Annotated in this window: 53 protein-coding genes and 1 pseudogene (1 of these 54 cut by a window edge); 33 read left to right on the top strand and 21 right to left on the bottom strand. The window is 66.9% G+C overall.

The annotated features are described in order from the left end of the window. Window positions 1–218: 218 nt before the first annotated feature. Window positions 219–428: a hypothetical protein gene (locus HMPREF3113_RS07250; protein WP_070471615.1), complete on the bottom strand. Its 210-nt coding sequence runs from the start codon at window positions 426–428 to the stop codon at window positions 219–221. A gap of 328 nt (window positions 429–756) precedes the next feature. On the opposite strand from HMPREF3113_RS07250, the gene HMPREF3113_RS07255 reads away from it, so the two are divergent. Both HMPREF3113_RS07255 and HMPREF3113_RS07260 read left to right on the top strand, forming a co-directional pair. After that, window positions 757–1,773, top strand: a complete 1,017-nt coding sequence (locus HMPREF3113_RS07255; RefSeq protein WP_070471616.1) for a hypothetical protein — start codon at window positions 757–759, stop codon at window positions 1,771–1,773. 291 nt (window positions 1,774–2,064) lie between these two features. Beyond that, window positions 2,065–3,204 (top strand): YncE family protein, encoded by a 1,140-nt coding sequence (locus HMPREF3113_RS07260; protein WP_070471617.1) that lies wholly within the window; start codon window positions 2,065–2,067, stop codon window positions 3,202–3,204. A 98-nt stretch (window positions 3,205–3,302) separates the two neighbouring features. On the opposite strand, the gene HMPREF3113_RS18585 is transcribed toward HMPREF3113_RS07260, so the two are convergent. Further along, window positions 3,303–4,373, bottom strand: a complete 1,071-nt coding sequence (locus HMPREF3113_RS18585) for a hypothetical protein (protein WP_139146313.1) — start codon at window positions 4,371–4,373, stop codon at window positions 3,303–3,305. A gap of 638 nt (window positions 4,374–5,011) precedes the next feature. Between HMPREF3113_RS18585 and HMPREF3113_RS07270 the strand changes: the two genes are divergently transcribed. Together HMPREF3113_RS07270 and HMPREF3113_RS18765 are read left to right on the top strand one after the other, a co-directional pair. Further along, window positions 5,012–5,824 (top strand): alpha/beta fold hydrolase, encoded by an 813-nt coding sequence (locus tag HMPREF3113_RS07270; protein WP_070471619.1) that lies wholly within the window; start codon window positions 5,012–5,014, stop codon window positions 5,822–5,824. 111 nt (window positions 5,825–5,935) lie between these two features. Further along, window positions 5,936–6,112 (top strand): hypothetical protein, encoded by a 177-nt coding sequence (locus HMPREF3113_RS18765; protein ID WP_019185714.1) that lies wholly within the window; start codon window positions 5,936–5,938, stop codon window positions 6,110–6,112. Window positions 6,113–6,124: 12 nt separating this feature from the next. On the opposite strand, the gene HMPREF3113_RS07275 is transcribed toward HMPREF3113_RS18765, so the two are convergent. Further along, window positions 6,125–6,967 carry a class I SAM-dependent methyltransferase gene (locus HMPREF3113_RS07275; protein WP_070471620.1) on the bottom strand — a complete coding sequence of 281 codons (843 nt, stop codon included), beginning with the start codon at window positions 6,965–6,967 and terminating at the stop codon, window positions 6,125–6,127. Window positions 6,968–7,946: 979 nt separating this feature from the next. On the opposite strand from HMPREF3113_RS07275, the gene HMPREF3113_RS07280 reads away from it, so the two are divergent. After that, window positions 7,947–8,432, top strand: a complete 486-nt coding sequence (locus HMPREF3113_RS07280; protein WP_019185716.1) for an REP-associated tyrosine transposase — start codon at window positions 7,947–7,949, stop codon at window positions 8,430–8,432. A 148-nt stretch (window positions 8,433–8,580) separates the two neighbouring features. Here HMPREF3113_RS07280 and HMPREF3113_RS07285 read toward each other — a convergent pair whose 3' ends face one another. After that, window positions 8,581–9,000, bottom strand: coding sequence for a hypothetical protein (locus HMPREF3113_RS07285; protein ID WP_070471621.1), 420 nt, complete (start codon window positions 8,998–9,000; stop codon window positions 8,581–8,583). Window positions 9,001–9,182: 182 nt separating this feature from the next. Here HMPREF3113_RS07285 and HMPREF3113_RS07290 point away from each other — a divergent pair, with 182 nt between their 5' ends. Then, complete coding sequence (locus HMPREF3113_RS07290; RefSeq protein WP_070426514.1) at window positions 9,183–9,467, top strand: hypothetical protein; 285 nt, start codon at window positions 9,183–9,185, stop codon at window positions 9,465–9,467. 14 nt (window positions 9,468–9,481) lie between these two features. Here HMPREF3113_RS07290 and HMPREF3113_RS07295 read toward each other — a convergent pair whose 3' ends face one another. Further along, the gene (locus tag HMPREF3113_RS07295; RefSeq protein ID WP_070471622.1) at window positions 9,482–9,853 is read right to left on the bottom strand and encodes a MerC domain-containing protein; all 372 of its coding nucleotides are present in this window, start codon (window positions 9,851–9,853) and stop codon (window positions 9,482–9,484) included. 69 nt (window positions 9,854–9,922) lie between these two features. Here HMPREF3113_RS07295 and HMPREF3113_RS07300 point away from each other — a divergent pair, with 69 nt between their 5' ends. Beyond that, window positions 9,923–11,251: a GTP-binding protein gene (locus tag HMPREF3113_RS07300; protein WP_070471623.1), complete on the top strand. Its 1,329-nt coding sequence runs from the start codon at window positions 9,923–9,925 to the stop codon at window positions 11,249–11,251. A gap of 9 nt (window positions 11,252–11,260) precedes the next feature. Here HMPREF3113_RS07300 and HMPREF3113_RS07305 read toward each other — a convergent pair. Both HMPREF3113_RS07305 and HMPREF3113_RS07310 read right to left on the bottom strand, forming a co-directional pair. Next, window positions 11,261–12,872: pseudogene (locus HMPREF3113_RS07305) on the bottom strand (ABC-F family ATP-binding cassette domain-containing protein). Window positions 12,873–13,058: 186 nt separating this feature from the next. Beyond that, window positions 13,059–13,961: a LysR family transcriptional regulator gene (locus tag HMPREF3113_RS07310; RefSeq protein ID WP_070471624.1), complete on the bottom strand. Its 903-nt coding sequence runs from the start codon at window positions 13,959–13,961 to the stop codon at window positions 13,059–13,061. Window positions 13,962–14,270: 309 nt separating this feature from the next. Between HMPREF3113_RS07310 and HMPREF3113_RS07315 the strand changes: the two genes are divergently transcribed. Both HMPREF3113_RS07315 and HMPREF3113_RS07320 read left to right on the top strand, forming a co-directional pair. Further along, a complete protein-coding gene (locus HMPREF3113_RS07315) occupies window positions 14,271–15,473 on the top strand; it encodes an MFS transporter (protein ID WP_070471625.1) in 1,203 nt (400 codons plus the stop codon). A gap of 106 nt (window positions 15,474–15,579) precedes the next feature. After that, window positions 15,580–16,527: a polysaccharide deacetylase family protein gene (locus tag HMPREF3113_RS07320; RefSeq protein ID WP_083298744.1), complete on the top strand. Its 948-nt coding sequence runs from the start codon at window positions 15,580–15,582 to the stop codon at window positions 16,525–16,527. Window positions 16,528–16,536: 9 nt separating this feature from the next. Here the strand turns inward: HMPREF3113_RS07320 and HMPREF3113_RS07325 are convergent, their stop codons facing one another. Next, the gene (locus HMPREF3113_RS07325; RefSeq protein ID WP_046272892.1) at window positions 16,537–18,141 is read right to left on the bottom strand and encodes an EAL domain-containing protein; all 1,605 of its coding nucleotides are present in this window, start codon (window positions 18,139–18,141) and stop codon (window positions 16,537–16,539) included. Window positions 18,142–18,377: 236 nt separating this feature from the next. Here HMPREF3113_RS07325 and cycA point away from each other — a divergent pair, with 236 nt between their 5' ends. The 3 genes from cycA (at window position 18,378) to HMPREF3113_RS07340 (ending at window position 22,921) form a co-directional block, all read left to right on the top strand. After that, window positions 18,378–19,757, top strand: a complete 1,380-nt coding sequence (gene cycA / locus HMPREF3113_RS07330) for a D-serine/D-alanine/glycine transporter (RefSeq protein ID WP_046272893.1) — start codon at window positions 18,378–18,380, stop codon at window positions 19,755–19,757. A 104-nt stretch (window positions 19,758–19,861) separates the two neighbouring features. Next, entirely contained in the window at window positions 19,862–20,635 is a 774-nt protein-coding gene (locus HMPREF3113_RS07335) for a lytic transglycosylase domain-containing protein (protein ID WP_070426523.1), read from the top strand. A gap of 246 nt (window positions 20,636–20,881) precedes the next feature. Continuing rightward, window positions 20,882–22,921 (top strand): SMP-30/gluconolactonase/LRE family protein, encoded by a 2,040-nt coding sequence (locus HMPREF3113_RS07340; RefSeq protein ID WP_254665261.1) that lies wholly within the window; start codon window positions 20,882–20,884, stop codon window positions 22,919–22,921. 6 nt (window positions 22,922–22,927) lie between these two features. Here the strand turns inward: HMPREF3113_RS07340 and HMPREF3113_RS07345 are convergent, their stop codons facing one another. Then, window positions 22,928–23,302 (bottom strand): YciI family protein, encoded by a 375-nt coding sequence (locus HMPREF3113_RS07345; RefSeq protein ID WP_019185729.1) that lies wholly within the window; start codon window positions 23,300–23,302, stop codon window positions 22,928–22,930. A 187-nt stretch (window positions 23,303–23,489) separates the two neighbouring features. On the opposite strand from HMPREF3113_RS07345, the gene HMPREF3113_RS07350 reads away from it, so the two are divergent. From HMPREF3113_RS07350 to HMPREF3113_RS07385, 8 genes are all read left to right on the top strand, one after another. After that, a complete protein-coding gene (locus HMPREF3113_RS07350; RefSeq protein ID WP_019185730.1) occupies window positions 23,490–23,909 on the top strand; it encodes a YciI family protein in 420 nt (139 codons plus the stop codon). Between the two features lie 28 nt (window positions 23,910–23,937). Beyond that, window positions 23,938–24,360: a VOC family protein gene (locus HMPREF3113_RS07355; protein WP_046272897.1), complete on the top strand. Its 423-nt coding sequence runs from the start codon at window positions 23,938–23,940 to the stop codon at window positions 24,358–24,360. Between the two features lie 27 nt (window positions 24,361–24,387). Next, window positions 24,388–24,798, top strand: a complete 411-nt coding sequence (locus HMPREF3113_RS07360) for a VOC family protein (RefSeq protein ID WP_070471628.1) — start codon at window positions 24,388–24,390, stop codon at window positions 24,796–24,798. A 55-nt stretch (window positions 24,799–24,853) separates the two neighbouring features. Further along, window positions 24,854–26,107: an RNA polymerase sigma factor gene (locus HMPREF3113_RS07365; RefSeq protein WP_070471752.1), complete on the top strand. Its 1,254-nt coding sequence runs from the start codon at window positions 24,854–24,856 to the stop codon at window positions 26,105–26,107. 69 nt (window positions 26,108–26,176) lie between these two features. Continuing rightward, window positions 26,177–27,826, top strand: coding sequence for a M28 family metallopeptidase (locus HMPREF3113_RS07370; protein ID WP_046272899.1), 1,650 nt, complete (start codon window positions 26,177–26,179; stop codon window positions 27,824–27,826). A 244-nt stretch (window positions 27,827–28,070) separates the two neighbouring features. Then, window positions 28,071–29,330 (top strand): sensor histidine kinase, encoded by a 1,260-nt coding sequence (locus HMPREF3113_RS07375; protein ID WP_046272900.1) that lies wholly within the window; start codon window positions 28,071–28,073, stop codon window positions 29,328–29,330. Next, window positions 29,320–30,093 (top strand): LytR/AlgR family response regulator transcription factor, encoded by a 774-nt coding sequence (locus tag HMPREF3113_RS07380; RefSeq protein WP_019185736.1) that lies wholly within the window; start codon window positions 29,320–29,322, stop codon window positions 30,091–30,093. Before HMPREF3113_RS07375 ends, HMPREF3113_RS07380 begins: the two co-directional genes overlap by 11 nt. Before the next feature lie 29 nt (window positions 30,094–30,122). Then, a complete protein-coding gene (locus HMPREF3113_RS07385) occupies window positions 30,123–30,467 on the top strand; it encodes a hypothetical protein (protein WP_070471629.1) in 345 nt (114 codons plus the stop codon). Window positions 30,468–30,506: 39 nt separating this feature from the next. Here HMPREF3113_RS07385 and HMPREF3113_RS07390 read toward each other — a convergent pair whose 3' ends face one another. Beyond that, window positions 30,507–31,121 (bottom strand): hypothetical protein, encoded by a 615-nt coding sequence (locus HMPREF3113_RS07390; RefSeq protein ID WP_026070179.1) that lies wholly within the window; start codon window positions 31,119–31,121, stop codon window positions 30,507–30,509. A gap of 317 nt (window positions 31,122–31,438) precedes the next feature. On the opposite strand from HMPREF3113_RS07390, the gene HMPREF3113_RS07395 reads away from it, so the two are divergent. Continuing rightward, on the top strand, window positions 31,439–32,356 hold the full coding sequence (locus HMPREF3113_RS07395; RefSeq protein ID WP_070471753.1) for an oxygenase MpaB family protein: 918 nt from the start codon (window positions 31,439–31,441) through the stop codon (window positions 32,354–32,356). Between the two features lie 132 nt (window positions 32,357–32,488). Here HMPREF3113_RS07395 and HMPREF3113_RS07400 read toward each other — a convergent pair whose 3' ends face one another. Next, window positions 32,489–34,609, bottom strand: a complete 2,121-nt coding sequence (locus HMPREF3113_RS07400; protein ID WP_070471630.1) for a M13 family metallopeptidase — start codon at window positions 34,607–34,609, stop codon at window positions 32,489–32,491. Between the two features lie 306 nt (window positions 34,610–34,915). On the opposite strand from HMPREF3113_RS07400, the gene HMPREF3113_RS07405 reads away from it, so the two are divergent. Beyond that, window positions 34,916–37,864, top strand: a complete 2,949-nt coding sequence (locus HMPREF3113_RS07405; RefSeq protein ID WP_070471631.1) for a bifunctional diguanylate cyclase/phosphodiesterase — start codon at window positions 34,916–34,918, stop codon at window positions 37,862–37,864. Between the two features lie 12 nt (window positions 37,865–37,876). Here the strand turns inward: HMPREF3113_RS07405 and HMPREF3113_RS07410 are convergent, their stop codons facing one another. Continuing rightward, the gene (locus tag HMPREF3113_RS07410; protein WP_070471632.1) at window positions 37,877–38,758 is read right to left on the bottom strand and encodes a LysR family transcriptional regulator; all 882 of its coding nucleotides are present in this window, start codon (window positions 38,756–38,758) and stop codon (window positions 37,877–37,879) included. 111 nt (window positions 38,759–38,869) lie between these two features. Between HMPREF3113_RS07410 and HMPREF3113_RS07415 the strand changes: the two genes are divergently transcribed. Beyond that, on the top strand, window positions 38,870–39,679 hold the full coding sequence (locus HMPREF3113_RS07415) for a dioxygenase family protein (RefSeq protein ID WP_070471633.1): 810 nt from the start codon (window positions 38,870–38,872) through the stop codon (window positions 39,677–39,679). A gap of 131 nt (window positions 39,680–39,810) precedes the next feature. Then, complete coding sequence (locus tag HMPREF3113_RS07420) at window positions 39,811–41,454, top strand: Na+/H+ antiporter (protein WP_070426533.1); 1,644 nt, start codon at window positions 39,811–39,813, stop codon at window positions 41,452–41,454. Window positions 41,455–41,598: 144 nt separating this feature from the next. Here HMPREF3113_RS07420 and HMPREF3113_RS07425 read toward each other — a convergent pair whose 3' ends face one another. Continuing rightward, window positions 41,599–41,850 carry a DUF3297 family protein gene (locus HMPREF3113_RS07425; protein ID WP_019185745.1) on the bottom strand — a complete coding sequence of 84 codons (252 nt, stop codon included), beginning with the start codon at window positions 41,848–41,850 and terminating at the stop codon, window positions 41,599–41,601. A 136-nt stretch (window positions 41,851–41,986) separates the two neighbouring features. Between HMPREF3113_RS07425 and HMPREF3113_RS07430 the strand changes: the two genes are divergently transcribed. Continuing rightward, window positions 41,987–42,529 (top strand): DUF6630 family protein, encoded by a 543-nt coding sequence (locus HMPREF3113_RS07430; RefSeq protein WP_019185746.1) that lies wholly within the window; start codon window positions 41,987–41,989, stop codon window positions 42,527–42,529. A gap of 42 nt (window positions 42,530–42,571) precedes the next feature. On the opposite strand, the gene HMPREF3113_RS07435 is transcribed toward HMPREF3113_RS07430, so the two are convergent. From HMPREF3113_RS07435 to msrB, 5 genes are all read right to left on the bottom strand, one after another. After that, window positions 42,572–42,847, bottom strand: a complete 276-nt coding sequence (locus tag HMPREF3113_RS07435) for a DUF4031 domain-containing protein (RefSeq protein ID WP_019185747.1) — start codon at window positions 42,845–42,847, stop codon at window positions 42,572–42,574. Between the two features lie 14 nt (window positions 42,848–42,861). After that, window positions 42,862–43,383 (bottom strand): hypothetical protein, encoded by a 522-nt coding sequence (locus tag HMPREF3113_RS07440; RefSeq protein WP_070471634.1) that lies wholly within the window; start codon window positions 43,381–43,383, stop codon window positions 42,862–42,864. A gap of 150 nt (window positions 43,384–43,533) precedes the next feature. Then, on the bottom strand, window positions 43,534–44,481 hold the full coding sequence (motB, locus tag HMPREF3113_RS07445; RefSeq protein ID WP_070471635.1) for a flagellar motor protein MotB: 948 nt from the start codon (window positions 44,479–44,481) through the stop codon (window positions 43,534–43,536). 9 nt (window positions 44,482–44,490) lie between these two features. After that, window positions 44,491–45,345: a flagellar motor stator protein MotA gene (gene motA / locus HMPREF3113_RS07450; protein WP_019185750.1), complete on the bottom strand. Its 855-nt coding sequence runs from the start codon at window positions 45,343–45,345 to the stop codon at window positions 44,491–44,493. Between the two features lie 91 nt (window positions 45,346–45,436). Continuing rightward, entirely contained in the window at window positions 45,437–45,904 is a 468-nt protein-coding gene (gene msrB, locus HMPREF3113_RS07455; protein ID WP_019185751.1) for a peptide-methionine (R)-S-oxide reductase MsrB, read from the bottom strand. A gap of 125 nt (window positions 45,905–46,029) precedes the next feature. Between msrB and HMPREF3113_RS07460 the strand changes: the two genes are divergently transcribed. Both HMPREF3113_RS07460 and HMPREF3113_RS07465 read left to right on the top strand, forming a co-directional pair. Further along, on the top strand, window positions 46,030–46,452 hold the full coding sequence (locus HMPREF3113_RS07460) for a hypothetical protein (protein WP_026070182.1): 423 nt from the start codon (window positions 46,030–46,032) through the stop codon (window positions 46,450–46,452). Window positions 46,453–46,626: 174 nt separating this feature from the next. After that, entirely contained in the window at window positions 46,627–46,797 is a 171-nt protein-coding gene (locus HMPREF3113_RS07465) for a hypothetical protein (RefSeq protein WP_019185753.1), read from the top strand. 68 nt (window positions 46,798–46,865) lie between these two features. On the opposite strand, the gene HMPREF3113_RS07470 is transcribed toward HMPREF3113_RS07465, so the two are convergent. Then, window positions 46,866–47,345, bottom strand: coding sequence for an Lrp/AsnC ligand binding domain-containing protein (locus tag HMPREF3113_RS07470; protein ID WP_046272909.1), 480 nt, complete (start codon window positions 47,343–47,345; stop codon window positions 46,866–46,868). A gap of 149 nt (window positions 47,346–47,494) precedes the next feature. On the opposite strand from HMPREF3113_RS07470, the gene HMPREF3113_RS07475 reads away from it, so the two are divergent. Together HMPREF3113_RS07475 and alr are read left to right on the top strand one after the other, a co-directional pair. After that, window positions 47,495–48,805, top strand: coding sequence for a D-amino acid dehydrogenase (locus HMPREF3113_RS07475; protein ID WP_070471636.1), 1,311 nt, complete (start codon window positions 47,495–47,497; stop codon window positions 48,803–48,805). Continuing rightward, complete coding sequence (alr, locus tag HMPREF3113_RS07480; RefSeq protein WP_070471637.1) at window positions 48,784–49,857, top strand: alanine racemase; 1,074 nt, start codon at window positions 48,784–48,786, stop codon at window positions 49,855–49,857. The genes HMPREF3113_RS07475 and alr overlap by 22 nt, the downstream gene beginning before the upstream one ends. A 75-nt stretch (window positions 49,858–49,932) precedes the next feature. Here the strand turns inward: alr and HMPREF3113_RS07485 are convergent, their stop codons facing one another. Then, window positions 49,933–50,499: a DUF3016 domain-containing protein gene (locus tag HMPREF3113_RS07485; RefSeq protein WP_070471638.1), complete on the bottom strand. Its 567-nt coding sequence runs from the start codon at window positions 50,497–50,499 to the stop codon at window positions 49,933–49,935. 217 nt (window positions 50,500–50,716) lie between these two features. On the opposite strand from HMPREF3113_RS07485, the gene HMPREF3113_RS07490 reads away from it, so the two are divergent. Together HMPREF3113_RS07490 and HMPREF3113_RS07495 are read left to right on the top strand one after the other, a co-directional pair. Next, on the top strand, window positions 50,717–52,717 hold the full coding sequence (locus HMPREF3113_RS07490) for a hybrid sensor histidine kinase/response regulator (protein WP_235318889.1): 2,001 nt from the start codon (window positions 50,717–50,719) through the stop codon (window positions 52,715–52,717). 81 nt (window positions 52,718–52,798) lie between these two features. Continuing rightward, window positions 52,799–53,089: a DUF3247 family protein gene (locus HMPREF3113_RS07495; RefSeq protein WP_046272912.1), complete on the top strand. Its 291-nt coding sequence runs from the start codon at window positions 52,799–52,801 to the stop codon at window positions 53,087–53,089. 28 nt (window positions 53,090–53,117) lie between these two features. On the opposite strand, the gene HMPREF3113_RS07500 is transcribed toward HMPREF3113_RS07495, so the two are convergent. Further along, on the bottom strand, window positions 53,118–53,381 hold the full coding sequence (locus tag HMPREF3113_RS07500; RefSeq protein ID WP_019185760.1) for a hypothetical protein: 264 nt from the start codon (window positions 53,379–53,381) through the stop codon (window positions 53,118–53,120). 142 nt (window positions 53,382–53,523) lie between these two features. Between HMPREF3113_RS07500 and HMPREF3113_RS07505 the strand changes: the two genes are divergently transcribed. After that, the gene (locus tag HMPREF3113_RS07505; RefSeq protein WP_070471639.1) at window positions 53,524–54,645 is read left to right on the top strand and encodes a class I SAM-dependent methyltransferase; all 1,122 of its coding nucleotides are present in this window, start codon (window positions 53,524–53,526) and stop codon (window positions 54,643–54,645) included. Beyond that, window positions 54,642–54,793 carry the beginning of a pseudouridine synthase gene (locus HMPREF3113_RS07510; RefSeq protein ID WP_019185762.1) on the top strand. 553 nt of this gene lie beyond the right edge of the window, so the window shows 152 of its 705 coding nt (coding positions 1–152); the start codon lies at window positions 54,642–54,644; the stop codon falls past the right edge of the window. The genes HMPREF3113_RS07505 and HMPREF3113_RS07510 overlap by 4 nt, the downstream gene beginning before the upstream one ends.

Raw genomic sequence — 54,793 nt, forward strand, 5'->3', positions numbered from 1 at the left:
TTTGCTGACGGTTAAAAGCGGGGGGATTACCCATCCTCGCCATAGTGTCTCTTGAGATGATCAAACGCACATTTGCATACTGCGGTGGTTGCGCCGCCCTGCTTGCAGCTGTCGATGAATTCGATCCGGATCTTGTCAACTTCGCTGCTGCAGCCTGAGCCAGCGATGGCGGTGGCACAGGTCAGCGCAATCATCGTGAACACTCGTATGTTCATGGCTCAGGACCTCCGCATTGTCAGGAAGTAAATCAAACCCAACAACACCATGATGCCGAGTATCTGGCCGATCACGGGAAACACGATGGCTGGCCAGATGAAGGCGCGCCCAAGGTTGTAGGCGAAGCCCTTATAGGCGTACTCGCCCCAGAAATAGCCGTACACGCAGAATGGAACAATGAGCAGGGTGTACAGACCAATTAGATATTTCATTCGGAACTCCTGTCGCGACGCACATTCGATTGCGTCGGCGATGACAACGCCAAAAAGGCACCCGGGCTTCGCCGGTCCATGTTCAACAGGTTGCTTTGCTGCGTCGTATCGCCCCTCCTTGGGTAGTGCGGCTCCCCATACTATAGGGGCTCGAGCTTTAGCGGCGGTCGGTGCCGGAACTTTAGGGGAAGTTTGAAGAAAATTGTTTCCGTTCCAACTGCCACAATGCCCGTGCGGATTGCATGAGCGCTGATACAATCTCGAGCCTGGCATTCACGACATGTAGTGCCGTCAGAGCTGATCGTAGTTCAACCAACAGGGAGAGTTGATGTTCATCATGCTGGAGGCGCGCAGGGATATCGGCGCTGCGAGGAAAGTTCTGGAAGCAACGCTGAAGAAGCAGGCAACCGGCAGCGCACAGCGCACGATCGGTTACCCTGGGGGCAGTCGGCCAGGCGAGACATTGAGCACGTTCGGGGAGTACTGGTTCTGGGCGGGAAAGACCAGCAGGGACGATCCTTCCGCCGACCGCCACCTTCATTGGTTCGGGCTTTGGTCCGAAAACGACGGGGTCAACATCACTGTTGAGATCAATACTGTACCCGCGGGTCGAAACGATCGGATCGGCGGATTCTTCGCCAAGCACTCGGACACTGGGTCCATCTATCTATTCCATTCCGCCCGCATTGGCGGGGGCAGGGCTGGGGTCGGAAAGGAGGCTTTCCTGGCTTGGAGTGATTTGAAGCTGGAAACGGTGCTCGATGCTGAAGGAAAGCATCGCGAAGGCGTTCTGGTTGGTCCTATTGAGGATCCAAGTACCAGCAAGGTTGTGCTGAGCTACGTTGAAAAGGTAGCGGCCTTCAAAGAAGCTGTACGAAATGGCGCCATAGACGAGCCGGAGTTCCAGGCCAAGCTGCAGAAGTTCCGTGATTACTACAAAGAGCCCCATGGCCATGTCACAGGACACCGTGCCAGCGTCATTGATTACGTTTCCCGTCACGGTGAAGTAGTCGATGCGCTCAAAGCATGGCGCGACGAGCAGGGGCTGATCGGTGGGCAGCGCATCGTCAAGAACGTGCTCATCGACCTTGGCGTGATTGAGGACCAAGCTCTTGAGGAAGTTTATGAGGTGAAGACCTCGACGGATCGTAGCTGCGTGTATGGCGGGATCGGGCAATTGATGGTGCATGGCCATCATGAATGCAGACGCGTGCTTGTGTTGCCTGCAGACGGTCCGTTGTTCCAGGGGCTGCCGGAGGCACTGTCGGCGTTGCGGATAGATTTGATCCGCTACAGGGTGGGTAAGGACAATGTCCAGTTGTCCGCAGATTTGCCAACTGAGTAGGAATGAGAAACGTTGGCCCAGGCCGCTGGGTAGGCCTCCAGCACCTGTGCCGCTCTGCACCTGCAAGCAGCATCAGTTCGATGCAGCGGCTTTCCATGTACAGGTACGCAGCTGTATCGCGTGCCTGTACATACTGCGAGGCACGGCGCAGGTCATAGCCTAAGCCTATCCTGCTACCATTGCCGCGCAAACCCAGCCAGCCCACCCAGCGCAGACAGATGCGGGGCCGGCCGTCACACGTACGGCCCAGCGAGCCAGGACACCCTCCCGTGCCCCTTCAAGGAAGCTCGCATGTACCGCAATTCCGTAATCCGCTCGGCCGCTATGGCCTTCGCCATCTCCCTGAGCCTTGGCGCGCCGTCCGCGTTCGCCGCTGACCAGACCACCGCATCCGCCAGCACCACCGCTGTCCAGCGAAAAGCCGTCGCCCAGGGCCTTTATGAGCTGGCCTTCAGCCCCAAGCAGAACGCTGTGTTCGTCGCCTCCTCGGGCGGCTTCGGCGATGCCGCCGGTCCGTCCCAGGTCCTGCGCCTGAACCCGGAAACCCTGGCCGTCGAAACCGCCATCTCGCTGGAGCGCAAGGCCTTCGGCGTGGTGCTGGATGACGCCAACAACCGCCTGTACGTCGGTAACACGGTCGATACCTCGGTCACCGTGGTCGACACTGCCACCAATAAATCGGTCGGCATCGTGCAGCTGATGGAAAAGAAGGTCGGCAAGGATGGCAAGGCGGCCTACACCCACGATCTGCGCGAGCTGGTCGTTGATGGCGCCAACAGCCGCCTGTACGTCACCGGTCACTCGGGTGAGGGCAGCGTCCTGTTCGTGGTGGATACGCAGTCGCTGAAGGTCATCAACACCATTCCGGGCCTGGGCAACGCCAAGGCGCCGGGTCTGGCGCTGGATGCCAAGGCCAAGCGCGTGTACACCTCCAATCTGCTGGCGGAGGTCGTCACCATCGGCACCGACAGCGGCAAGGTCGAGCAGCGCTTCAAGGTCAGTGCCGAGCAGCCGATGAACATCGCGCTGGATCCGGCCGGCAAGCGCCTGTTCGTGACCGACCAGGGCTCGGAGATGATCCGCAAGTATCAGGCCAGCAGCTCGGGCTTCGAATCGAAGCATCCGGGTCAGCGCGTACTGGTGCTGGACCGTACCACCGGCAAGGAGCTGGCCAGCATCCCGACCGACGCCGGTCCGCTGGGCATCCTGCTGGATGCACCGCGCAAGCGTCTGTACGTTACCAATCGCGATGGCGGCACGGTGACGGCGTACAACAGCGACACCTACAAGCAGGTGGCCACGTACGCGGTGCCGACGCACCCGAACAGCCTGGCACTGGATGCCAAGAAGAACGTGCTGTACGTGACCGTCAAGAACGGTGACAGCGAGCCGAAGGGCAGCGAAGAGTCAGTTGCTCGGATTGCGCTGTAAGTCCGTCAAGTCTCAGGCGCGCCGACCATCTCAATGGTGGTCGGCGCGCACGTGCTCTTACCAGCAAAGGCATTAATAGCCTAACGCAATGCCATTCTTCATCCGTCTTCCGGGCAGGCTTTCATTCCGGTTACTTTCGCAATCGGAATTCGGTGGACCGTATCGTCCGGGCTACCGTGTTTGCGTGCCAAGTAGGTGCCTCCCAGGTTGGAAAGAAGGCTTAGGCCTACAGTTTTTGCTTCATCGACCCCGCTCGGGGCAATCAACTTGGCGAAATCGGCGGCGTCGCGTGTCAGCTCCAGCGTGACACATCGATTGCCGCCGGATGCGCTGTCGCGCAGTACCGCTGCGGTCAGCGCCGCTCCACTAGGTGGGAAGGTGAAGGCGATCGATATGGCCACCAGAGCTCCAAAAAAAGCCTGTTTGACGAAGCCGGCATGACTGCTTGTCAATTCAATTATCCTTATAAGCAGCACTTGAAGAATGGCAACTAATATTGTTGCAACAATCAAAATTCCAAATACGATCCATTGATTCATGGAGTCACTAACGAAACGAAGGCTGAGCTGCATCGTGATCAACGCGACCATCATCTGAGCCACGCCCGCTGCCATGTAAAGCGCGATGGAATCAATTGCCATCGTGTCCTTGCTTGGCGTTCGTCTGATACGGTGGATTGTAAAGGCGAAGGTGGAACTTGAGATGGCGATGGCCAATGGGATGACCCATGTATCGGGCAATCCGAAGCTCACAGTGCCGATGAGTGCACCGGCGATCATGAATCCGGGAATCGCCAGGGCGAGGAGCCATTGACGCACCTTTCTACGTCTCGCTCGACGCGCACTTGGAAGCACGCGCACGCGACCATCCGGCTCGCGCACTGCACCTTCGAACATCAATAGTGCAGGGAGTATCGGTAGTGCAGATAGTACGACTACGATGAACGTGATGCGCCCGAGCAACAGTGGAAGCGCTGCAATGATGTCCGATGAAGCTATCTCCAATGGCACACGGCCGATTGTCGCAAAATGATAGAGACCTGTGCTGGGAAGCAGGAAGGCCAAGGCGCCGAGAATGATCGGATGACGCTCGATCCATCTGGCGATCAGCTTTGAATCTTCTCTCCATGTCCCGACCTTCGGGGGAGGCGGAAGCTGTGATCCTTGCATCTAAGTATTTCCCTTTTCTGGATTGAAGAAAATCTAAATGGAATCCAGATGTCTGGCGTCAAACAACATCAAAAAATGAGATCTATCGAATTCAGGTCGTACTTGGCGCGCTCAATCCCGGCGGTCCTCTTGGCCGTTGCTGGCGATTCCCGAGCATAAGCGCTGAGAGGCACCGTGCCCGGGTGGGCATGGTCGACTTCTACGAGACCTCATTCCAACGCAACAACGCGCAGCCGGCACAACGCTCTGTCAACGGTAGCCGTCGTAGTGCAGCAGTCAATGCCGCACGCGATGCCTGGTGCGCGCCAAGGCCATGCAGCAACAGGGTTATGGCCAACCCGCAGCAGGCAGCGCTGGGGGGCCTCGCCGTTGTGCAGCTGGCAGCCTCCGGCGTGATCTCATGACAGTCCATGTACCGGTTCCCAGCGTCGACGATGCCCCATGGCAACTATCGTCGGGCGCCGTCTCAGAAGCTGAGATCGCGCCGCGTCATCCCGTCGTCGTTTCGCTGAACCCATCGGCGGATGTCAGTCAGCCCCGTGCACGTCACGTCAGCAATACCGCGATTTCTTTCACGGCTCACCCAACCCCCGCTCCCTAGGATCGAACTTCATTCCCCATCGCTCCAAGGAGTTCCCATGGCTGCTTCCCGCGTTCGCCTGCACGTTGAAGATTCCGGTGGTACCGGCCGCCCGGTAGTGCTGATCCACGGCTGGCCGCTGTCGGCCGAATCGTGGAAGGCGCAGCTCCCCGCGCTGCGCGAGGCGGGCTACCGCGTGGTGGCCTACGACCGCCGTGGCTTCGGGCGTTCGGACAAGCCGGCCGACGGCTACGAGTACGACACGCTCGCCGATGATCTGGCCGGTGTGCTCGAGGATCTGGATCTGAAGGACGCCACCCTGGTCGGCTTCTCCATGGGCGGTGGTGAAGTGGCGCGCTATGTCGCCAAGCACGGCGAGTCGCGCCTGCACAGCGTGGTGTTCGCCTCGGCGGTGCCGCCCTACATGCTCAAGACCAGCGACAACCCCGAGGGCCCGCTGACCCAGGAAAAGGCCGATGAAATGCGCGAAGGCCTGGAGAAGGACCGCGACACGTTCTTCGATGGCTTCACCAAGGATTTCTTCAGCGCCAACGGCGAGCTCAAGGTCAGCGAGGAAGAGCGCCAGGCCGCCATCAAGCTCTGCCTGCAGTCCGACCAGACCGCCGCGCTGGGCTGCATGAAGGCCTTCGGCACGACCGATTTCCGCGGCGACCTCAAGAAGGTCACGGTGCCGACCCTGGTGCTGCACGGCGACAGCGATGGCACGGTCCCGTTCGAGGGCTCGGGCAAGCGCACCCATGCGGCCATCGCGGGCAGTGAGGTGGTGGTGCTGAAGGACGCGCCGCACGGCTGCAATGCCAGCCATGCCGATGCGTTCAACAAGGCATTGTTGGACTTCCTGAAGAAGTAAGTCGCAGCTCGTTCGCAGATCGCGCCCGGCACGTTGCGATGACGTGTCGGGCGTTCTTGTACGCTGTATCGGCCAAGCGAAAGTGCAGCGATACGCCACACGAGACCACCCATGCGCCAGTCCCAGACACCGCCCTGGAAGAAGCCCAGTCCCAACGGGAAGAAGAAATCGCAGCCGCTCTCCGAGGCGCAGAAGGATGCGGCACGTCAGCGTGCCGAGGAAAACGGGCGACGTTATCCCAATCTGGTCGACAACATGTGGGCGGCCAAACTGCCACGCGGCAGTTGACCAGCCCCTTGCTCAGCGCTTGACCGCGAGCACCCCATCCATTGCCAGCTCGGCCTTGAAGCCTGCCTTTTCGAGCCGCTTGGCGACCTCGCGCGGCACATCGCGGCCGCTGGTCAATTTGTTCGGCGCGCCGGTGTAATGGAACATCCGGCCGCCCTTGCGGATGACGCGCGCGAGCTGGTCGTAGAACACCTGTGAATACAGTTCGCCGGCGATGCCGAAACGCGGCGGATCGTGCAGAATCGCGTCGACCGAGGCGGTCTCCAGCCCTTCGATTTCCTGCGACACGTCACCCTGGCTCAGCGCCAGCCGACCGCCGCTGCTGTCCGCGTCCGGATCGGGCGACCACGGATTGAGCGTGCGCAGCCACAGCACATCCGGATTCTTCTCGAACGAGCGGATGCGGGTGACCCCACCTTCCAGGCAGCACGCCGCGAAGTAGCCCAGGCCGCCGCAGGTATCCAGCACCGTCTTGCCAGCCGGCGCGATCAGCGCGACCTTGCGGCGGGCATCCTCGAACGGGGAGACCTGTGCGCTGGGTAGCATCTTGATGCCGTCGATCTCGAAGGTCGGCGCGTCCCAGTCGGTCGGCACCAGCTTGATCAGCGCCGAGCCGAAGCGCGAGATCGCCAGGAATTCTTCGCCGTCCCAGTAATACAGGGTGCGGTCCTTGGTCTTGCCGGGATAGGCGTAGGTCTCACCCTTCCACTGCCAGTGGTCGGCCGCCAGCGTGGCGGTGCCGGTGGAGCGGCCGAGGTCGAGCGAGCCGGTCCATTCCCCGGTGCCGGCATCGCGGGCGCGGGTCAGGCTCTCGGCGAGCGGGCGGGTCAGCAGGGGGCCGGTGTAATGGGGCACGGGATCTCAGGCCGCGGCGCAGGCGCCAGGCGGTATGTCAGTCAGGGGTGGGCATCGTACCTGAGAAGGTGGAGACGCCGCCTGACTGGACGTCCGCCTTGCATTCCGGTGCCACATCAACCTTCAGTGGGCCGCCAACCAGGTCGGGTCAAGAGGCGACTTGGACGCCCAGTCGGGGTAGCTATCGATAGCGCTTGTTGCCCCCTGACGTTATGCAGTATCGACCTCCCCTCGGCCCAAAGCAGTTGTTGGAAGAGGAGCAGGGGCAACCGCTCCCGGAAGAGAATGATGTCCTTGAGGCACTGGGCGCCGGACCTGCATCCCTTGCGCTGCGAGAGGCGCGCGCGGGCGTCTTGCTAGCGCAACCGGGAGCAGCGCACAGGCGTTCAGACGAGACCCACTTCATCGGCTTCCCGTCGGCTGATATGCGTACCCACGAAGCATCTTGACCATGCACCGTGACGCTGTCCGAGCGTCTGAGTTTTCCCACCACTTTCCCGTTTGGTGACGAACGAACGTTGAGAGCGTCGGCATCAACATATCGCTCTTCCAGGTCGGGTTCGGCAGCGACTGGCAATTGAGAAACTGCAATTGACTGCTGCGGTTCCGAAAGCTGTCGCGGTCCGTCTTCACTCTTGCGGCTGCAAAGCCCGACCAGCACCGCGAAGAACGCAACGACTACGAATCCTGGCCCGTTTCCAGATCGCTTCCTTGTCATTTGACTTCCTCTTCCTTGCCTCGTGGCGTCAAAGTGCCAGCTGCCACCGATGCCACCGTGGACCCGTTCACATGCGGGCCTGTCCAGAACCCTCGTCCTGGGACGAGACCTGCAGTGTGTGCCAGCAACCCGGCGGCTAAAGACGGAACTTGGACGACTGTGTTGTGGACACAATTCTGACCCACTTTCCCGTATGTGGAGGACCATAGCCTGTGTAGTGGGCTGATCGCCACCCGTGGTGAGGCCACCCACACTGGAGCCATGTCCTACGACCACCTCCTCTGGCCTACCGGCACCGCCTACTTCTTCAGCGCGCACCTGCGCGATCGCAGCAGCAGCTTGCTGGTGGAACAGGCGCAGACCCTGCGGCTGGCGTTCCGGGTGGCGCAGCAGGCGCGGCCGTTCCGGATCAACGCGATCGTGGTGCTGCCGGACCATCTGCATGGGGTGTGGACATTGCCGGAGGGCGATGAGGAGGGTCATCGCCGTTGGGCGCAGGTCCAGGCGATCTTCGACCGGCAGTTGCCGATGGTTGATCCGCGGCTGCAGCTGCGGCGGGACCGCAGCCTGCGGCCCCTATGGCACAACGGCTTCCGCGAGCACCGGATCGTTGACGCCGAGGACCTGCAACGGCACGTGGCCTATGTGCACCACAACCCGGTCAAGCACGGGCACGTGAGGGATGCGACGCAATGGCCGTACAGCTCGATCCACCGCGGTCGCCGCGAGCCGGAGGAGCCAGGCTGAGGGTTGGAGATGGGGATGGGGTTCCCGCCTGTGTACGACCGCGGGCGGGGATGTTGGGGATGGGTGTCGCGGACCGGGCCACCGGTGCGGGCGGGCGGTTGCCGCCCGTATCAGTGGCCCGGTGGGCGGGATCCGGAAACCTTGCCCATCATGGGCACTTCACCGGAAACACCGGGCCGGCGCCGATCAGCACCAGCGCCATGTAGTCGCTGTCCTTGGCCTTGCCCTTGAGCGTGGCGCCTGGGTTGAACTTGAAGATGCCGAAGCCGCCACCGGGGCGGACCAGCGCTTTGTTGATCTGGTCGGCATCGTCGCGGAAGAACTGGGCGATCTCGGCGCGGCTGGATTCCTGTAGCGGCGTGGCATCGCGCTGCCATTGCTCATCGCGGTTGAAGGACACGTAGTACTGGCCGCTCTGCTGCTCGATGCGGAGTTCGGCCGGCTTGCGCGCGTGGGTGGCATAGCAGCCGAGCATCGGATCGGAGGAGAACACGCCGGCGCTGTTGTCCTTGCCGCAGCCGGTCAACAGCAGCGGCGACAGGAAGAGCAGGCTGGGCAGTACACGCATGGCAGATCCTTGGCGGCGGGTGTGGGAGCATTGTCCAACACGGCGTGAAAAGATGCCGTCTGCGTGCCCCGTGCCCCGTGCCCCGTCGTCGGCAGGCAATGGTGTACGGTGACGCGATTCTCAGGAGACCCCTCGTGCCGCCAGATTCTCCGCAAGCGCCGCGCCCATCGTCTGTCGCACCCATGTCGGCTCAACGGCTACCGCTGCTTGGCCTGGTCAGCTTCCTCGGCCTTCCCGTCGGGGCGGCCGCCGCGCATATCGCCACCGCCGCCAACCACGGGGTCACCGCCGGCGCCAGCACCACCGGCGTCTCGATCGGCGTACTTGCTTCAGCAGCCGTGGGCCTGATCGCCACGGTCGGCTCGCGCGTCCGTCAGGAGCGCTGGCCGTGGCTGGGCATCGTCGGTGCGGTGCTCAGTGCGGCGCCGCTGGTGCTGTTCCTGGTCGGGATGATGTTCAAGCACTGAGCCGGGCCGTCCGCTCAATGCCGGTGCCGCCGCCAGGCATTCCACACATGCGTGCTGGCCAGCAGCAGGCTGCCGACCACGGTCATCGGGGTCTCGGCGTCGTGGCTCGGCCATCCCATGGCGCCGGCCAGCAGCAACAGGAGTCCGATCGCCGCGCCGGCCATCGCCAGCACGGGCAGGCGATGCTGGCGGTGGGCGCGCCACAACGCGAAGCCGGTCACCGGCACGGCGATGGCCACGAACAGGGCATGCACCCACTCGGCCTGGGCCCACACGCCCATCAGCGGGAGCATCGCCGCGAGCAGCGGCAGGGCCAGGCAGTGCAGCAGGCATAGGCCGGAAAGCGCAATGGCGCCGGCATCCAACAGGGCAGAGGATCGCTTCATGGGGCGTCGGGCCTTGGTCAGTGAATGTTATATAGTAACATTTCATTCCCCTTCCTGACCTGCTCTGCCATGACTGCCTCTGCCTCCTTTGATTCGCGTCTGCCGGTCACCGTGCTGTCCGGCTTCCTGGGCGCCGGCAAGACCACCCTGCTCAATCAGCTGCTGCGCAACCGCGAGGGCCGCCGGGTCGCGGTGATCGTCAACGACATGAGCGAGATCAACGTCGATGCGCAGTTGGTGCGCGAGGGTGGCGCTGCGTTGAGCCGCACCGAGGAGACGCTGGTGGAGTTCAGCAACGGCTGCATCTGCTGCACGCTGCGCGATGACCTGCTGCAGGAGGTGCGCCGGCTCGCGGCGGAGGGGCGCTACGACTACCTGCTGATCGAGTCGACCGGGATCGCCGAGCCGATGCCGGTCGCGGCAACCTTCTCGGTGCGCGATGAGGATGGCTTCAGCCTCAGCGACATCGCGCGGCTGGATACGCTGGTGACGGTGGTCGATGGCGCGCGGTTCCTGCACGACTTCGGCTCAAGTGACCGGCTGACCGACCGCGGCCAGCAGGCCGGTGAGGACGACGACCGCGGTGTCGTGAATCTGCTCGCCGAGCAGATCGAGTTCGCCAACGTGATCGTGGTGAGCAAGTGCGATCTGATCGACGATGACACGCTGCAGTCCACGCTCGCCGTGCTGCGTGCCATGAACCGCGATGCGCGGCTGGTGCTGTCCGAGCAGGGCAATGTGCCGCTGCACGAGGTGCTTGATACCGGCCGCTACGATTTCGTCAAAGCGCAGTTGGCGCCGGGCTGGATGCAGGCGCTGCGTGGCCAGCACACGCCCGAGACCGAGGAGTACGGCATCACCAGCTTCGTCTACCGCTCGCGCCGGCCGTTCCACCCGCAGCGTTTCGCACGGCTGCTGGAGACCGGGCTGGGCAGTGTGATCCGCAGTAAGGGTTTCTTCTGGCTGGCCAACCGCATGGACTGGGTGGGCGAGCTCTCCAGTGTCGGTGCGGCCACGCAGACCTCGGTCGCGGGGGTCTGGTACGCCTCGCGCGAGCGCATGGAGGCGGGCTTGGAGAACACCGTGCCCGAGCTGTCACCCACGCGCGTGCCCTACACGGATATCGGCTGGGCCCGCCAACAGACGGCGTGCTGGACCGCGCCGCTGCCCAGCGTGGAGCAGGTCGGCGATGCCGGTGAGTACCAGGCGATGCGCAGGCTGTGGCATCCGTGGTGGGGCGACCGCCGCCAGGAACTGGCGGTGATCGGCGTGGCGATGGACGAGCACGCGGTGCGTGCCGAGCTGGATGCCTGCCTGCTCAACGATGAAGAACTGCGCGCCGGCCCGCTGTTGTGGCAGTTGTTGCCGGACGCTTTCCCGGCGTGGGCGCGCGCGTAGCCGCCGGCGCTACACCGGCGTCAGCTGCCAGCCCTGATCAGATGCGCGCAGGGTATGGCTCAAGCCGACCGCCTCCAGCAGCGCGGCATCGTGCGAGACGATCATCAACGTGCCGGTGTACTGACCGAGCATCTGCTCCAGCGCGGTCAGCGAGGGCAGGTCGAGGTGATTGCCGGGTTCGTCGAGCAGCAGCAATTGCGGCGGCGTCTGCGCGTACAGCACGGACGCCAGCGCCGCCTTCAGGCGTTCGCCACCGCTGAGCGTGCCCAACGGCCGCAGGCTGCGCTCGGCATCCAGGCCGAGCAGGGCCAACTGCGTGCGCAGCGTACCTTCGTCGGCCAGCGGATGCGCGCGCTGCAGCAGTGACAGCGCCGAGGCATCGCCCGGCAGCATCGTCAGCGACTGATCGAGCAGGGCGACACTGGCCGCCACCTCGACGTGCCCCGACACCGGCGCCAACGTGCCGGCCAGCAACCGCAGCAGCGTGGATTTGCCGCTGCCGTTGCGGCCCTGCACCCCGATCCGCTGGCCGCGCTGCACGGTGAGATCCAGCGTGTTCCAGGGCGCCTGCACCCACGGCAGTTCGGCGGCGACGAGCTCGGCCACGCGCTGGGGGCCCGGCTGGCTGATCACCGGGGCAAGCAGGGCGATCTCGATGTCCTGCTCCACCTCGCCGGCGGCCTCGCGCACGCGCGCGTCCAGTTCGGTACGGCGCTCGTTCCGCTGTGCCTGCCAGCGGCCGGCAGTGTGCTCGCTGCGGTTCTTCATGCCACCGAGCAGGATCGGTGCCTGGTTGGCGGTGCGTGCATCGCGTGTAGCGCGCGCCTGCCGATGCGCCATCTTCTCGCGCTGATCGCGCAGCTCGGTCTGCTGCTGGCGGCGCTCGCGCTTGCGCAGGGCCAGCTGGGCATCCGCGCTGCGCCGCTCCTCCTGCTTCTGCTCGGCGTAGAGATCGTAGTCGCCGCCGTACTGGCGCAGCCCGCTTGGCGACAGTTCGACGATGCGCGCCATGTGGCGCAGCAGTGTGCGGTCGTGGCTGATCACGATCAGGCCGCCGTGCCAGCGCTGCAGCGCCTCGATCAGGCGCTCGCGATGGTCGGCATCAAGATGGTTGCTGGGTTCATCCAGGATCAGCCCCTCGGCACCGGACAGGAACGCACCGGCCAGTGCGACCTGCATCGCTTGGCCACCGCTGAGCGTCGCTGCCGGCTGCAGGGGATCGAGCGCAGGCAGCCCGAGCAGGTGCCACTGTGCCTGCAGCTGCTCGCGTAGATCCCAGCGCTCACCCACGCAGCTGGAAATCGTCGGGATCGACGCTGCCGGCTTCGATGCGGAGCAGGGCATCGAGCACCGCACCGACCCCGGCCAGGTCGGCGATGCGGCCCTCGGGTACGCCGCTGTGCTGGGTGAGCAGGTGCACCGGCCCACTGCGCGGGATGCGGCCGGAGGTGGGCGCGAGATCGCCGCTGAGCAAGCGTGCGAGCACGCTTTTGCCCACGCCGTTGCGCCCGACCAGACCGGTCGGGGTGCCGTCGAACGCGGCGGACAGTTCGGAAAACAGGACCCGGCCGTCGGGCAGGGTATGCGTCACGCGGTCGAGCGTGAGAGCGAATGCGGTCATGCGACCTCCATTGGATGCCAAGGACTCCCCTCCTGCGGAACAGGTGGGTGGAGACGGGCCGTCAGACGACGGCGGCATCAATGGCGCATGTAGGCTTACCTCGGCAACAAAGGCGGCTGGCTGCCGCGCGGCCAGTATAGAACCGCGCGGCGGCGGGCCGATGAACGCGGCCTGCTCAGCAGCTGCTCAGCAGCTCACGCCGGTCAGCCGCGCGCTGATGAAATCGATGAAGACCCGCAGCTTGGGCAGCACATGGCGGCCGGAGGGCCACAGCAGGTAGAAGGTGCCGCAGGCATGGATGCGGTCGGCCATGACCCGTTGCAGGCGGCCGTCGGCCAGGGCCTCGCGCACCGAGTGCTCGGGGATATAGGCGATGCCGCGCCCGGCCAGCGCGAAGGCCAGCCGCGCTTCGATGGTGTTGCTGACCATCGAGACCGGCAGTGCGAGCGGCGCGGCGCCCGGCATCTGCGGCAGCGGCCACGGCTCCAGCTTGCCGCTGCTGGGGAAGCGGTAGTGCAGGCAGTCGTGGTGCAGCAGGTCCTCGGGCACACGTGGCGTACCGCGCCGGGCCAGATAGTCCGGCGAGGCCACCAGGTAGCGCGGAAACACGCCGAGTTGCCGGGCACTCAGACGCGAGTCGGTGGGCTCGCTGACCCGCAAAACGGCGTCGAAACCCTCCTCGATCACATCCACCAGCCGGTCATCGAAATCCAGCTCCAGGCGGATGCCGGGATAAGCCGCCATGAACTCGGTGAGCAGCGGCAGCGAGATGTCGCCGACCAGCGGCAGGCTGACCCGCAGCACCCCCGTGGGTGCCTCGGTCTGCTGGACCAGCTCGTCACGGGCGGCGTCACGCTCATCCAGGATGCGCCGGCATCGGACCAGGAAGCGCTCTCCCTCGGCGGTGAGGGTGATGCTGCGGGTGCTGCGGTGGAACAGCCGCACGCCGAGTGCCTGTTCCAGCCGCGACACGGTCTTGCCGGCGGCCGAGGCGGAGATGCCGAGCATGCGGCCGGTCTCGACGAAGCTGCGGGTGTCGGCGACCTGCACGAAGGTCTGCAGGTTGCCGAGGTTGTCCAAGGCTGACATGGGTGGGGGCATGGGGAGGAAAGCGGGCACTGTAACCGTCGGCAGGGCCTGCGGGGCGGGAGGTGCAGCCATCGGCCCGCAACACTGCGGTGCGCCAGGCGCCGGTTGGGGTGAAAGACCTTGCGGGGAGGGCGCTTCACCGATTGCGGCCCTGCAGGTCCGGAATGTGCGGAACGCCAACCGGCTGTTTCGGCAGGCGCTCGCGGCCTACGGTGGCGCTCCCTCACCTCCCGGCGCCGCCATGTCCTCCTTCCCTGACCTCCGCGACCCCACGCGCCCGCTGGATGCGGCCCCCACCCGGGTGCACCCATGAGCGGTCACGCGGTCGATACCAGCGCCGTGCCCCTGCCCAACGCGGCCACCCGATTGCCTTTCGGTGGTCTGCTGGCGCTGGCCTGCGCGGGCTTCATCACCATCCTCACCGAGGCATTGCCGGCGGGCCTGCTGTCACCGATGAGCGCCGATCTGGGCGTCAGCCGCGCGCTCGTCGGGCAGCTGGTCACCATCTACGCCCTGGGCTCGCTGGTTGCCGCACTGCCGATGACCGCATTGACGCGGCGCTGGCCACGCCGCCCGCTGCTGCTCACCGCGATCGCCGGTTTCGTGGTGGTCAATACCATCACCGCGATGACACATCACTACGGCCTGATGCTGGTCGCACGCTTCTGCGCCGGCATCAGCGCGGGCCTGCTGTGGTCGCTGGTGGCGGGGTACGCCAGCCGCATGGTGGTGCCGCAGCTGCAGGGCCGGGCGATCGCGGTGGCGATGGTCGGCACGCCGCTGGCACTGTCGCTGGGCATCCCCGCCGGTACGCTGCTCGGCCAGACCATCGGCTGGCGCTGGGCGTTCGGGTTGATGTCGCTGCTCAGCGTGGGCCTGCTGGTGTGGGCGCGGCTGGCGCTGCCGTCGTTGCCGGCCCCGGGCGCAGCGGCCCAGCAGCCGTTGGGCAACGTGCTGCGCCTGCGCGGCATGCGCACCGCGCTGATGACGATGTTCCTCTACGTGTTGGCGCACAACGTGCTCTACACCTACATCGAGCCGTTTGCGTCGCTGTCCGGCGCGGCGGCGTGGCTGGATCGCCTGTTGCTGGTGTTCGGGGTGGCCGCGCTGGTCGGCATCTGGATCACCGGACTGCTGGTGGATCGCTGGCTGCGCGCGCTGGTGATCGCAAGCACCGTGGCCTTCGCACTCTCGGCAGTGGCGTTCGGCCTGTGGCCCGGCTCGCCGTGGGTACTGGTGATCGGGACAGTGGTGTGGGGCATATCCTTCGGTGGCGTTCCCACGCTGTTCCAGACCGCGGTGGCGCGCCGTGCGGACGAGGCCGGGGACATCGCGCAGTCCTTCGTGGTGACCGGCTGGAACCTGGCCATCGCGCTGGCGGGCATCCTCGGCGGCGTGATGCTGGAAACCGTCGGCGAACGCTGGCTGCCAGCGGTCCTGCTGGTACTGCTGCTGGCCACGTTGATGGTGGTGTTGCGCCAGCCGCGCGCCTGGGCACCGATCACGCACTGAGCCCAGCCGCCGCACCCGGCAAGATGGAGCGTGATGCCCGGCGCTATGCTGGGGCCAGGTATCGCGATGGGAGCAGCGGGTGCGCAAGGGAGTTCTTCGAAGTGCTGTGCTGGCCCTGTTGTGCCTGGCCGGCATCGCCCACGCGGCGGCGCCGGAGCGGCGCATCGCGCTGACCATCGACGATCTGCCCTGGCAGCGCCTGGACGAACGCGCCGAGCCCGAGCTTGCCGCCCGGCATGCGCAGCTGATCGCGGCCCTGAAGCGGGCCGACGTGCCGGTGGTGGGCTTCGTCAACGAGGTCAAGCTGGAGGTGGACGGGCAGGTGCAACCGGCGCGGGTGCAGATGCTGCGCGACTGGCGCGATGCCGGCGTTGAGCTGGGCAACCACACCTACGGGCATGTCGACCTGCATGCGATCGGGCTGGCCGCCTACGAGCAGGACATCCTGCGCGGCGAGGCGACGCTGCGTCCGTTGCTGGCCGAGACCGGGCAGGCGCCGCGCTGGTTCCGGCATCCGTACCTGCGTGCCGGGCAGTCGCCGCACGAACGCGCGGCGCTCGGGGAGTTCCTGCAGCAGCACGGGTATCGGGTTGCACCGGTCACGGTCGACAACAGCGAGTGGATCTGGGCGTTCGCCTACGATCATGTGCGCGATACCGACACCGATCCTGTCTCGCGCGAGGCGCGCCTGCGCCAGCTGCGCCGTGGCTACGTGCCGTACATGCTCAAGAAACTGGACTACTACGAGCAGCAGGGCCAGCAGCTGCTGGGCCGGCTGCCGGCGCAGGTGTGGCTGATCCATGCCAACGCGCTCAGTGCCGACTGCGTGGAGGAGCTGGTCGCGGCCACGCGCCGGCGGGGCTATCGCTTCATCTCGCTGGAGGCCGCCTTGCAGGATCCGGCCTATCAGCATCCCGATGGCTACAACGGCGCCGGTGGCATCAGCTGGATCCAGCGCTGGGCGATGGCGGAAAACAAACCGAAGGCCTTCTACGCAGGCGAGCCGCCGGTGCCGGCATGGGTGATGACGCTGGCCGGGCTCGAGCGGGAATGATGCGCCGGCTCAGGCCACGGTGTCGCTGTTGGGGTTCTGCATGTTTTCGGGTGCCTGGCCGTACTGCTGCTTGCGCTGCTGGTGGAAGGCCATGAACTCGGCCGGGGCCAGCGCCTTGGAGAACAGCCAGCCCTGCCCGAACTCCACCTGGCGCGCCTGCAGATAGGCCAGCTGCGCCGGGGTTTCCACGCCTTCGGCCACGGTGAACAGGCCCAGGGTCTTGGCCATGTCGATGATGTGCGAGGTGACCGGGCTGGTCGCGCTGTCAGTGCCGATCGCATCGATGAAGGATTTGTCGATCTTCAACGCATCCAGCGGCAGCTGCTGCAGGTACTGCAGGCTGGAGTAACCGACACCGAAATCATCGATCGCCACGCAGTGCCCCAGCCGCCGCGCATTGGCCAGGCTGGTGCGGGCGCGGCGGACGTCGATGAAGCCACGCTCGGTGGCCTCCAGCCAGATCTGCTGCGGGTGGATGCCGGTGCCGTGCAGCTTGCTGGAGAGCACCTTCAGCGCCCGGCCGCTGCTGACATCCTCGGCGGCCAGGTTGATCGCGATGTGGGCGGTGCGGTCCTGCACCAGCAGCTCGCGCATGTCGGTGATCACATGGTCGATGACCTGGTCGGTCAGCGCTTCGATCAGGCCGGCCTCTTCGGCCAGCGGAATGAACAGGTCCGGACGCACCAGCGTGCCGTCGGCACGCCGCCAGCGCACCAGCGATTCGGCGCCCACGCAGATGCCGGTGTCCAGTTCGATGATGGGCTGGTAGTGCATGAAGAACTCACGCCGGCGCACCGCCGTGGCCAGCTCGCCCCGCAGCGACAGCCGCCGCCGCGACAGCCACACTACGCCGCCGATCATCGCCAGCGCGCCGAGCACGCCCAACGGGATGAACTGCCCGATCTGGTGGCGGAACGCGGCAACCAGATCGGTCCGCGGCGCCATGGCGATCGCCAGCCACTCCTGGTCCTGCGCGCTGGCGTACAGCGTCTGGCCTTCCAGGCCGCTGGCCGGTTCACGCAGCAGGCGCTGCAGCAAGGCCTCGTCGGGGATGTCCTGCTGGGCGATCAGGCGCCCATCGGGGCTGGCCACCGCCAGGCGCACGTTCGGGTCGACGATCACGTCGACCAGCCGGGCCGGGTCCATGAGGATGTCGTAGCGTCCCAGTTGCAGGGCCAGCAGCGGTTGCTGGGGAGTGCCTGCCAGCGGCCGCACGTCCAGGGTGATGCCCGCGCCTTCGGCGGTGACATAGGCCGGCGGGCGCTGGATGATCTGCGCGTCCATCGGGCCCCAGGACGTGCAGGCCAGCCGGCCGTTCTCGAAATAGCCCACCTGTTCGGCCGAGTGGGTGCGTATCACCAGGCTGCGCATCAGCTGCAGGTGCTCGGGCGAGCACGGTGCCAACGTGCTCTGGTTGAGCTCGCGCAGGGTGGCCAGCGCCGTCTCGTAGGCGCGGTGCGCGCGCTGCAGGGTGCGCTCGGCGGTGGTCTGCAGCCGCACCTGCTCGGATTCGCTGGCGCGGCTCCAGGTGAAATAGAACACGGTGGCGATCGGCACCAGGGCGCCGAGCAGGGCAAGCACTACGGTGGCGGCAATGATCCTGGCGCGGTTCAAGCAGACCTCGATGCCCTGGCGGAGCCCTATATGACCATCAGCGGGCAGGGATTGGAACCATCCGGCCGGTGCGCCATCGCCCTGCCGGCATCACGCGCGGTGGAGCGAGGTGAATCCGTCACATCATCGCCCCGGGCAGTGCCCGGCCACGGCCCCCGCGAACGGCCCGATGGCGACTGGCGCAACGCCTCGCGGAGGTCTATGTACGGACGCTTCGCCCCTGCCGACGCTGCCCCATGACCGATCCTGCCGTCCCGCCGGAACACCTCCGGCGCAGCCTCTCCAACCGCCACCTGCAGCTGATCGCCATCGGCGGTGCCATCGGCACCGGTCTGTTCATGGGCTCGGGCAAGACCATCAGCCTGGCCGGCCCGTCCATCGTGCTGGTGTACCTGATCATCGGCGCGATGCTGTTCTTCGTCATGCGCGCGATGGGCGAGCTGCTCCTTTCCAACCTGCAGTACAAATCCTTCATCGACTTCTCCACCGACCTGCTCGGGCCGTGGGCCGGGTTCTTCTGCGGGTGGACGTACTGGTTCTGCTGGATCATCACCGCCATCGCCGATGTGATCGCCATCGCCGCGTATGCGCAGTTCTGGTTCCCCGAGCTGGCACCGTGGATACCGGCGCTGCTGTGCGTGATCCTGCTGCTCAGCCTCAACCTGGTCACGGTGAAGCTGTTCGGTGAAATGGAATTCTGGTTCGCGCTGATCAAGATCATCGCCATCTGCGCGCTGATCATCACCGGCTTCGGGCTGGTCGCCTGGGGATTCACCGCCCCCTCCGGGCACGTGGCGTCGTTCTCCAACCTGTGGAACGACGGTGGCGTGTTCCCGATGGGCATGGCCGGTTTCTTCGCCGGCTTCCAGATCGCGGTGTTCGCCTTCGTCGGCATCGAACTGGTCGGTACCACCGCGGCCGAAACCGCTGATCCGGAGCGCAACCTGCCCAAGGCGATCAACTCGATCCCGGTGCGCATCCTGGTGTTCTACGTGCTGGCGCTGATCGCGATCATGGCCGTCACCCCATGGCGTGAGGTGGTGCCCGGCAAGAGCCCCTTCGTGGAACTGTTCGTGCTGGCCGGCATTCCCGCCGCGGCCAGCCTGATCAACTTCGTGGTGCTGACCTCGGCCACGTCGTCGGCCAACAGCGGCATCTTCTCAACCAGCCGGATGATGTATGGCCTGGCCGAAGAGGGGCACGCACCGAGCGCGTTCCGGCGCCTGTCGCGCGCGGCGGTGCCGGCGCTGGGGCTGGTGTTCTCCTGCGTGTGCCTATTGCTGGGCGCCATGCTGATCTATCTGATCCCGAACCTGGTGACCGCGTTCACCCTGGTCACCACGCTGGCCGCGGTGTTGTTCATGTTCGTGTGGTCGTTGATCCTGTGCTCGTACATCGTCTACCGCCGCAAGCGCCCGCACCTGCACGCCGCCTCGGCGTTCAAGATGCCCGGTGGCGTGCTGATGTGCGGGGTGTGCCTGGCCTTCTTCGCCTTCGTGCTGGTGCTGCTGACCCTGCAGCCGGACACGCTGTACGCGCTGGCGATCAGCCCGCTGTGGTTCGCCCTGCTCGGCCTGGGCTACGCCGGCAAGCGGCTGCTGGCCCGCCGCCACTGAGTCAGCGCCGGGCCTGCCAGCGCGGCAGGCCCGGTATTCACCTTCGGTTCGCGCCCCCGGCCGGATGATCGCGCCGCACCCTTCCGTGCCCCGATCCGAGCCCGATGAATCCGACCCTGCCTGCCGCGTTGGCCCTGTTGTCGTTGCTGCTGCCTGGCCTGGCATCGGCGCGCACGGTCTATCGCTGCGTGCAGAGCAACACGGTCAGTCTGGCCACGGCACCCGAGCCCGGCTCCAGGTGCACCCCGCAGCAGATCGACGACAACGCCGTGCAGACCCCCAACCTGTGGGGCAACATGGGCGTCTTCAGCGGCACCCTGTACGAACGTGAGCAGGACGGTGCACTGGTCTACTCGACCCGCAACCTGCCGGGCTCGCGCGTGTTCCTGAAGTTCACCGTGGCCACCCCACCGGGCGAACCGGCGCACGAAGGGCTGGGCAAGGTCGGCACGCCGCAGTTGAACCGACATGCCAAGCAGTTCAAGGCGGCGGCCAAGGCCACCGGCGTGGACGATGCCTGGCTGCGTGCGATCGCCCATGCCGAAAGCGGTTTCGATGCCGGCGCGATCTCACCCAAGGGCGCGCAGGGCGTGATGCAGCTGATGCCCGATACCGCCACCGAATACGGCGTGGCCGATCCGCTCTCGGCCGAGCAGTCGATCAGCGGGGGCGCGCGCTACATGAAGGCGTTGTTGCGCCGGTACAAAGGCGACCGCGTGCTGGCGGCCGCCGCGTACAACGCCGGGATCGGTGCGGTGACCCGCTACAAGGGCGTGCCGCCGTATGCGGAAACGCTGGCCTACGTGGAGAAGGTCAGCGCGCTGTATGTGCGCTATCGCGAAGCGATGGGGTTCAAGGTGGAGACGCCGGCGAAGTAGGCGCTGCTCCGGGGCGAAACGTCACGCGCTGTACCGCGCATGGGTCGCCACGCGGCCCAGCGTGTTCACCGCCGCCTTGACCTCGGCACGCTGCGTGGGCGGCTGCCAGCGCGCGTGGACCATCAGCGCTCGCAGCGTGCAGGGTTTGCAGGCACGCCACGAGCGGCTAAGGTCGTGTCCCGAACAGCAGCAAGGACAGCGATGACGCGCGGACGATGGACGATGGTGGTGCTGATCGCCGCTCTGATGGCGGCAGCGCTGGTTTGGACCTTCCTGCGTGAACCGGCCGCGCCGGCGCCGCCACCGGGCCCGGTGGCGACGGCCCTGGGCTGGACGCCGACAATCAGCGTGCTCGCCGGCGACGGCGTGGGCGGCAGTACGGAAGGCCCCGCAGCCCAGGCGCGCTTCGCCGATCCGTACGGCCTGGCCGTGGACACACATGGCGTGGTCTACATCGCCGATGCCGGCGACAACAACCGCATCCGCCGCGTTCATCCCGACGGTCGCGTGGACACGCTGGCCGGGCAGGGCGAGGGTTGGCGCGATGGCGCCGCCCTGCGGGCGCAGTTCAACACGCCCTCCGGGATCGCACTGGATGCGGGCGGCAATGTCTATGTTGCCGATACCGGCAACCACGTGATCCGCCGCATTGCGGTGGATGGCACGGTAAGCACGCTGGCCGGTGATGGTCAGCGGGGGTTCGTCGATGGCCCGGCCGCCCAGGCGCGCTTCGATGGGCCGATGGGCGTGGCGGTGGATGCGGGCGGCCGCGTCTTCGTGGCCGATACCTACAACGACCGCATCCGCGTCATCGAACCCGATGGACGGGTGCACACCGTCGCCGGTGGCGAGCGTCCGGGCCTGGTCGATGGCATCGGGGCGGCCACCCGCCTGGATACGCCGGTGGCGCTGGCACTGGATCCGCACGGCAACCTGCTGATCGCCGATCTGTTCAACAACGCGATCCGCCAACTCGCCCCGGATGGCACGCTGGGCACCCGGGTCGCCGATGGCGGCCTGCTCAGCGGACCGATGGCGCTGGCGGTGACCCATGACGGGGTGATCTACGCCAGCGACATCAACGGCAAGGTGGTGCAGATCTCGGCCCAGGGCCATCAGCTGGCACTGGCCGGGGTACCGCCGCAGCCCCGCTTTGCGCGGCCCACCGCACTCGCGCTGGATGCCGAGGGCGGCCTCTATCTGGCCGATGCCGCCTCCTACCGCGTGCACCGGCTGCGTGCCCTCGGGCCTGGGCAGACGGCGCCGCCGGCGTTGATCGGCCCGGCACCGGACGCTCCTTTGCCCGACACCGCCGGCCGGTGGCCACTGGCCCCGCAGGACGGGTGGCACGAAGTGGTGGGCACGTTGGGTGAGGTGCGCGGGGACTTCAAAGGCGAGAGTCGGCACCATCTGCATGGCGGGTTCGATATCCGCGGCGATGTCGGCCAGCCGGTGTTGGCGATCGCCGATGGCAAGGTCGATACGCCGTTCGCGGCGTGGTCGGTCGGCGGCCAGGCCGAAGGCCTTTCGCTGGGCCGGCTCAAATACATCCATATGAAGGTTGGCCGCGATCCGCGCGATCGGCCGTTCGATGCGCGCTGGCAGCAGGTGTCCGGTGAGGACGGCAAGCTCGAACGCATCCGCGTGCGTCGCGGCACCCGGTTCGCCGCCGGCGAAGCCTTGGGCAGCATCAACCGGATGGCGCATGTCCACCTGAGCGTGGGCGCCAGTGGTTTCGAGCGCAATGCGGTGGCACTGGGCTTCACCGGTTACGCCGATACGTTCGCGCCGCGCATCACCGAGGTCGCCGTGCTGGACGACCTGGACCAGCCGGTCAAGGCGGGTGCCGACGGGCGCGTCGCGATCCCGCGCCAGGGGCCGGGCGTGCAGATCGTGGTGGAGGCGTGGGACCAGGTGGACCGCAATCTGCCACGGCGCCGGCTGGGCCTGTACCAGGTCGGCTACCAGGTCCTGGATGCGCAGGGCCAGCCGCTGGCCGGGTACGAGCAGCCGCGCTTCAACATCGTGTTCAACCGGATGCCGCGCGAAGACAGCGCCACCCGCGTGGCCTACGCGCCGGACAGCGGCATCACCGTGCATGGCAGCGCGGTCACCCGGTTCCGCTACCTGGTCACCAACACGGTGCGCGATGGGCTGGTCGAGACCGGACGCTGGCAACCGGATGCATTGCCGGCCGGCGAGTACATCCTGCGGGCCAGTGCGCGCGACTACAGCGGCAATGAGGCCATCGGCCCGCGCGATCTGAAGATCACGCTGTTGCCTTGAGCGGTGTCAGGCGCCGACGCGCACGCGTTCGGCGTCCATGTCGGCCAGCGGGCGTACCTCGATGCTGCCAAAGCGCGACCACGGGAACTGCTGCGCAATGCGCATCGCCTCGGCGTGGTCGGGCGCGTTGATCAGGTTGAAGCCGGCCAGCAGTTCGTGGGTTTCGGCGAACGGGCCATCGGTGATGCGGGTCTGGCCCTGGCGCACGCGCAACGTGCGCGCGCTGTCCACCGGTTCCAGCTTCTGGGCGAGCACCAGGGTACCCTCGGCCTGCAGGCGGTCGGCGTGGTGCAGGCAGTCATGCATCAGGCGGTCGTATTCGTCGCCGGGCAGGGCCTGCAACAGGCCCTCGTCGATATAGATCAGCAGAAGAAATTGCATGGCCGGACCAGGGTGGGCGGGGAAACCGCATGATGCCCCAGCCCGCGGTCATGGCGTGTTGCAGCGCCGCAGCGCGGCCCCGTTCAGCGACGAAAAAATAGTTCGTCGTGCGTGTCGATTTCCATCCCCTTGGCACGTTGTATCCAGTGAACGGCCCGGGTTCCGGGCTGGCACACAGGAGCACCCCGTGAAAGTCATGGTACTGGTCAAGGCAACCGCCGCCACCGAGGCCGGTCAATTGCCGACCGAGCAGGAAATCCGCGCGATGGGCGCGTACAACGAGCAGTTGGTCCAGGCCGGGATCATGCTGGCCGGCGAGGGCCTGCACCCGACCTCGCGCGCCCGCCGCGTGGCCTTTGGCAGCGAGCCGCCGCGGGTGATCGATGGGCCGTTCGCCGAAACCCGCGAGCTGGTCTGCGGGTTCTGGCTGTGGCAGGTGCGCTCGCTGGACGAGGCCACCGAATGGCTCAAGCGCGCACCGTTCGCTGCCGGGGATGTGGTCGAGCTGCGGCCGATCCTCAGTGCCGAGGATTTCGGCGCGGCCTTCACTCCCGAATTGCAGGCGCAGGAACAGCGTCTGCGCGACCAGATCGGCACCGCCGATTGATTCCCCCCCGCACCCCTGGAGCACTCCCATGAAACTGATTCCGTTCCTCGGCTTCAACGGCAAGACCCATGACGCCATGGCCTTCTACGCGCAGGTACTCGGCGGCAAGGTCACCTCTGAAATGAAGTACCGCGACATGCCACCCATGGAAAGCCAGGAGGGCTGTGGCGAGATGCCGCCGGAGACACTGGACCACGTCGCGCACAGCCAGCTGGAAGTGGGGTCGGCGATCCTGATGGCCGCCGATGGCCCGTCTTCCGACGGGCAGGGCAGTACCACGATCAACATCGATGTGGATTCGATCGAGGAGGCCGAGCGCGTGTTCAACGCGCTGGCCGACGGTGGCGAGATCAAGATGCCGATCACCGAAACCTTCTGGGCCCACCGCTGGGGTTTTCTGATCGACCGTTACGGCAAGCCGTGGATGGTCAACTGCATGAAGCAGCCCTGATTCTTTCGTTCAACAGGAACCATCCACATGACCAACGCTACGCAGCAGATGATCTTCGTGAACCTCCCAGTGCGTGAACTGGAGGCGTCCAAGACGTTCTTCGCCGCCCTGGGATACACCTTCAACCCGACCTTCACCGATGAGAACGCAGCCTGCATGATCATCAGCGACAGCATCTTCGTGATGTTGCTGGTGGAGACGTTCTTCGCGCAGTTCACGACCCAGCCGATCAGTGATGCGCGCCACCAGACCGAGGTGATCACCTGCCTGTCGGCGCAGAGCCGCCAGGCGGTCGACGGGCTGGTGGACAAGGCGCTGAAGGCCGGTGCCCGCGAGCCGCAGCCGGCGCGCGATTACGGTTTCATGTACCAGCGGGGCTTCCAGGACCTGGATGGGCACCTGTGGGAGATCGCGCACATGGACGGCGAACCGGGGTGATGGCAGGCCGCGGTGCGGCTTGTGCCCCGGCCGCAGCGGTGCTCTGATCAGCCGCATGGACACGGCACTGACGCAACGACTGGAGACGATCTGGCGCATGGAGTCGCCAGTGTTGACCGCCCGCCTGACCCGCCTGCTCGGCGGTGATGTCGGCCGTGCCGAAGAGCTGGTCCAGGACACCTGGCTGGCCGCGCTGGAGCGCTGGCCCAGCCAGGGCGTGCCGGACAATCCCGGAGCGTGGCTGATGACCACTGCGCGCAACCGCGCCATCGATGTGCTGCGCCAGCACCAGCGCGTCGCCGGCCAGCACGCGCAGTTCGCTAGTGCGCTGGCGCCGCTGCCGTTGCCGGCGCCGGACGACAGCGATGCGCTGGAAGACGACATCGGCGATGACCTGCTGCGGCTGATGTTCGTTGCCTGTCATCCGGTGCTGGCCGCCGACGCGCGTGTCGCGCTGACGCTACGGCTGCTCGGCGGCCTGACCACCGATGAGATCGCACGCGCGTTCCTCGCGCCGGAGCCCACCATTGCCCAGCGCATCGTGCGCGCCAAGCGCACGCTGGCGCACAAGCAGGTGCCATTCGAAGTGCCGCGCCAGGCGGCGTTGCCGGAGCGCCTGGCCTCGGTGCTGGAGGTGGTCTACCTGATCTTCAACGAAGGCTATGCGGCCAGTGCCGGCGATGACTGGATGCGCCCGGCCCTGTGCGACGAAGCGCTGCGGCTGGGCCGCGTGCTCGCCAGTCGGTTGCCGACCTGGCCGCAGGTGCAGGGGCTGCTCGCCCTGATGGAACTGCAGGCCTCGCGCACCGCCGCCCGCACCGATGCCACCGGTACGCCGATCCTGTTGCCTGACCAGGACCGCACGCGCTGGGACTGGCTGCAGATCGCTCGTGGCCAGGCCGCGCTGCAGCAGGCGATGGCGCTGGGCGGCGGTGACGATCCCTATGCGCTGCAGGCCGCCATCGCCGAGTGTCACGCACGCGCGCGCCGTGCCGACGACACCGACTGGGCGCGGATGACCGCGCTGTACGCACGGCTGGCACAGCGCCAGCCCTCGCCGGTGGTGGCGTTGAACCATGCGGTCGCCCTGTCGCGGGCGCAGGGCGCGGCGGCCGCATGGCCGCTGGTCGATGCGCTCGGTGACGATGCGCGGCTGCGCGACTATGCGCCGCTGGCTGCGGTGCAGGGCGACCTGCTGGCCCAGCTGGGGCGGCACGCCGAAGCACGGGCGGCATTCCAGCGTGCGGCCGCGCTGACCGCCAATGCGCGTGAGAAGGCGATGCTGCTGGCCCGTGCGGCAGCCGTGTAGACCGGCACTGCACTGCGCGGCGGCTCTGGCCTACACTCGGGCGATTGTCGGTCAGTCATGAGGTGCAGCGTGAAGCGTGTGGTAATCAGCCTGTTGGCGTTGTCGGTGTCGTCGGCCTTGATGGCCGCCACCCCCAAATTCGATGGCGCGCGGATCTCCGCCGACGTCAAGGAACTGGCGTCGGACGCCTACGAAGGCCGCTCGCCGGCCACTGCCGGTGAAGAGAAGACCATCGCCTTCCTGAGCAAGCAGTTCGCAGCGGCGGGCCTGCAGCCGGGCGGCGACCTCAAGGACGGCAAGCGCCTGTGGACCCAGGCCGTGCCGCTGCTCAAGGGCGATATCGTCGGCACCCCGAGCCTGTCGTTGAGCAGCAAGGGCAAGCCGCAGACGCTGAGCCAGGGCAAGGAAATCGCCGTGCGCGCCGCGATGAACGGTGCCAGCGCGGTGGACATCAAGAACGCGCCGCTGGTCTTCCTCGGCTACGGCGTCAAGGCCGCCGAGCGCAACTGGGACGATTTCAAGGGCGTGGACCTGAAGGGCAAGATCGCCGTCGTGCTGATCAACGATCCGGACTTCGAAAGCGGCCAGGGCGACTTCGACGGCAAGGGCATGACCTACTACGGCCGCTGGACCTACAAGTACGAAGAAGGTGCGCGCCAGGGTGCCCTCGGCGTGCTGATCGTGCACGAGACCGCGCCGGCCTCGTACGGTTGGGCCACCGTGGCCGGCTCCAACACCAACACCATGTTCGATGTGGTCCGCGACAACCCGGCCGAGGCGCATCCGCTGCTGGAAGGCTGGATCCAGCGCGATCTGGCGGTGGAGCTGTTCAAGCGTTCGGGCCTGGATTTCGAGGCGCTCAAGAAGCAGGCGCAGACCCGTGATTTCAAGCCGGTGGAGCTGAAGGGCGAGACCTTCTCGGCCAAGTACGCGGTCAAGACCGAGGTGATCACCTCGCACAACGTGGCCGCGCGCCTGGAAGGCAGCAAGCATCCCGACGAGACGGTGATCTACAGCGCCCACTGGGACCACATCGGCGTGGGCAAGCCGGACGCGAACGGTGACACCATCTTCAACGGCGCGCTGGACAACGCCAGCGGCACCGCCTCGCTGATCGAACTGGCCCGTGGCTTCGCCAAGGGCAAGCGCCCGGAGCGGTCGGTGCTGTTCCTGGCCGTGACTGCCGAGGAAAAGGGCCTGCTCGGCTCGGAGTACTACGCCACCCACCCGCTGTACCCGCTGGGCAAGACCGTTGCGCTGATCAACATGGACGGCATGGCGCCCTTCAGCCCCTCGCGTGACTTCGGGATCTACGGCTCGGCCAAGCTGGAACTGCTGGACCAGCTCAAGGACGTCGCCAAGGGCTGGGACATCCGCTACACGCCGGACCCGAAGCCGGAAGCCGGCCTGTTCTTCCGCTCCGATCACTTCCCGTTCGCCAAGCGTGGCGTGCCGGCAGTGTCGTACTCGGCGGGCCAGGACTGGGTGGAGGGGGGCGTGGCGGCCGGCAAGGCCGCTTCGGATGACTACACCGCCAAGCGCTATCACCAGCAGGGCGATGAGTGGCAGCCGGACTGGACCTTCGCCGGTGCCTCGCGCGATCTGGAAGTGCTGTACACGCTGGGCAACCAGCTGGCCAACTCGCGCGCCTGGCCGAACTGGAGCGAAGACTCCCAGTTCCGCGCCCCGCGTGACGCCAGCGCCGCCGAGCGGAAATAAGACGCGTCCGGCCGGCACGCCGGCCGGACCCCCGCCGTAGAGCAACGCCACGCGTGGCTTCGCGGTCTCGAACCCAGACGTAGAGCCACGCCATGCGTGGCTTCGCGGTTCCGGAAGAAAGCCAGCCACCCATGGGGTGGCTCTACACCGCTTCGTCCCACCATTCCCTGCCTTCGTCGCATGCCGCTTGTTCCCGCTGGCGGCGGGGCTATGCTCGCCTCACTCCCTATGTGATGACGCCGCCGTGTTCGCCAGCCTCTCCCTGATCTTCCGCATTCTGTTGGCCTGGGCCGCCGCCATCGTGGTGGCGGGGTTCGTCTGGAGTGGCTTCTTCCATGGCATGGACGAAGGCCCCGGCTGGGTGTTCGGCCTGCTGGCCCTGTTCGTGATGGTGACCGCCCTGGGCAGCTGCATCGCCCATATCCGGCGCGTGCAGCACGTCGCCGGACGCCTGGACGCGGCCACCCTGTCCAGCCGCCAGCGCCGCCAGATCGAGGTGCCGATGGACGCCGGCCCGGCCTTCGCCTTGGTCGAGGCCGCCATCGCCGAGCTGCCACGCGTGGAAGACATCGAAAGTGCGCCCGGCAGCCTGCAGGTCCGTGCCTATGTGCGCCGCGTGGATCCCTACAACGGCCGCCCGCCGTCCCGCTGGAACCTGCCTGCGCGGCTGGCGATCAAGCGCAACAGCGTGCTCGCCACGGTCACGCCGGGGCAGGGCACCAGCAGCGTGACCCTGCTGTTCGAGCCCGATGCCGGGGTCTGGGCCGATCTGCTGGCGGTCGACGAAGGCAGCAACCACGAGAACGCCGAAGCGGTCGGCCGTGCGATCACCCGCCGGGTGGCCGAGCAGCGCCGCGACGAGCAGGCCGCCGCCGAGCAGACCGCGACCGAGAAGGAACTGTCGGTGGCCAAGCTCAACCTGCTGCACGCCCAGGTCGAGCCGCACTTCCTCTACAACACGCTGGCCAACGCGCAGGTGCTGACCCGCACCGATCCGCCGCGCGCCGACCAGATGCTCGGGCACCTGATCCAGTACCTGCGCAGCTCGCTGCCCAGCGTGGAGGAATCGATGTCGACCCTGGGCGTGGAGCTGGAGCGCACCCAGGCCTACCTGGAAATCCTCAAGATCCGCATGGGCGCCCGCTTGGCCCTGCAGGTGGACGTGCCCCCGGCCCTGCTCAGCCTGCCGCTGCCCTCGATGGCGCTGCAGACCCTGGTCGAGAACGCGATCAAACACGGCCTGGAACCCAAACCCGGCGGCGGCACGGTGTGGATCATCGCGCGCGCCTTCGAGGACCATGTCACCCTCACCGTGGCCGACGACGGCCTCGGGTTCGGGCAGGGCACCAGTGGTACCGGGATCGGCCTGAAGAACCTGCGCGAACGCCTGCGCCTGACCTGCGGTGAGCACGCTGGCGTGGCGATCGTGTCCAATTTCCCCACCGGCGTGGCAGCGACGATCACCCTGCCGCGCGATGCCCGCGAGGCGATCCATGCAGCTTGACGCCCTCATTGCCGAAGACGAAGACCTGCTGCGCCAGTCGCTAGTGGCACAGCTGCAGCGGTTGTGGCCGGAACTGCGGCTGGTGGCCGAATGCGAGGATGGTGCCAGTGCGCTGGAGCGCCTGGCCGAGCTGAAGCCGGACCTGGCCCTGCTCGACATCCGCATGCCCGGCATCACCGGTATCGAGGTGGCCCGCGCGCTGCCCGAGATCAGCCCGCGCACCCAGGTGGTGTTCGTCACCGCCTACGACCAGTATGCGATCGACGCCTTCGAACAGGGCGCGATCGACTACCTGCTCAAGCCGGTCAGCGATGAGCGCCTGCTGGCCACGCGCGAGCGGATCCTGGCCCGCATGCAGCTCGGCCGCCCGGACAGCGGCATGCTCGAGCAGCTGCTGCAGCGCCTCGGCAATCAGCCCGCCGCCGCCTCAAGCGCGCCGCCTTTGGCCTGGATCACCGCCAGCAACGGCCGCGACACGCAGCTGATCATGCTCGAAGATGTGATCTACTTCCGTGCGGACAGCAAATACACCACGGTGGTGACCGAGCAGGGCGAAAGCCTGCTGCGCACCTCGCTGCGTGAGCTACTGGATGCGCTCGATCCGCAACGGTTCCGCCAGATCCACCGCTCCACCATCGTGAACATGAAGGCGGTCGCCGCGGTCACCCGCGATGACACCGGCCGCGGCCAGCTGCGCTTGAAGCACCGCACCGAAGTGCTCAACGTCAGCCAGCCCTTCATGAGCCTGTTCCGCGGGATGTAACGCGCCTTTCCTTTCGTCTGGAGCCTGCCATGCGTACCGCCGTTGTCGCCAGTCTCTGCGTGTTGATGCTGGCGGCCTGCCAGCAATCGAACAACACCTCCGTCACCCGCATCCGCGCCAACGGCGTGGATACGCTGTACAGCAAAACCACGGTCGACAACGGCGTGGCCAGCTTCGACTGCATCGCCAGCAGCAGTGGCCACTGCCACTACCTGGTGCTGGATGCGCGCTGCGGGAAGGACAAGGACTGCGCCTATCCGCCCCTGCACCGGCTGTCGGTGGCAGTCGGCAAGACCGAGCAGATGGCGGGGTTGCCGGCTGGCTTCCAGCATTGCGTCAGCGCGGTCCAGAAAGAACAATGCCACCGTGAGTGATCACGGTGGCATCGTGGCTCCCCCCGCTTTTCAGTAGGGTCAGAACGCGGGCTGCAGATGCAGGTTGGTGCCGTTGGGCTGCTCGCCGACATGATTGAGCTGGCCCACCAGTTCGGTGTGCTGCTTCATCCGGCCGATCTCGCGCATGATGCGGATGTCCTCGTGGCGCAGCTCGCGCTTGGCGCTCACCGCCTGCTTGTAATCCAGGACTTCCGGATAGTGCTGGGCCATGTCCAGCGCCTCGGCCACGCATTCGACCGTATCGGCATCGGAGGTGATCCGGGCGCGGCTGTTGAAGGCCTTCATCCAGCGCTCGAAGCCGGCGGTGTGATCGAACATGTTGGCCATGAACCAGATCACGAACAGGATCGACACCCACGAACCGAACACGATCACCACGCGGGTGAAGGTGATATGGAAGTCATCCTTCCACAGGTAGTTGCTGATCAGGCCGAGGATGAGCAGGGAGGACGCCTGCCAGCCCACGATCGAGGCCATCAGCCATTGGCCCTTGGCTTTGGCGAGCACCGCGACTTCTTCGCGGATCTGCTGTTCACTCTTGTTACGCCAATGCGCGACCTGTTTTTCGAACGGGCTGCTGTACAGCTCGTTGTCCTGCAACAGCAGACCCAAACCTTTGAACAAAGCGATCATGACGAGCTCCTTCTGGAACGTGCGGCAGCGCATTGGACGACGTTGTGGCGTATCCAGTTCTAGCACTTTCACGGCGCTTGGCAATGGGCAAAGCGCAAAGATCCGGCGCCATTTCTGCCTGAATGGGCAAACCCGCAGCGGATTTGCGCACTGCGGCACGTAAATCGCCGGGTAAATACGGCTTGGACGGCGGCTCCCATGCTGCATCTGCACAATGCGCAGGCCCTGTCGGACACCCGCCTCGCCAGCCCCACCGGTATCACGCAGAATTGACGCATCCGCGCGAAATGCCGGTCCGCTCGCCCTCGGTACTGCTGATGTCCTCCCTGCTGCGTTCGCTTGCCCGCCCTGCCACCGCCCCCATACGCCGCTGGGTGCTGGGCGCCTTCCCCCGCGGCCAAAGCGGGATCGACTACGACCACCCGCTGGGCGACCCCGGCTGGTTCGGCCCCGACAGCATCACCTGGCGGGTGCATGCCGAGTTTGCCGGCATGCTCGCCGGCGGCCTGTGCGCCCTGATGCTGCAGACCCTGCATCCGCTGGCCCTGGCCGGTGTGTACGACCACTCCAACTTCCGCGATGACCTGGTCGGCCGCCTGCGCCGCACCACCGCGTTCGTCGCGGGAACGACCTACGCATCCACCGCGGAAGTCGAGGCGTTGATCGCCAAGGTGACCCGCATCCATGCCCAGGTGCGCGGTCACACCGCCGATGGCCGCGCGTATTCCGCCGACGATCCCGCGCTGCTCACCTGGGTGCACGTCACTGAAGCGTACGGCTTCCTGCAGGGCTGCCGACGCTATTGCCGCGACGTGCCTACGGCGGTCGCCGACCGGTACTACCGTGAGTACAAGCGCGTGGCCGAAGCGCTTGGCGCTGTAGACGTTCCCGCGTCGGAAGCGGAGGTGGACGCGTACTTCGCGCGCCAGCAATCGCAGCTGGTGTTCGATGCGCGCTCGCGCGAGGTGCTGGCGGTCCTGTCAGGCATCCGCCTGCCGGTGCCGATGGCGGGTCTCTCGCGTGAGCTGTTCCTCGGTGCAGGTGCAGCGCTGCTGCCGGACTGGGCGACCGCGATGATCCAGCGCACGCCGATGCAGCGTGCGCAGTCGCGGGCGTCGGCGGTGATGCTCAAAGGCATGGCGCCGTTGTTCCGGCGCGCGCTGCAGGACGGGCTGGCGACGCGGGCGTGCACGCGGATGGGTGTGTCGGCTGGGGTGCTTGCTGATTGGCCTTGAAGCGGCAAGTGCCCTGTGTCCGCTGGTTGGGTCGGGCACGCACAGGCTTCCGGGACCCGCTGCTCTACAGCGAAAAAAAAACGGGCGCCGAAGCGCCCGTTCTCTCATCTCAGCAACGTGCGATGACGCACCTCACCACACCTTGACCCGCTTCTCCGGCGCCAGGTACAGCTTCTGGCCTTCCTTCACCTCGAAGGCCGGATACCACGCATCCAGATTGCGCACCGTCAACGCACGGAACTGGCCCGGCGCATGCACATTGGTCAACAGCGAATTGCGCAGCGCCTGCTCACGCGCCTTGCTCCGCCATGCCTGCGCAAACCCCAGGAAGAACCGCTGATCCGGCGTGAAGCCTTCCAGCGTCTGGCCCGGCTTGCCCTGCAGCGACAACTGATACGCATCGTAGGCCGTCGAAAGACCTGCCACGTCCGCAATGTTCTCGCCCAGCGTCAGACGACCATTCACCGATACCCCCGGGAACGGTGTGTAGCTGCTGAACTGCGCCGCCAGTGCATCGCCGGCCGCGTTGAACTTCTTCAGATCTTCGGGCGTCCACCAGTTCTGCAGCTTGCCCGTCTCATCGAACAGCGCACCGGCATTGTCGAAACCGTGGCTGATCTCATGGCCGATCACCGCACCGATCGCGCCGTAGTTCACCGCATCATCGGCCGCGCCGTCGAAGAACGGCGGCTGCAGGATCGCGGCCGGGAACACCAGGCGGTTTTCCAGTGGCACGTTCATCGCATTGATGGTCTGCGGCAGCATCGCCCACTCGCTGTGATCCACCGGCTTGCCCAGCTTGGCGATGTTGCGGCGGTACTCGAACAGCTCCGCACGCTCGGCATTGCCCAACGCGTCATCGCGCTTGATCTCAAGGCCGGCGTAGTCGCGCCACTTGTCCGGGTAGCCCATGCCCACGGTCAGGCCATCCACCTTGGCCTTGGCACGCGCCTTGGTCTGCGGCGACATCCACTCCAGCGCATCGATGCGCTTGGCGAACGCGGCGATGATGTTCTTGGCCATCGCGTCCGCGCGCGCCTTGGTGGCCGGATCGAAATGACGTTCGACGTACAGCTTGCCGATCGCTTCGCCGACGGCATGGTTGCTGTCATCCACCGCACGCTTCCAGCGCTCGCTCTGCTGCGGGGTGCCGTTGAGCGTGGTGCCGTGGAAGGCGAAGCGCGCATCGGCAAACGACTTGGGCAGGTACGGCGCGGCGCGGTCCAGCGCATGGAAGGCCAGGTAGTCCTTCCAGACCTCCAGCGGCTCGGTGGCGACCAGGCGCGAGATGCCCGCGACGGCCTTGGGCTGCCACACGATGAAGTCCTGCTGGGCGTCCAGCCCGGCCGAGGCCAGGAACGCGTTCCAGTCCATACCCGGTGCCTTGGCGCTCAGGTCGGTCTGCTTCCAGGCGTTGGCGCCCTTGGCGACGTCGTTGGTGTCTTCCTGGGTGGCGTGGACCTGGGCGATCCTGGTCTCCAGCGCGAGGATGCGCTGCGCCTTGGCGGCCGGATCGGCGACGCCGGCCAGCTGCAGGACCTGGGCGATGTAGGCCTGGTACTGCTTGCGGATCTCGGCCATGCGGCCACCCTGCAGGTAGAAATCACGGTCCGGCAGGCCCAGACCGCCCTGCACCAGGTACGGCGCGGTGCGGTCCGGCTGCAGCAGATCCACCGAGACCCACACGCCGAACAGGCGGTCGGTGTAGAAGTTGGTGGCGTTGAGCAGGTCCACGTCGGCGCGCAGCGTGCCGCCGAGCGCGGTGGCCAGCGCGGCCTTGTCGTTGATGCCGGCGATGGCGTCCAGTTCCGGTTTGACCGGGGCGACGCCGCGCGACTCGATGCCGCTCTCGTCCATGAAGGCGGCGTAGTAATCGCCGATCAGCTTGGCCTCGCCCTCGGCCTTTGTGTCGGCCGCAGCGCCTTCGAGGATCGCGCGGGTGTCGGCCAGGGTTTTTTCGGAGATGACGTTGAAGCTGCCGTAGCTGGAGCGGTCGGCCGGGATCTCGGTGTTCTTGACCCAGGTACCGTTGGCGAAGCCGAAGAAGTCATCGCCGGCGGCGACGCTGCGGTCCATGCCGGCGGCGTCGAAGCCGAAGCTGCCCAGCTGCGGCTTGGGCGCGGCCGGTTCGGCCGGGGTGGTCTCGGGGGCGGACGCGGCCGGTGCAGTGGCCTCGCGGTCGCAGGCGGCCAGGCTCAGCGACAGGCTGGCGGCAATGGCGAGCATCAGGGTGGGGCGGCGCAGCTTGGACATTGAGCTTCTCAGCAACGGAAACACCCAAGTCTAATCCCGTACCGGGCGCGCGGTTATGCCGGCTTCGGCGGCATCGGGTACCGGGTGTGCCGGTCTTCCGGGTTCACTGATGTGAACCCTGGCCGCGGTGCTTCCCGTGCCGTACGCGCTGGTGCATGCTGGGGCCTGCACGGATTCCGCGGGCGCCGGCTGGCGCCGGTGTGACGAGCAAGGCGTCAAGAATCCCGGGCAGCGGCCGCTCAGGTTTGGGGAAACCAGGAAGCGTTTACAGATGAAGTCAGCCTGTCGTTCGGGAAAAGGGTTGCGATGCCCGCGTTGAACCGTGCCCTGGCACGGCCACTGCGGACGTTCGTGTGGCTCGGGGTATCCCTGGGCGTGCTGCTGGGCGCCGGGCTGGTGGCGACGCTGCTCAATGACTGCCAGCGCCGACAGGAAGCCGCGCAGCGCCAGAGCTCGGCGCTGGCCACCGGCGCCCAGCGCCTGCTGCGGCTGGAACTGCGCAACCTGGAGCGGGTGATGCAGGGCATCTCCCGCGATGGCGCGCTGCTCTTCCAGCGGGTGCCGGCGCAGGCACCGGACCTGCTCGATGCCAGCATCGCCGGGGCGCTGCAGCGGCATGCCGAACTGCACAGCATCGTGGTGGTCGACCAGTACGGGCGGGCCCTGACCAGTGGCAGTGGCGACCTGCAGTTGCCGCTCTGGGCGGTGGATGACAACCGCGGCCTGGGCAGCCAGGTTTTCCTCGGGCCGCCGCAGGCGCTGGATGCCGCGCACTGGATCCTGCCGCTGGCGCTGCCGATGGGCGGTGACCGCTGGCTGTTGGCACGGCTGCGCACGGCGGAACTGCAGGCCATCATCGGCGGCATGGATACCGGCGATGCCGGGGTGATCTCGATCACCGACCCGCGGGGCTACGTGCTGGCGCGCAGCCCCGATCCGGTCGGCGTGGTGGGGCGCCGCTTCGGCCTGGCCAGGCGCGAGCTGCTGCGCCGCGATGCCCTGACCCCATTGGGGACCGAGACCAGTGCCGTGGATGGCATCGAGCGCATCTCCAGCCTCAGCACGCTGGCCCAGTACCCGCTGGCGGTGTACGCCGGGTTGGGCCGGCGCGACGTGCTGGCGGCCTGGTGGCCGTATGTGCAGGCCTCGGTCGGGGTCTACCTGCTGTACTGGGCGCTGTTTGCCGCGGTCTATGTCAGCCTGCGCCGCGCCACCCGCGACCAGGACAGCCTGAGCGAGGAGCTGCGTACCGGCCACGCCGAACTGCGCATGGCCCACCAGGTCGGCAAGGTGTGTACCTGGTACGTGGACGAGGATGCTTGCCTGCTGCGCTGGTCGCCGCTGGCCCGAGAGATTTTCGGCATCGACATCGAAAGCCTGCCCGTCGCGGATTTCTTCGCGCGCGTGCACCACGACGATACCGCGCGCATGCAGCAGGCCTTCGATGCCGCCTTTGCCGGCAGCGGCGTGCTCGATGAGATGTTCCGCCTGGTGCTGCCGGGTGGCGCGACCCGCTGGGTCGCCGCGCGCGGCCAGCGCGTGGCGGTGGTGGACCGCCAGCGCCGCATGATCGGTGCGTTGACCGATGTCAGCGAGCGGGTCGATGCGCTGGCCCGGGTGCAGCAGGCCGAGCGCCAGTTCCGGCTGCTGTTCGACCGCAATCCGGCCCCGTTCTGGGTGTTCGATCCGGACACGCTGCGCTTTCTGGAGGTCAACGAAGCGGCGGTGCGCCAGTACGGCTACAGCCGCGATGAGTTCCTGGCGATGAGCATCCTGGACATCCGCCCGCGCGAGGGTTGGGAGGAGATCCGCGGGGCGATCGCGCAGGCGCGCATCGGCGACGTGCAGGATGCGCAGGTCCGCCTGCACCAGCGCAAGGACGGCAGCGTCTTCGAGGTGCGTGCGCATCTGGCGCGGCTGGATTTCGACGGCCGCCAGGCCTGCCTGGTACTGGCCGAGGACGTCAGCGAGCGTTTGGCTTACGAGCGCGATCTGGCGTACCACGCCACCCACAACCCGGCGACCGGTCTGCTCAATACGCGCGCGCTGGCCGCGCAGCTGGATGAAGAGGGGGGCGCCTACACGATCGCCTACGTGCAGTTCCGCGGCCTGCAGCTGGTCTCGGACACGCTCGGCCGCGAAGTCGGCGACGTGGTGCTGCAGGCGATGGCCAAGCGCCTGGGCGGGCTCGGCGTGCGCTACGGCCTGCTTGCCTTCCAGCCGGCCGAGGATTTCATCTTCGCCATCCGCGACGACCATCAGCGCCAGACCGCGCTGGATACGCTGGTGCAGACCGTGTCCGAACCGGTGCGCGGGCAGGATTGGCTGCACCAGTTCGAGCCGCGCATCGGTGTCGCCGTGAAGGCCGGCGACGATGCCAGCACCGCCGAACAGGTGATCGGCATGGCCGCGCAGGCCGCCCACGCGGCGCGCGACGAAGGCAATGTCATCGCCTGGTACGACGCGACCGTCAGTTCGCGCCTGGCCGAGCGGCTGCGCCTGGCCGGCCGCATCCACAGTGCGATCGACACCGAGTTCGAGCTGTATTACCAGCCGATCTGCCACGCCGGCGACAGCAGCCCGGCCGCGCTGGAAGCCCTGCTGCGCTGGCCGCAGGCGGATGGCAGCTTCATTCCCCCGGGCGAGTTCATCCAGCTGTGCGAAGACACCGGGCTGATCCTCGCGCTTGGCCGCTGGGTGATCCGCGCCGCGGCGCAGGCGCAGCGGCAGCTGGTCGACGCGGGCTGGGACCTGCCCATCGCGGTGAATGTCTCGGCGGTGCAGTTCTTCAACAGCGACCTGGTGGCCGAGTTCACCCGCGCCAGCCACGAATTCGGGCTGGCCCGCGGTGCGCTGCAGGTCGAGCTGACCGAAAGCAGCCTGATGCGCAAGCCGGGCCAGGCCAAACAGACCATGCAGCGCCTGCACGAGCAGGGCATCTGCATTTCGCTGGATGATTTCGGCACCGGCTATTCCAACATGTCCTACCTGCAGCACCTGCCACTGGACATCCTCAAGATCGACCGCAGCTTCGTGGCCGACGTGGAAACCAACCCGCGCAACGCCTCGATCTGCCGCGCGCTGTTGTCACTGGGGCACAGCATGGGCCTGACCATCATCGCCGAGGGCGTGGAAACGCCCGGTCAGCTGCAGTGGCTGGCCGCGCATGGCTGCGACCAGGTGCAGGGCTATCTGCTCGGCCGGCCGATGCCGCTGGCACGGCTCATCGGGCAGCTGGAATCGGTGGAGGCATAGCGGCGCGCGCCATCACGCCAGGGCCTGGGCCAGGTAGTCGATGAAACTGCGCACCTTCGGGGCCAGGTGGCTGCGGCTGGTGTATACCGCATGGATGCCGATGCCCGGCACCTGCCACTCGGGCAGCACGCGCTCCAGCCGCCCATCGGCCAGCGCCTCGGCGACCAGGAAATCCGGCTGCACGATGATGCCCATGCCGGCGATCGCGGCCTCGCGCAGCACATCGCCGTTGTTGGCACGCACACCGCCGTGCACGGGCACCGAGACCTCCCCGCGCGGACCGTGCAACTGCCATGCATCGCCGCCGGCCCAGTAGCTGTAGTGCAGGCACTCGTGCGCGGAGAGATCTTCGGGCTGCTGCGGACGGCCATGCGCATCCAGATACGACGGCGCTGCGCACAGGCTGATCTGCGCGTCGCCCAGCTTGCGCGCGATCAGGGCCGGGCTGGGCTGGCGGGTGATGCGGATGGCCACGTCGTAGCCTTCTTCGACCATGTCCACCAGACGGTCGGACAACGACAGGTCCAGTTCCACCTGCGGGTAGCGTGCGCGATACCCGGCCAGCAGCGGGCCCAGGCGGGCGATCCCGTAGCTGACCGGTGCGTTGATCCGCAGCCGCCCCGAGGGCTCCAGCGCCTGCGCGCTGATGCCGGCTTCCAGCGCATCGAACTCGGCCAGCAGCCGCACGCACTCGGCGTAGTAGGCCGCGCCCGTGCTCGTGGGGCTCACGCGGCGGGTCGTACGGTTGAGCAGCCGGGTCGAGAGGCGCTTTTCCAGCGCCGCGATCTGCCGGGTCACCCCGGCGGTGGACAGGTCCAGGGCCTGCGCGGCGGCACTGAAGCCATTGCGCTCGACCACGGCGACAAACACACGCATGGCGTCCAGAGTGTCCATTGTTTCTTTTTCCGAAATAAACAGCGTCGATGCATCGTATTTATTGGCTGATCTGTCCGCAATACGCTGATCTGCAGATCGACCCGTTGGGTCCTGCCATTGGAGTCCGTGATGCCCCGCTTGCCGTCCCTTTATATCTCCCATGGCTCGCCGATGACCGCACTCCATCCCGGTCTGGTGGGCGAGCGCCTGGCCGCGCTGGCGGCGCGCCTGCCGCGCCCGCGCGCGATCGTGATGGCCTCGGCGCACTGGCTGACGCACCAGCCGGCGGTCGGCGGCCACGCCCAGCCGCCCACCCTTCACGATTTCGGCGGTTTCCCGCAGGCACTGTTCGACCTGCAGTATCCGGCCCCGGGCGAGCCCGCGCTGGCGCAGGAGGTCGCGCAGCGGCTGGGCGCTGCCGGTCTGCCGACCGCGATCGATCCACAGCGCGGTCTCGATCACGGTGCATGGGTGCCGCTGCGGTTCCTGTATCCGCAGGCGGACATCCCGGTCGTGCCGCTGGCGATCCAGCCACTGCTCGGGCCGGCCCACCAGTTCGCGCTGGGGCGCGCGCTGGCGCCGCTGCGTGAGCAGGGCGTGCTGTTGATCGGCTCGGGCAGCATCACCCACAACCTGCACGATTGGCGCAGCTACGCGGACGGCAAGGAGGCCCCTTATGTGCGGCCCTTCATCGAATGGGTCGAGCAGCGCCTGGCCGCCGATGACAGCGCCGCGTTGATCGATTACCGCCGCCAGGCCCCGCACGCGGTGCAGGCGCACCCCAGCGACGAGCACCTGCAGCCGCTGCACTTTGCGATGGGCGCCGCCGGTGGCGAAGCGCTCGGTGCGCAGCGCATCGATGCCGGGATCGATGCCGGCTTCCTGGCGATGGACATCTATCGCTTCGATGGCGCCGACGCGCAGCAGCGCGCCGCATGAGGGGCCTGCTGTCCGCCGACTGAGCCTGCCACGCCCCGCGCATTCGCGTGGCGGCGCACGTGTGGTACGTTTTTTCCTGTTTCCGGCGCCGGCTGTCCGCAGCCTCCCCCGCGCTGCTTACTGGAAAATGCATGCATACCATTGAAGTCGTTCTGGCGATGCTGGTGGCGGTGGTCGCCAGCGGCTACCTGGTCCGCGTATTGCCGTTGTCGCTGCCGTTGCCGCTGGTGCAGATCGGGCTGGGCGCGGTCATTGCCGGAGTGTTCAACCGCGGCCACGCGCTCGAGCCGGAGATGTTCTTCCTGCTGTTCCTGCCGCCGCTGCTGTTCCTGGATGGCTGGCGCATCCCCAAGCAGGGCCTGTTCCGCGACAAGGGCGTAATCCTGGAACTGGCCTTCGGGCTGGTCGTGTTCACCGTGATCGGCGCCGGCTTCCTGATCCACTGGATGATCCCGGTGATGCCACTGGCGGTGGCCTTCGCGCTGGCGGCGATCATCTCCCCGACCGACCCGGTGGCGGTCAGCTCGATCGCCTCGCGCGCGCCGATTCCCAAGCGGCTGATGCACATCCTGGAAGGCGAGTCGCTGCTCAACGATGCGTCCGGCCTGGTCTGTTTCCGCTTCGCAGTGGCGGCGGTGATGACCGGGACCTTCTCGCTGGCGAATGCCTCGCTGACCTTCCTGTGGGTGGCGGTGGCCGGACTGGCGATCGGCGTGGCGGTGACGCTGGGCGTGTCCACCTTCCAGCGCTGGCTGTGGCGGCGCTTCGGCGAGGAGCCGGGTGCGGCGCTGCTGGTCAACCTGCTGATCCCGTTCGCGGCCTACCTGCTGGCTGAAGAACTCAATGCGTCGGGCATTCTCTCGGCGGTCGCCGCCGGTGTCACGATGAGCTACGTGGAGCTCACCGGCCGCGTCTCGGGCAGCATGCGCGTGCAGCGCACGGCGGTCTGGAACATGCTGCAGTTCAGCTTCAACGGGATCATGTTCGTGCTGCTGGGCGAGCAGTTGCCGGGCATCGTGGAACGCGCGATCAAGACCGTCAGCGAGAGCGGGCACCACAGTGCGTGGTGGCTGCTGGTCTATGTGGTGGTGATCAACCTGGCGCTGGTGCTGCTGCGCCTGGCCTGGGTGTGGCTGTCGCTGCGCTGGAGCCTGCTGCGTGCGCGCCATCGGGGCGAGGCCCGGCAGGGCACCTCCTGGCGGATCGTGGTGGCGACCTCGGTGGCGGGCGTGCGCGGTGCGATCACCCTGGCCGGCGTGCTGACCCTGCCGTTGTTCCTGCCCGACGGCAGTGCCTTCCCGGCACGCGACCTGGTGATTTTCCTGGCCGCGGCGGTGATCCTGATCTCGCTGGTCGGTGCCAGCATCGCGCTGCCGCGCCTGCTCAAAGGCCTGGAACTGCCGGCCGATTCGGGCGAGCGCAAGGAAGAGGACCTGGCCCGCAAGCTGGCCGCCAAGGCGGCGCTGGCCGGCGTGGAGCGCACGCGCCAGCAGCTGGTGCAGAACCAGACCACCGAGAACGTGCAGCTCTACAACGACGCCGCCTCGCGGGTCAGCCTGCTGTACCAGCGCAACCTGGAGAAGGAAGCCGGGCCGGATGCGGATCCGGAGAAGGTCAAGCGCATGGAGCAGGGCTATCGCCAGCTGCGCACCGCGGGGCTGACCGCCGAGCGTGAAGAGCTGTTCCGCCTGACCCGGCGGGGCAAGATCTCCGATGAGATCTCGCGCAGGCTGATCCGCAATCTGGATCTGCTGGAGACGCGGCAACGCGATTGAGGCCGCACCGTGCCACGGGTAGAGCCACCCCATGGGTGGCTGCGCTTCGTCCCTGACGCGAGGGTTCCAATGGGTCCGCGCAGCCACCCGTGGGGTGGCTCTACCCCGCCACACGTGGATCAGACGTCTCCGGCAGACGTCGGATCAGGCGTCCGGCTTCTGATCCAGGAAGTAGGCCACCACGGTGCCCTTGACCTTGATCGTCATCGGGTTGCCGCGGCGGTCGCGGGCCTTGCCGGCCTGCACGCGGATCCAGCCTTCGCTGACCGAATATTCTTCAACGTTGTCGCGCTCGACGTCGTTGAAGCGGATGCCCACGCCGCGCTCCAGCGCAGCGGCATCGTGGAAGGGGCTGGCCGGGTTGATCGCCAGGTGATCGGGAGGGGTATCGCTCATGGTCACAGGATGCTGACGACCACCAAGGCCGTCTTCTGCCGCACAGGATAAACCGCGGCGGGCCCCGCGCCGAATTTCGCTTCCTGCCAACGCCCTTGCACGGCAGAATGCGCCCCTGTCTCCAGGATTACCGGCCATGCCCGACAACAGCGATTATTTCGACTTCGAAGAAGAAGAGCGCGATTTCGACGAGGACGATTTCGAGGCGCGGATCTGGAATCTGTTCGTGCTGATCAACCCGGGCGATGAAGAACTGGCGCTGCAGCAGTTCAACCGCTGGCGCGAAGCGCTGCTGGAAAGCGGCGAGGGCATCGATGAGGACGCCGACTGGCTGCCGCCCATGATGGCCGCGATTGCCTGGCAGTCCGGGTTCGAGGTGGAGCGGGGCGATGCCGATGCGCTGATGTCGGCGGTGAACGAGCTGTCCGCGCGCTGGAACCTGCAGATCGACTGGGGCGGCGACCTGGACGATGAGGACTTCGCGGCGGAGGTGGATGCGCCGATGTTGATGACCACCGCCCACGACCGCCTGCGCGAGCACAACTACGCGCTGTGGAGCGTGGATACCGGCAATGACACGCTGGCCGGCTGGATGGCGCTCAACCGCGATGACGATGCGATGCTGGCGCTGTGCTCGCTGCTGGGCGTGGAAGTACGGCCGGGCAGCGATCCGTTCTGAGGGCGCGATTGCGGGCTGCGTATGCTGACCCACGGTCGGCAGCTACGCCTGATACTGGCTTCTTGCGTTGGCGATCACGGCTTTGACCCGTTCGCGGTCCGTATGTCGTGAGATGGCCTGTGCGCCCAGGGCGATCGCCTGCAGGCGCAGCGGGGCGGGCACGTCGTAGTGCGCGCCGCTGCGGCGGTTCTGGAACGCCCGCCGTGGAATCCCGAGCTGCGCCGCCATGGCGTGCAGCTCGGGCAGGGTGTCGGCCATCAGATGCGCCCAGCGCTCGCCGCGCCAGGGATGTACCGCATCGTCGATATAGACCGTCACCGGATCGCCGTGGCTCAGGCCTGCGGCTTGTCGTCGCTGGCGGCCGGGGCGGCGTCGGCGGCGGCATCGGTGCCGGCCTCGTCTGCCACCTTGGCGTCGTCGCCGGCGTCGGCAGCGGTTTCGGCGTCTTCGCCTTCCTCGCCTTCCTCGCCTTCCACACCTTCAAACTCGGAGACCAGCTGGGCCAGGTACTCGTCGGCGGTCTTGCCTTCGTCGGCGGCCAGGTCGTCGATCAGCTGCTGCAGCTGGGTCGAGTACTCCAGGTTGACCTTGCGACCTTCCTTTTCCTGGACGTTGGACAGGTGCTTGAGCATGGCCAGCATCGGCACCGGGTTGTCGGCGTTGCCCATGGTCTGGCCGCCGATGGCCAGCAGCCACTCGGTGCCCTGCAGGCCGATCGCGGCGACGACCTGGCCTTCTTCGTTGGTCAGCACGGCATGGTTCTGCACCGGCTGCTGGGCGTTGAGGCGGTTGATCGGGCGCTTGGGCTGCTGCTTCTTGCGCTTGTCGCGCTTGGCCTTGGACTGCTTGGACATGGGTGCGGTCTATCTACAAAAGGAAAGACCCATTGTAGTGCCGGCCGCTGGCCGGCTCCACGGATTCCTTACAGGCGTTCGTCAGCACCGGCCGCTGGCCGGCTCCACGGATTCCCTGAATTCCCTCTGCTGCCGCCTTCGTCGCGTCCCTTACGGCGCGACAGCCGGCGCGAGCGTTGCCTGGATATCGGCGTCGGCAGCGGTGGGCGACAGCGCCACTTCCTGCCCGGCGCCGGCCAACGCCGCCGCTTCGGCCGCCTTGGTCATCACCACGATACTGATCCGGCGGTTGATGGGGTTGTCCGGCTGCGTGCGGTCGAACAGCACCGAGGAGGACAGCCCGACCACCCGGGTTACCTTGTCCTCGGTCATGCCGCCATCAAGCAGCGCCCGCCGGGCGGCATTGGCGCGGTCGGCGCTGAGCTCCCAGTTGCTGTAGCCGTGGGCCGCGTTGTAGGCGGTGATATCGGTATGGCCGGTGATGCTGATCCGGTTCGGCACGTGGTTGATGAACTGCGACAGCTCGCGAAGGATCGCGCGCGTGTAGGGCTTGAGCGAGGCGCTGCCCATGTCGAACATCGGCCGGTTCTGCTTGTCCACGATCTGGATGCGCAGGCCTTCCGGGGTGAGGTCGAGCAGCAGCTGATCCTTGAACGGTTCCAGCGCCTGGCTCTTGCTGATCGCTTCTTCCAACTCCTGCTTGAGCGCTTCGAGCTGGCGTTTCTCGCGCTCGCGCTCGTCCTGCTGCGGCACGGGCCGGGAGGCCTGCTGGTTCTGGAAGGGATCGTTGCTGTTGCCGCGCGAGATGTCGGTGGCGCCGCCCAGCTTGATCATCGAGGTGCTGGCGCCGCCCGGTCCGGCCATGCCCGGGGCCGGGGTGGAGCTGCTGCCGGCCAGCGGGCTGGGGTTGCGGAAGTATTCGGAGATCGCCGCGCGCTCGGGCTTGCTGGTGGCGGCCATCAGCCACAGCACCAGGAAGAAGGCCATCATCGCGGTCACGAAGTCGGCGTAGGCCACTTTCCAGGCACCGCCATGGTGCGCGGCATGACCGGCCTTCTTGACCCGGCGGACGATGACGGTGGGTTTGGTCTCGGCCATGGCGCTGCCTTACTTGACCGTCTTGAGGTGCTGTTCGAACTCGCTGAAGCCCGGGCGCACGTTGGACGGCAGGGTCTTGCGGGCGAATTCCAGGGCGATCTTCGGGTTGTAGCCGCGCAGGCAGGCCAGCAGGGCGGTCTTCACCGATTCGTAGATGCGTGCGTCCTGTTCGGCGCGCGCTTCCACGGCCGAGGCCAGCGGGCCGACGAAGCCATAGGCCAGCAGGATGCCCAGGAAGGTGCCGACCAGCGCGCCGGCGACGTGCGCGCCGACTTCCGTGATTTCCCCGCCGATCGAGCCCATGGTGATCACGATGCCCAGCACCGCGGCGACGATGCCGAAGCCGGGCAGGCCGTCGGCGACCTTGTTGAGCACCGCGGCCGGCTGCATCGCCTCGCCATGGTGCTTCTCCAGTTCCAGCTCCAGCAGCGGCTCCAGCTCGTGCGGCTCGATGTTGCTGCCGATCATCAGGCGCAGGCAGTCGGTGATGAAATCGACCAGGTGGTGGTCGGCCTGCACCTTGGGGTAGTTGGCGAAGATGCTGCTTTCGGCCGGGCGCTCGACGTGGTCCTCCAGCGCCATGAATCCTTCGCGGCGGGCCTTGTTGAGCAGCTCATAGAGCAGGCTGAGGACGTCGATGTAGTCCTGCTGCTTGTAGCGTGGCCCCTTGAACACGCCCACGGTGGCCGCCAGGGTCTGCTTCACGGTTTTGACCGGCGTGCCGACCAGGAACGCACCCAGCGCCGCACCGCCGATGATCACCAGTTCGTAGGGCTGCCACAGCGCGCCGAGTTTGCCGTGCGCCCCAACGTAACCGCCGAGCACGCTGAGGATGACGACGAGAAGTCCAACGATGATGAGCATGGGGCCGACGCGGGAAGGGGATACCTCCATGTCGGCCCCTTCACACCCTTTCTGAAGGGGGGCGTTCGCTCGACGTCACACTTTCCCGGATTCAGCCTGCCGGGCCAGCCTCGGCACCACCGCGTTGCAGCGGGTCCGGATAGGCCTGCCCATTGGGGGTGAACGACAACGAGACCGAGTTCAGGCAGTGGCGTTCATGGGTCGGCGGCGGGCCATCGGGGAAGACATGGCCGAGATGGCTGTCACACCGCGCACAGACGATTTCGGTGCGGACCATGCCATGGCTGGCATCGCGGATCTCGCGGACATGGGCCGGATCGAAGGGGGCAAAGAAGCTCGGCCAGCCGGTGCCGGAGTCGAATTTGGTGCTGGAGCGGAACAGCGGAAGGCCGCACAACCGGCAGCCGTAGACCCCGTCCTGCTTGTTGTCCAGGAACACCCCGCAGAACGGCGCCTCGGTGCCGTGGTGCAGGAGGACACGCTGCTCATCGGCGCTGAGGCCGGCCACCAGGGCTTGGCGCTGGGCGTCGGTAGGTGGGGACAGGTCAAAAGCCGTCATAAAGGTTCCCTATTGGTATGGCAGTTAGATTGGGCTTTTGCCTCTCAAGGTACAAGCCGGCGTTCATGGTGCTGATACCCGTGCAGGTGCATGGTGAAGACCTGAACCGCCGCCGGGAGATCACCATGTACCGCCCACGCCGCCTTGCCGCTGCCCTGCTGGCGTTGCTCCCATTGGGCGCGGCCGCGCAGATCGGGCCGCCACCCAGCCCCACCGCGACCCGCCCGGTCGTGGCCCCGCCGCCGACCCCCGCGCCCCTGCCGATCCCCGCGCAGCCGGCCCCGGCCGACAGCCTGTCCGGGCAGATGGCGCCGGTGAAATCGTCCTCGCAGACCCAACAGCAGCTGCGCACGCACCCGATCCAGAGCAAAGGCCCGTCGCAGCCGGCGCCGATGCGGGGGCCGGCCGTGCAGAGCAAGGTCTACGACCGAAACGGCCGGATCATTCCGGGGGTCAAGCAGGTGGGCCCCAACCGCGTGCTCGATACCCGCACGGGGCGTTACTACGACGCGGTGCCCAGTGGCGATGGCCAGCAGATAAAACCGTGAGGGCTGCGGCGCTGGGACGCGGAGCATGAATGGTTTACATCGGGCTGCCCGCAGTCATCGCCGTCAACGCACCACCTCACTGTTTTTTCGCCTGTGATTAACCGGATCGGCGGGACCCTGTACCCGCGCCGCAACCCAGCGCATCCCCCGAGGTTTTTCGAGAAGAGTGCAATCATGGCTAACCAGCAGAACCGCAGTCCCGGCAAATCGCCGCAGGAGCAGCAGGGCAGTCAGCAGCAGAACCAGAAGCCCGGCCAGCAGAACCAGCAGCAGTGGGACCAGCAGAATCAGAAGGGCGGCAAGCAGCAGGACCAGAAGCACCAGGACCAGAAGCAGCAGCGCTGATGCGCTTGACGCAATGAACGAAGGCGGTGCGCACACGCGCGCCGCCTTTCTGCGTTATCGGGCCGACATCAATCCGGGATCGGCAGGGTCAGGGTTTCCTTGACCTCTTCCATCACGATGTAGCTCTTGGATTCACGCACGTGCGGCAAGGTCAGCAACGTGCTGCCGAGCAGCTTGCGGTAAGAGGCCATCTCACTGATGCGTGCCTTGAGCAGATAGTCGAAATCGCCCGACACCAGGTGGCACTCCAGCACGTTGGGCAGCTTCAGCGCCGCGCGCCGGAACTCCTCGAAGATATCGCCGGATTTGTAGGCCAGGCTGATCTCCACGAACACCAGCAGGCTGGCCTTGAGGTAATGCGGATCCAGCTTGGCGTAATAGCCGGTGATCGCGCCGTCGCGCTCCAGCCGCCGCACGCGCTCGGTGCAGGGCGTGGTTGACAGCCCGACCCGCTCGCCCAGTTCGGTGAAGGAAATGCGACCCTCGGCCTGCAGGATGCGCAGGATCTTGCGGTCGATCTTGTCCAGTTCACGGGCACGCGTGGCCATCGGCGTCAGCCTCTCGAGGATGTTGGCGGGACAATATCCTGCCTGATGCAGGAAAAACAGGCGAATTGATTGGTTGCGGCTGACTATACTTCCTCAATTATGGTCCCGGCGTGCTCCTGCGCAGGGAATGATCGGGTTGGAGAGGTGTCATGCGCGTTCTAGTCCTTGGCAGCGGTGTGATCGGCACGACCAGTGCCTGGTACCTGCGGCAGGCCGGGTTTGAAGTCACGGTCGTCGACCGCCAGCCTGGTCCGGCGCTGGAAACCAGTTTTGCCAACGCAGGGCAGCTGTCGTTCGGCTATACCTCGCCGTGGGCCGCCCCCGGCGTGCCGCTCAAAGCGGTCAAATGGCTGTTCTCCGAGCATGCGCCGCTGGCGATCCGCCCGGGCCTGGACTGGCACCAGTACCGCTGGCTGGCGCAGATGCTGCGCAACTGCACGCACGAGCGCTACGCGATCAACAAGGCGCGCATGGTGCGCATGTCCGAGTACAGCCGCGACTGCCTCAACGAGCTGCGCCGCGAGACCGGCATCGAGTTCGAGGGCCGCGACCTGGGCACCACCCAGTTGTTCCGCACCCAGCAGCAGCTGGATGCCTCCGCGCAGGACATCGAAGTGCTGGCCCAGTACGGCGTGCCGTACCAGGTGCTCGACCGCGCGGGCATCATCGCCCATGAGCCGGCGCTGGCCGGCGTGGCCGACAAGCTGGTCGGCGCGTTGCGCCTGCCGCGCGACCAGACCGGTGATTGCCAGCTGTTCACCCGTCGCCTGGCGCAGATGTGCGTCGATGCCGGGGTGGAGTTCCGCTTCGACCAGGACATCGCCGGCCTGCACAGCGAGGGCGACCGCATCACCGGTGTACGCATCGATGGCAAGCTGGAAACCGCCGATCACTACGTGGTCGCGCTGGGCAGTTACTCGCCGTCGCTGGTCGCACCGCTGGGCATGCAGCTGCCGGTGTACCCGCTCAAGGGCTACTCGCTGACGCTGCCCATCACCGATCCGGCAATGGCGCCGACCTCGACCATCCTGGATGAAAGCTACAAGGTGGCCGTGACCCGCTTTGACGACCGCATCCGCGTGGGTGGCATGGCCGAAGTGGGCGGGTTCGACCTGTCGCTCTCGCCGCGCCGCCGCGCCACGCTGGAGAAGGTGGTGCGCGATCTGTACCCGGAGGGCGGCGACCTGTCGCGCGCCGAGTTCTGGACCGGCCTGCGCCCGGCCACGCCGGATGGCACCCCGGTGGTCGGCGCTACGCCGTACCGCAACCTGTTCCTCAATACCGGCCACGGCACCCTGGGCTGGACCATGGCCTGCGGCTCCGGCCGCTACCTGGCCGACCTGATGGATGCCCGCCAGCCGCAGATCAGCACCGAAGGCCTGGATATCTTCCGTTACACCCACCATGCCGCCTCTGTCCGTTACCGTGAGCCGAGTTCATGCGCCCAGCCCGTGCGTTGATTGATCTGGACGCGCTGCGCAGCAATTACCGGCTGGCGCGCGAACTGGGGGGCGGCAAGGCCGTTGCGGTGATCAAGGCCGATGCCTACGGGCACGGCGCGGTGCGCTGCGCCCGCGCGCTGCAGGCCGAGGCCGATGCCTTTGGCGTGGCCTGCATCGAGGAAGCGCTGGAGCTGCGCGCGGCCGGCATCACCGGCCCGATCCTGCTGCTGGAAGGCTTTTTCGACGCCAGTGAGCTGCCGCTGATCGTGCAGCACGACCTGTGGTTCGCGGTCGGCGCGCCGTGGCAGGTCGAGGCGGTGGCCGCGTTCCAGACCACCGCCACGCTCAACGTGTGGTTGAAGCTGGACAGCGGCATGCATCGCCTGGGCCTGTGGCCGGACGAGTTCCGCGCCGCGCACGCCACGTTGAGCGCGTTGGCGCATGTCGGGCCGATGGTGCTGATGACCCACATGGCGCGGGCCGACGAACTGGACAGCCCGCGCACCCGCGAACAGGCCGACGTCTTCGCGGCCACCATCGACGGCTTGGCCGGGCAGACCAGCCTGTGCAACTCGCCAGCGCTGCTGGGGTGGCCGGACGTACGCAGCGACTGGGTGCGCCCGGGCCTGATGCTGTACGGGATCAACCCGATGCCGGCGCATACCGCGCTGACCGGGCGCCTGCGGCCGGTGATGAGCATGCGTTCGAAGATCTTCGCCGTCCGTGACATCGCGGTGGGCGAGCCGGTCGGTTACGGCGCGCGCTTCGTCGCGCAGCGCCCGACCCGGGTTGGCGTGGTCGCGCTCGGTTACGCCGACGGTTACCCGCAGTTCGCGCCGAACGGCACCCCGGTGCGGATCGACGATCAGCCGGGCATCGTGATCGGCCGGGTCTCGATGGACATGCTCACCGTGGACCTGACCCACCTGCCGCAGGCCGGCATCGGCAGCACGGTGACGCTGTGGGGCGATGCCCCCCGCATCGAGGCGCTGGCACCGCTGTGCGGGGTCAGTGCTTACCAGCTGCCGTGTGGGGTGAAGCGGGTCGTGCGCGAGTACGTCGACGGCTGAACCGCCACCGGCGATACCGCGTGCATGAAAAAAGGCGGCGCTGATGCGCCGCCTTTCTCATGTGGGCCCAAGGGCTCAGGTGCTGGCCGTGGCCTCGTTGCGCAGGTCGCGCCGGATCCAGTCATCCAGCAGGCGCTTCTCATAGCGCAGCGGGTCGGTGTCGCTCTGTCGCCCGATGTTGTGCAGGTAGCCGGTGTCCTGCAGCTTGCGTTCCCCTTCGCTGATCACCTGGCCCTGCGCATCCTTCAGGGTGTAGGTCAGGGTCACGCGCGGGGGGTAGATATCGCGCATCACCCGGATGTCGTTGGCGCGAGGGCCATGCCAAGGCTCGTAATCGCCGGCGCGCTTGATATCGGTAAAGGTGACCTGCAGCGTCTGGCCGGGCTGCAGCGCCTTGCTGGCCGTGGTCTGCACATACTTGGCCAGTTGCTGCACCCAGTCGCCGCGTTCGGCCTCGAAGCGGTTGTTGCTCAGCCGGATCTCGGTGAACTGTGCCGGGTCGGTCCAGGTCACCTGGACAGGGCCTTCGGTCTTGAGCGCGCGCGGGGCCTGCGGGTCGGTCACGGTACGCGGGGCGGCCGCGGCGCTGCCGATGAGCAGCAGCCCGGCCAGGGCCCCGGCGATCAGGGAGGTGCGGTTCATGACAATGCCTGGGTCGCGATCACAAGTGGGATCAGGTACCAGTGTGATCCCGATCCGGGTGGCGGACAATCCACGCGTGTATGCTCCGCGTCTGCGGTTGGCGCCAATTCACCCAGGCCCGCCCCAGACCCCCGGCGCTTGACGCTGCGAATACGCGCGTTGGCCGATCCTGTCCTCCTCTGTTTCGCCAGTTGCCTCATTGAAGCCCTTGCCCAGCCTGCCCACTTCGACGTTGGAACGCGCCTCTTTCCTGGCTTCATCGCCGGATCCGGCCCTGTATCGCACGGTCCTTGAGCGCCTGAATGCGGGGTTCTGCATCATCGAGGTGATCTTCGACGATGCCGGGGTGGGCGTGGATTACCGGTTCGTGGAGGTCAACGAGGCGTTTTCGCGCAATACCGGCTTGAGCAATGTCTGCGGGCAGCGGATGACCAGCCTGCAGCCCGGCCATGAGACGGACTGGTACCGCACCTATGGCGAGGTGGCACTGAGCGGCCAGGCCCGGCAGTTCGAGATGGAAGCACGCGCGCTGAACCGGTGGTATTCGGTCGAGGCGGTCAGCGTTGGCGAACCGGACGAGCATCTGGTGGCCGTAGTGTTCTTCGACATCACCAACCGCAAGCACATCGAGGTGGAGCTGGCCGAAAGCGAGGCGCGCTTCAGTGCGCTGGCCGATGGCCTGCCGATGCCGGTGTGGGTCCTGGATGAGCGCGGGCATTCGCGCTTCGTCAACAGTGCCTTCAGCGAGTTCTTCGGCGGCGACGAGCAGCGCGTACCGGACGATGTGTGGCGTGGCCTGGTGCATCCCGACGATGCTTCGGTGTTCGATTACGAACTGCAGGAGGCACTGAAGTCGCAGCGCTCCATGCATGCACTGGTGCGCGGCCGTCGCGCCGACGGGCAATGGCGCTGGCTGGAAATGAACGCGCGGCCCCGCTTTTCCAGGATGGGCCGTTTCATCGGCCTGGCCGGCAGCAGCCCGGATGTGACCGAGCGTCGCGAAATCGAAATGGCGCGCGAAGAACTGCTGCAGTCCGAGCGTGCCGCGCGCAGCGCCGCCGAGAACATGGCGCGGCTGAAGGATGAGTTCCTGGCCACGCTTTCGCACGAGCTGCGCACCCCGCTCACCACCATCCTGGGCTGGAGCGAACTGCTGCTGCAGCGTATCGACAACACCAGCCCGATGTACAAGGGGCTGGGCGTGATCGCCAACAGTGCGATGGCGCAGAAGCGGCTGATCTCGGACATGCTGGACCTGAGCAGCATGCTGCTGGGCAAGGTCCAGCTGGAAGTGGAAATGCTGGATCTGCGTGCGCAGCTGGAAGAGGCCATGCGTGCACAGGAGCTGGTCGCCGAAGGCAAAGCGCTCTCGATGGAACTGGTGATGCCCGACGAGCCGTGCCTGGTGCTCGGCGATGCCACGCGCCTGCAGCAGGTGCTGTGGAACCTGCTGTCCAACGCCATCAAATTCACCCCGGCCGAAGGGCGCGTGGTGCTCACCCTGGCCGCCGATGGCGGGCACTGGTCGATCACCGTGACCGACTCCGGCGACGGCATCGCGCCGGAGTTCCTGCGCCATCTGTTCAGCCGCTTCCGCCAGGCCGACGGCACCACCACGCGTCGCCATGGCGGCCTGGGGCTGGGGCTGGCGATCGTCCAGCAGCTGGTGGAACTGCATGGTGGCGTGGTTGCGGCCAGCAGCGAAGGCCACGGCCAGGGTGCCAGCTTCAACGTGCGCCTGCCGCGCTATCAGCCGCAGGCCGATGGCCGCCCGCTGCGCGAAGTGTTCAGTGGGCCGATCACCGAACAGATCATCGAGCCGTATCCGCTCAAGGGCCTGCACCTGCTGGCCGTGGAAGACCAGCCCGAGGTGCTGGAGTACCTGCGGCGGCTGTTGGAAGAGCAGGGCGCTTCGGTCACCACGGCGTCCTCGGCCGGCGAAGCGCTGGCACTGCTCAACGAAAACGGCCACAGCGGTATCGATGCCCTGCTGACCGACATCGGCATGCCCGGCATGGATGGGTACGGCCTGGTACGCACATTGCGCGACAACATGGGCGTCGAGCCAGAGGCGTTGCCGGCGGTGGCGGTGACGGCGCTGGCGCGTGCGGACGACCGCAAGCGCGCATTGGCGTCAGGCTTCCAGGAGCACGTGGCCAAGCCGTATTCGGTCGCCCAGCTGGTGGCCGCGGTGCGGGGCGTACTCGCCAGCCGCTGAGCCGGCGCCGCTGCCGGCAGCCGTTGGCAATGTGTTGACGCCGCGGCGGGCACACTGAGGGCGTACGCCACAGGAGTTGCCATGTCACGTTACGCCCCCCGCATCCACACCGATCCGGCCGCCATCGCGGCCCTGGAAGCGCTGCTGCCGCAGCTGCACGGCCAGACCCAGGTCGAGCTCACGCTTGATGACGGCAGCCGCCTGCTGGGCACCGTGGCAGTGCAGCCGACGCTGCAGCAGTACCGCGATGCCGACGAACATGAAGGCAGTAACGGCCAGCTGCGATTGGACGATCTGGATACGCCGGTCCAGCAGCACCTCATCTGGCTCGATCAGATCAGGGCCATCCGGCAGCTGCCCTACCGCGAGTGATCGCGGCGGGCAGTGCCTCGGCGTCGGCTCAGTGGGTGAATTCGCTGGGCTCGGCTTCGAAGCGACGCGCGTAGGCTCGCTCATCGGCGATGCGCGCCACCTCTTCATCGGCCATGTCCGGCGCCCCATAGACCGCATAGGCCACGTTGCCATCGGAGGTCTTGCCGATCTGGTGCAGGCGGTAGCGCGAATGGCCGCCGCCGGTGTCTTCGGGGTAGTGCACCGGTGGTTGGCTGCCCTCCATGTCCATTTCGCTGTTGTCGACTACGCCACCGACGAACAATGCACGCATGAGCCATCTCCACGGGAAGTGAGGCTCCACCCTGCCGGTTTGGATGTTGTCAGGGCATCAACAGGACGTTGAATAAACGCAAATCCGGGTCCGGCCGGGCGAACCGGTAGAATGGCGGCCTCTTTTCAAGATGTGCCCCCGCATGGCTGCCCAGCACGACGCTCCCCTGGAAACCCTGTTCCTGCCCTTCGCCAGTGGCGCACTGTCCTGGCCGGCCGGCCCCGTGCTGTTCCTGCGCGCCCGCGACGGCGCGCCGCTGCGCGAGCACGCCCAGCCGGCCCAGCTGGTCTGCGAGCAGAGCTTCCGCCCGTTCGCCGATGCGCTGGAAGCCAGTGGCTGGACCGTACGCGACGAGCAGCAGCTGGCCAGCGACGCCACCCGCTACGCCGTGGTGCTGGTCCTGCCGCCGCGCCAGCGCGAGGAGGCCAAGGCCCTGTTCGCCCGTGCGCTGGCGCTGGCCGCGCCCGGCGGCATCGTGGTGGCCTGCCAGCACAACAACGAAGGTGCCCGCTCCGGCGAAGGCGACCTGCAGCAGTTGGCCGGCCTGGGCGGCAAGCTGACCAAGAACCACTGCCGCGCCTACTGGACCGCGCCGCTCAATGGCCAGCACGACGCCGCGCTGGCGCAGCGCTGGGCGTCGCTGGACGCGCCGCGCGCGATCCTGGGCGGCCGGTTCCAGAGCCGCCCCGGCATCTTCGCCTGGGACCGCATCGACCCGGCCTCGGCGCTGCTGGTGGAGCAGCTGCCGGCCGACCTGGCCGGCCGTGGCGCTGACCTGGGGGCCGGCTTCGGCTACCTGTCCGCTGAAGTGCTGGCCCGCTGCCCGAACGTGAGCGCGCTGGACCTGTATGAGGCCGAAGGCCGCGCCCTGGCCCTGGCCCGCGAGAACCTTGCCGCGCTGGGCAAGCCGGCGGCGCTGGGCTTCCACTGGCAGGACGTCACCGCCGGGATCGAGGGCGAGTACGACTTCATCGTGACCAACCCGCCGTTCCACACGCCCTCGCGCGCCGACCGTCCCGACATCGGCCAGCGCTTCATCGCCGTGGCCGCGCAGGCGCTGCGCCCGGGCGGGCGGATGTGGCTGGTGGCCAACCGCCATCTGCCGTACGAGCAGATCCTCAACGAAAGCTTCGGCCAGGTCCGCGTGGCCGCCGAGCGCGATGGCTTCAAGCTGATCGAAGCGACCAAGGCGAGCAAGAGCGCCGCCCCGGCCCGCGCCCCGCGCAGCACCGAGCCGAAGTGGGGCCGCGGAGGCCGCGCATGAAGCTGGTCAAGCTGTTGGCCAACCTGGGCTATGGCAGCCGCAAGCAGGTGCAGGGGATGTTCCGCGCTGGCCTGATCACCGATGCCGACGGCGAGGTCCTGTACGCCGACGACGCGGTCGCGCATGAGGCGATCCGGGTCGAGGGCGA

Source organism: Stenotrophomonas sp. HMSC10F06 (assembly GCF_001807865.1).
Taxonomy (GTDB): Bacteria; Pseudomonadota; Gammaproteobacteria; order Xanthomonadales; family Xanthomonadaceae; genus Stenotrophomonas; species Stenotrophomonas bentonitica_A.

Bases quoted from the DNA above. Each gene is read 5' to 3' on its own strand.
- HMPREF3113_RS07250 (WP_070471615.1), bottom strand. From the start codon at position 428: ATGAAATATCTAATTGGTCTGTACACCCTGCTCATTGTTCCATTCTGC.
- HMPREF3113_RS07255 (WP_070471616.1), top strand. From the start codon at position 757: ATGTTCATCATGCTGGAGGCGCGCAGGGATATCGGCGCTGCGAGGAAA.
- HMPREF3113_RS07260 (WP_070471617.1), top strand. From the start codon at position 2,065: ATGTACCGCAATTCCGTAATCCGCTCGGCCGCTATGGCCTTCGCCATC.
- HMPREF3113_RS18585 (WP_139146313.1), bottom strand. From the start codon at position 4,373: ATGCAAGGATCACAGCTTCCGCCTCCCCCGAAGGTCGGGACATGGAGA.
- HMPREF3113_RS07270 (WP_070471619.1), top strand. From the start codon at position 5,012: ATGGCTGCTTCCCGCGTTCGCCTGCACGTTGAAGATTCCGGTGGTACC.
- HMPREF3113_RS18765 (WP_019185714.1), top strand. From the start codon at position 5,936: ATGCGCCAGTCCCAGACACCGCCCTGGAAGAAGCCCAGTCCCAACGGG.
- HMPREF3113_RS07280 (WP_019185716.1), top strand. From the start codon at position 7,947: ATGTCCTACGACCACCTCCTCTGGCCTACCGGCACCGCCTACTTCTTC.
- HMPREF3113_RS07285 (WP_070471621.1), bottom strand. From the start codon at position 9,000: ATGCGTGTACTGCCCAGCCTGCTCTTCCTGTCGCCGCTGCTGTTGACC.
- HMPREF3113_RS07290 (WP_070426514.1), top strand. From the start codon at position 9,183: ATGTCGGCTCAACGGCTACCGCTGCTTGGCCTGGTCAGCTTCCTCGGC.
- HMPREF3113_RS07295 (WP_070471622.1), bottom strand. From the start codon at position 9,853: ATGAAGCGATCCTCTGCCCTGTTGGATGCCGGCGCCATTGCGCTTTCC.
- HMPREF3113_RS07300 (WP_070471623.1), top strand. From the start codon at position 9,923: ATGACTGCCTCTGCCTCCTTTGATTCGCGTCTGCCGGTCACCGTGCTG.
- HMPREF3113_RS07310 (WP_070471624.1), bottom strand. From the start codon at position 13,961: ATGTCAGCCTTGGACAACCTCGGCAACCTGCAGACCTTCGTGCAGGTC.
- HMPREF3113_RS07315 (WP_070471625.1), top strand. From the start codon at position 14,271: ATGAGCGGTCACGCGGTCGATACCAGCGCCGTGCCCCTGCCCAACGCG.
- cycA (WP_046272893.1), top strand. From the start codon at position 18,378: ATGACCGATCCTGCCGTCCCGCCGGAACACCTCCGGCGCAGCCTCTCC.
- HMPREF3113_RS07335 (WP_070426523.1), top strand. From the start codon at position 19,862: ATGAATCCGACCCTGCCTGCCGCGTTGGCCCTGTTGTCGTTGCTGCTG.
- HMPREF3113_RS07340 (WP_254665261.1), top strand. From the start codon at position 20,882: ATGGCGGCAGCGCTGGTTTGGACCTTCCTGCGTGAACCGGCCGCGCCG.
- HMPREF3113_RS07345 (WP_019185729.1), bottom strand. From the start codon at position 23,302: ATGCAATTTCTTCTGCTGATCTATATCGACGAGGGCCTGTTGCAGGCC.
- HMPREF3113_RS07355 (WP_046272897.1), top strand. From the start codon at position 23,938: ATGAAACTGATTCCGTTCCTCGGCTTCAACGGCAAGACCCATGACGCC.
- HMPREF3113_RS07360 (WP_070471628.1), top strand. From the start codon at position 24,388: ATGACCAACGCTACGCAGCAGATGATCTTCGTGAACCTCCCAGTGCGT.
- HMPREF3113_RS07365 (WP_070471752.1), top strand. From the start codon at position 24,854: ATGGACACGGCACTGACGCAACGACTGGAGACGATCTGGCGCATGGAG.
- HMPREF3113_RS07380 (WP_019185736.1), top strand. From the start codon at position 29,320: ATGCAGCTTGACGCCCTCATTGCCGAAGACGAAGACCTGCTGCGCCAG.
- HMPREF3113_RS07385 (WP_070471629.1), top strand. From the start codon at position 30,123: ATGCGTACCGCCGTTGTCGCCAGTCTCTGCGTGTTGATGCTGGCGGCC.
- HMPREF3113_RS07390 (WP_026070179.1), bottom strand. From the start codon at position 31,121: ATGATCGCTTTGTTCAAAGGTTTGGGTCTGCTGTTGCAGGACAACGAG.
- HMPREF3113_RS07395 (WP_070471753.1), top strand. From the start codon at position 31,439: ATGTCCTCCCTGCTGCGTTCGCTTGCCCGCCCTGCCACCGCCCCCATA.
- HMPREF3113_RS07400 (WP_070471630.1), bottom strand. From the start codon at position 34,609: ATGTCCAAGCTGCGCCGCCCCACCCTGATGCTCGCCATTGCCGCCAGC.
- HMPREF3113_RS07405 (WP_070471631.1), top strand. From the start codon at position 34,916: ATGCCCGCGTTGAACCGTGCCCTGGCACGGCCACTGCGGACGTTCGTG.
- HMPREF3113_RS07410 (WP_070471632.1), bottom strand. From the start codon at position 38,758: ATGGACACTCTGGACGCCATGCGTGTGTTTGTCGCCGTGGTCGAGCGC.
- HMPREF3113_RS07415 (WP_070471633.1), top strand. From the start codon at position 38,870: ATGCCCCGCTTGCCGTCCCTTTATATCTCCCATGGCTCGCCGATGACC.
- HMPREF3113_RS07420 (WP_070426533.1), top strand. From the start codon at position 39,811: ATGCATACCATTGAAGTCGTTCTGGCGATGCTGGTGGCGGTGGTCGCC.
- HMPREF3113_RS07425 (WP_019185745.1), bottom strand. From the start codon at position 41,850: ATGAGCGATACCCCTCCCGATCACCTGGCGATCAACCCGGCCAGCCCC.
- HMPREF3113_RS07430 (WP_019185746.1), top strand. From the start codon at position 41,987: ATGCCCGACAACAGCGATTATTTCGACTTCGAAGAAGAAGAGCGCGAT.
- HMPREF3113_RS07440 (WP_070471634.1), bottom strand. From the start codon at position 43,383: ATGTCCAAGCAGTCCAAGGCCAAGCGCGACAAGCGCAAGAAGCAGCAG.
- motB (WP_070471635.1), bottom strand. From the start codon at position 44,481: ATGGCCGAGACCAAACCCACCGTCATCGTCCGCCGGGTCAAGAAGGCC.
- motA (WP_019185750.1), bottom strand. From the start codon at position 45,345: ATGCTCATCATCGTTGGACTTCTCGTCGTCATCCTCAGCGTGCTCGGC.
- msrB (WP_019185751.1), bottom strand. From the start codon at position 45,904: ATGACGGCTTTTGACCTGTCCCCACCTACCGACGCCCAGCGCCAAGCC.
- HMPREF3113_RS07460 (WP_026070182.1), top strand. From the start codon at position 46,030: ATGTACCGCCCACGCCGCCTTGCCGCTGCCCTGCTGGCGTTGCTCCCA.
- HMPREF3113_RS07465 (WP_019185753.1), top strand. From the start codon at position 46,627: ATGGCTAACCAGCAGAACCGCAGTCCCGGCAAATCGCCGCAGGAGCAG.
- HMPREF3113_RS07470 (WP_046272909.1), bottom strand. From the start codon at position 47,345: ATGGCCACGCGTGCCCGTGAACTGGACAAGATCGACCGCAAGATCCTG.
- HMPREF3113_RS07475 (WP_070471636.1), top strand. From the start codon at position 47,495: ATGCGCGTTCTAGTCCTTGGCAGCGGTGTGATCGGCACGACCAGTGCC.
- alr (WP_070471637.1), top strand. From the start codon at position 48,784: ATGCGCCCAGCCCGTGCGTTGATTGATCTGGACGCGCTGCGCAGCAAT.
- HMPREF3113_RS07485 (WP_070471638.1), bottom strand. From the start codon at position 50,499: ATGAACCGCACCTCCCTGATCGCCGGGGCCCTGGCCGGGCTGCTGCTC.
- HMPREF3113_RS07495 (WP_046272912.1), top strand. From the start codon at position 52,799: ATGTCACGTTACGCCCCCCGCATCCACACCGATCCGGCCGCCATCGCG.
- HMPREF3113_RS07500 (WP_019185760.1), bottom strand. From the start codon at position 53,381: ATGCGTGCATTGTTCGTCGGTGGCGTAGTCGACAACAGCGAAATGGAC.
- HMPREF3113_RS07505 (WP_070471639.1), top strand. From the start codon at position 53,524: ATGGCTGCCCAGCACGACGCTCCCCTGGAAACCCTGTTCCTGCCCTTC.